At 36.1% G+C, this 57,671-nt stretch carries 57 protein-coding genes and 18 tRNA genes (2 of these 75 cut by a window edge); 64 read left to right on the plus strand and 11 right to left on the minus strand.

What is annotated here, in order from left to right; genetic code table 11:
- Window positions 1–215, plus strand: the final stretch of a protein-coding gene (locus DEU39_RS22020) for an MBL fold metallo-hydrolase (protein WP_120233386.1). Its footprint begins 835 nt before the window's first position; only the last 215 of its 1,050 coding nucleotides appear in the window; its start codon lies off the left edge, out of view; its stop codon occupies window positions 213–215.
- 12 nt (window positions 216–227) lie between these two features.
- Window positions 228–1,076: a GLPGLI family protein gene (locus DEU39_RS22025; RefSeq protein ID WP_120233387.1), complete on the plus strand. Its 849-nt coding sequence runs from the start codon at window positions 228–230 to the stop codon at window positions 1,074–1,076.
- Window positions 1,077–1,128: 52 nt separating this feature from the next.
- Here DEU39_RS22025 and DEU39_RS22030 read toward each other — a convergent pair whose 3' ends face one another.
- Complete coding sequence (locus tag DEU39_RS22030) at window positions 1,129–1,968, minus strand: DUF4822 domain-containing protein (RefSeq protein WP_120233388.1); 840 nt, start codon at window positions 1,966–1,968, stop codon at window positions 1,129–1,131.
- A gap of 268 nt (window positions 1,969–2,236) precedes the next feature.
- On the opposite strand from DEU39_RS22030, the gene DEU39_RS22035 reads away from it, so the two are divergent.
- The 10 genes from DEU39_RS22035 to DEU39_RS22075 all read left to right on the plus strand — a co-directional run bounded on the left by DEU39_RS22035 (window position 2,237) and on the right by DEU39_RS22075 (window position 8,922).
- Window positions 2,237–2,950 (plus strand): DUF434 domain-containing protein, encoded by a 714-nt coding sequence (locus DEU39_RS22035; RefSeq protein WP_183037461.1) that lies wholly within the window; start codon window positions 2,237–2,239, stop codon window positions 2,948–2,950.
- Between the two features lie 3 nt (window positions 2,951–2,953).
- Window positions 2,954–3,604, plus strand: coding sequence for a hypothetical protein (locus DEU39_RS22040; protein ID WP_120233390.1), 651 nt, complete (start codon window positions 2,954–2,956; stop codon window positions 3,602–3,604).
- 195 nt (window positions 3,605–3,799) lie between these two features.
- Window positions 3,800–5,164: an SDR family NAD(P)-dependent oxidoreductase gene (locus tag DEU39_RS22045; RefSeq protein ID WP_120233391.1), complete on the plus strand. Its 1,365-nt coding sequence runs from the start codon at window positions 3,800–3,802 to the stop codon at window positions 5,162–5,164.
- An 88-nt stretch (window positions 5,165–5,252) separates the two neighbouring features.
- Window positions 5,253–5,324 (plus strand) — tRNA-Gly (locus tag DEU39_RS22050).
- A gap of 2 nt (window positions 5,325–5,326) precedes the next feature.
- Window positions 5,327–5,402, plus strand: a tRNA-Ala gene (locus tag DEU39_RS24575).
- Window positions 5,403–5,415: 13 nt separating this feature from the next.
- Window positions 5,416–5,488: transfer RNA gene (locus DEU39_RS24580), tRNA-OTHER, on the plus strand.
- 10 nt (window positions 5,489–5,498) lie between these two features.
- Window positions 5,499–5,570: transfer RNA gene (locus DEU39_RS22055), tRNA-Pro, on the plus strand.
- Between the two features lie 23 nt (window positions 5,571–5,593).
- The gene (locus DEU39_RS22060; RefSeq protein ID WP_120233392.1) at window positions 5,594–6,103 is read left to right on the plus strand and encodes a hypothetical protein; all 510 of its coding nucleotides are present in this window, start codon (window positions 5,594–5,596) and stop codon (window positions 6,101–6,103) included.
- Complete coding sequence (locus DEU39_RS22065; RefSeq protein WP_120233393.1) at window positions 6,090–8,021, plus strand: hypothetical protein; 1,932 nt, start codon at window positions 6,090–6,092, stop codon at window positions 8,019–8,021. The genes DEU39_RS22060 and DEU39_RS22065 overlap by 14 nt, the downstream gene beginning before the upstream one ends.
- 115 nt (window positions 8,022–8,136) lie before the next feature.
- Complete coding sequence (locus tag DEU39_RS22075) at window positions 8,137–8,922, plus strand: TatD family hydrolase (RefSeq protein WP_062675555.1); 786 nt, start codon at window positions 8,137–8,139, stop codon at window positions 8,920–8,922.
- A gap of 52 nt (window positions 8,923–8,974) precedes the next feature.
- Here DEU39_RS22075 and deoD read toward each other — a convergent pair whose 3' ends face one another.
- On the minus strand, window positions 8,975–9,685 hold the full coding sequence (gene deoD, locus DEU39_RS22080; protein WP_034693505.1) for a purine-nucleoside phosphorylase: 711 nt from the start codon (window positions 9,683–9,685) through the stop codon (window positions 8,975–8,977).
- Between the two features lie 262 nt (window positions 9,686–9,947).
- Between deoD and DEU39_RS22085 the strand changes: the two genes are divergently transcribed.
- The 31 genes from DEU39_RS22085 (at window position 9,948) to DEU39_RS22230 (ending at window position 27,615) form a co-directional block, all read left to right on the plus strand.
- A complete protein-coding gene (locus tag DEU39_RS22085; protein WP_120233394.1) occupies window positions 9,948–10,340 on the plus strand; it encodes a VOC family protein in 393 nt (130 codons plus the stop codon).
- A 295-nt stretch (window positions 10,341–10,635) separates the two neighbouring features.
- Complete coding sequence (locus tag DEU39_RS22090; protein ID WP_183037462.1) at window positions 10,636–11,292, plus strand: hypothetical protein; 657 nt, start codon at window positions 10,636–10,638, stop codon at window positions 11,290–11,292.
- Window positions 11,279–11,857, plus strand: a complete 579-nt coding sequence (locus DEU39_RS22095; RefSeq protein ID WP_120233395.1) for a DUF4919 domain-containing protein — start codon at window positions 11,279–11,281, stop codon at window positions 11,855–11,857. The genes DEU39_RS22090 and DEU39_RS22095 overlap by 14 nt, the downstream gene beginning before the upstream one ends.
- 12 nt (window positions 11,858–11,869) lie before the next feature.
- Window positions 11,870–13,003 carry an AAA family ATPase gene (locus tag DEU39_RS22100; RefSeq protein WP_120233396.1) on the plus strand — a complete coding sequence of 378 codons (1,134 nt, stop codon included), beginning with the start codon at window positions 11,870–11,872 and terminating at the stop codon, window positions 13,001–13,003.
- A complete protein-coding gene (locus DEU39_RS22105) occupies window positions 12,976–13,716 on the plus strand; it encodes a hypothetical protein (RefSeq protein WP_120233397.1) in 741 nt (246 codons plus the stop codon). Before DEU39_RS22100 ends, DEU39_RS22105 begins: the two co-directional genes overlap by 28 nt.
- Window positions 13,707–16,085: a hypothetical protein gene (locus DEU39_RS22110; protein ID WP_120233398.1), complete on the plus strand. Its 2,379-nt coding sequence runs from the start codon at window positions 13,707–13,709 to the stop codon at window positions 16,083–16,085. The genes DEU39_RS22105 and DEU39_RS22110 overlap by 10 nt, the downstream gene beginning before the upstream one ends.
- Window positions 16,075–17,772 carry an APC family permease gene (locus DEU39_RS22115; RefSeq protein ID WP_120233399.1) on the plus strand — a complete coding sequence of 566 codons (1,698 nt, stop codon included), beginning with the start codon at window positions 16,075–16,077 and terminating at the stop codon, window positions 17,770–17,772. The genes DEU39_RS22110 and DEU39_RS22115 overlap by 11 nt, the downstream gene beginning before the upstream one ends.
- The gene (locus DEU39_RS22120; RefSeq protein ID WP_228436874.1) at window positions 17,759–18,787 is read left to right on the plus strand and encodes a soluble NSF attachment family protein; all 1,029 of its coding nucleotides are present in this window, start codon (window positions 17,759–17,761) and stop codon (window positions 18,785–18,787) included. The genes DEU39_RS22115 and DEU39_RS22120 overlap by 14 nt, the downstream gene beginning before the upstream one ends.
- 160 nt (window positions 18,788–18,947) lie before the next feature.
- Entirely contained in the window at window positions 18,948–19,076 is a 129-nt protein-coding gene (locus tag DEU39_RS22125; RefSeq protein WP_120233400.1) for a penicillin-binding protein, read from the plus strand.
- Between the two features lie 575 nt (window positions 19,077–19,651).
- Window positions 19,652–19,719 (plus strand) — tRNA-His (locus DEU39_RS22135).
- 8 nt (window positions 19,720–19,727) lie between these two features.
- Window positions 19,728–19,801: transfer RNA gene (locus DEU39_RS22140), tRNA-Arg, on the plus strand.
- 68 nt (window positions 19,802–19,869) lie between these two features.
- Window positions 19,870–19,943 (plus strand) — tRNA-Lys (locus tag DEU39_RS22145).
- An 8-nt stretch (window positions 19,944–19,951) separates the two neighbouring features.
- Window positions 19,952–20,028: transfer RNA gene (locus DEU39_RS22150), tRNA-Arg, on the plus strand.
- A 64-nt stretch (window positions 20,029–20,092) separates the two neighbouring features.
- Window positions 20,093–20,164, plus strand: a tRNA-Pro gene (locus DEU39_RS24585).
- 6 nt (window positions 20,165–20,170) lie between these two features.
- Window positions 20,171–20,242, plus strand: a tRNA-Glu gene (locus tag DEU39_RS22155).
- A gap of 5 nt (window positions 20,243–20,247) precedes the next feature.
- Window positions 20,248–20,321, plus strand: a tRNA-Ile gene (locus DEU39_RS22160).
- 217 nt (window positions 20,322–20,538) lie between these two features.
- Window positions 20,539–20,620 (plus strand) — tRNA-Cys (locus DEU39_RS24590).
- A gap of 206 nt (window positions 20,621–20,826) precedes the next feature.
- Window positions 20,827–20,913, plus strand: a tRNA-Tyr gene (locus tag DEU39_RS22165).
- A 77-nt stretch (window positions 20,914–20,990) separates the two neighbouring features.
- Window positions 20,991–21,062, plus strand: a tRNA-Glu gene (locus tag DEU39_RS22170).
- A gap of 365 nt (window positions 21,063–21,427) precedes the next feature.
- Window positions 21,428–21,501: transfer RNA gene (locus tag DEU39_RS22175), tRNA-Leu, on the plus strand.
- An 87-nt stretch (window positions 21,502–21,588) separates the two neighbouring features.
- Window positions 21,589–21,661, plus strand: a tRNA-Leu gene (locus DEU39_RS22180).
- 85 nt (window positions 21,662–21,746) lie between these two features.
- A tRNA-Gln gene (locus DEU39_RS22185) sits at window positions 21,747–21,818 on the plus strand.
- Between the two features lie 7 nt (window positions 21,819–21,825).
- Window positions 21,826–21,896, plus strand: a tRNA-Trp gene (locus tag DEU39_RS22190).
- Window positions 21,897–22,004: 108 nt separating this feature from the next.
- Complete coding sequence (locus DEU39_RS22195) at window positions 22,005–22,490, plus strand: ribonuclease H-like YkuK family protein (protein ID WP_062675669.1); 486 nt, start codon at window positions 22,005–22,007, stop codon at window positions 22,488–22,490.
- A gap of 36 nt (window positions 22,491–22,526) precedes the next feature.
- Window positions 22,527–22,898 carry a cyclic-phosphate processing receiver domain-containing protein gene (locus DEU39_RS22200; protein ID WP_120233401.1) on the plus strand — a complete coding sequence of 124 codons (372 nt, stop codon included), beginning with the start codon at window positions 22,527–22,529 and terminating at the stop codon, window positions 22,896–22,898.
- Complete coding sequence (locus tag DEU39_RS22205; RefSeq protein ID WP_120233402.1) at window positions 22,898–23,461, plus strand: DinB family protein; 564 nt, start codon at window positions 22,898–22,900, stop codon at window positions 23,459–23,461. Before DEU39_RS22200 ends, DEU39_RS22205 begins: the two co-directional genes overlap by 1 nt.
- A gap of 5 nt (window positions 23,462–23,466) precedes the next feature.
- A complete protein-coding gene (locus tag DEU39_RS22210; RefSeq protein WP_120233403.1) occupies window positions 23,467–24,483 on the plus strand; it encodes an RNA ligase, Rnl2 family in 1,017 nt (338 codons plus the stop codon).
- Between the two features lie 194 nt (window positions 24,484–24,677).
- On the plus strand, window positions 24,678–25,241 hold the full coding sequence (locus DEU39_RS22215; RefSeq protein WP_062675543.1) for a metallophosphoesterase family protein: 564 nt from the start codon (window positions 24,678–24,680) through the stop codon (window positions 25,239–25,241).
- Between the two features lie 81 nt (window positions 25,242–25,322).
- Window positions 25,323–25,865: a 3'-5' exonuclease gene (locus DEU39_RS22220; RefSeq protein WP_120233404.1), complete on the plus strand. Its 543-nt coding sequence runs from the start codon at window positions 25,323–25,325 to the stop codon at window positions 25,863–25,865.
- 117 nt (window positions 25,866–25,982) lie between these two features.
- Window positions 25,983–26,537, plus strand: a complete 555-nt coding sequence (locus tag DEU39_RS22225; RefSeq protein ID WP_120233405.1) for a 3'-5' exonuclease — start codon at window positions 25,983–25,985, stop codon at window positions 26,535–26,537.
- 43 nt (window positions 26,538–26,580) lie between these two features.
- Complete coding sequence (locus DEU39_RS22230; protein ID WP_120233406.1) at window positions 26,581–27,615, plus strand: hypothetical protein; 1,035 nt, start codon at window positions 26,581–26,583, stop codon at window positions 27,613–27,615.
- Between the two features lie 13 nt (window positions 27,616–27,628).
- Here DEU39_RS22230 and DEU39_RS22235 read toward each other — a convergent pair whose 3' ends face one another.
- From DEU39_RS22235 to DEU39_RS22250, 4 genes are read right to left on the minus strand one after another with little or no spacing between them, the layout of a single operon-like run.
- Complete coding sequence (locus DEU39_RS22235; protein WP_120233407.1) at window positions 27,629–28,528, minus strand: alpha/beta fold hydrolase; 900 nt, start codon at window positions 28,526–28,528, stop codon at window positions 27,629–27,631.
- Window positions 28,529–28,966, minus strand: coding sequence for a DUF1330 domain-containing protein (locus DEU39_RS22240; protein WP_120233408.1), 438 nt, complete (start codon window positions 28,964–28,966; stop codon window positions 28,529–28,531).
- 4 nt (window positions 28,967–28,970) lie between these two features.
- Window positions 28,971–29,309 (minus strand): GIY-YIG nuclease family protein, encoded by a 339-nt coding sequence (locus DEU39_RS22245; RefSeq protein ID WP_120233409.1) that lies wholly within the window; start codon window positions 29,307–29,309, stop codon window positions 28,971–28,973.
- Window positions 29,310–29,316: 7 nt separating this feature from the next.
- Entirely contained in the window at window positions 29,317–29,742 is a 426-nt protein-coding gene (locus DEU39_RS22250) for a MarR family winged helix-turn-helix transcriptional regulator (RefSeq protein ID WP_062675537.1), read from the minus strand.
- An 803-nt stretch (window positions 29,743–30,545) separates the two neighbouring features.
- Between DEU39_RS22250 and DEU39_RS22255 the strand changes: the two genes are divergently transcribed.
- The 3 genes from DEU39_RS22255 to DEU39_RS22265 are packed head-to-tail and all read left to right on the plus strand — an operon-like array spanning window position 30,546 to window position 34,911.
- Entirely contained in the window at window positions 30,546–30,833 is a 288-nt protein-coding gene (locus tag DEU39_RS22255; protein WP_131797541.1) for a hypothetical protein, read from the plus strand.
- A 34-nt stretch (window positions 30,834–30,867) separates the two neighbouring features.
- Window positions 30,868–33,564 (plus strand): DUF6493 family protein, encoded by a 2,697-nt coding sequence (locus tag DEU39_RS22260; RefSeq protein WP_120233410.1) that lies wholly within the window; start codon window positions 30,868–30,870, stop codon window positions 33,562–33,564.
- 3 nt (window positions 33,565–33,567) lie between these two features.
- Window positions 33,568–34,911, plus strand: a complete 1,344-nt coding sequence (locus tag DEU39_RS22265) for an SWIM zinc finger family protein (protein ID WP_120233411.1) — start codon at window positions 33,568–33,570, stop codon at window positions 34,909–34,911.
- 83 nt (window positions 34,912–34,994) lie between these two features.
- Here DEU39_RS22265 and DEU39_RS22270 read toward each other — a convergent pair whose 3' ends face one another.
- On the minus strand, window positions 34,995–35,447 hold the full coding sequence (locus tag DEU39_RS22270) for a VOC family protein (protein WP_120233412.1): 453 nt from the start codon (window positions 35,445–35,447) through the stop codon (window positions 34,995–34,997).
- A 396-nt stretch (window positions 35,448–35,843) separates the two neighbouring features.
- Here DEU39_RS22270 and DEU39_RS22275 point away from each other — a divergent pair, with 396 nt between their 5' ends.
- From DEU39_RS22275 to DEU39_RS22285, 3 genes are all read left to right on the plus strand, one after another.
- The gene (locus tag DEU39_RS22275) at window positions 35,844–37,361 is read left to right on the plus strand and encodes a TROVE domain-containing protein (protein WP_120233413.1); all 1,518 of its coding nucleotides are present in this window, start codon (window positions 35,844–35,846) and stop codon (window positions 37,359–37,361) included.
- A gap of 250 nt (window positions 37,362–37,611) precedes the next feature.
- A complete protein-coding gene (locus DEU39_RS22280; protein ID WP_120233414.1) occupies window positions 37,612–38,154 on the plus strand; it encodes a DUF6584 family protein in 543 nt (180 codons plus the stop codon).
- A 334-nt stretch (window positions 38,155–38,488) separates the two neighbouring features.
- Complete coding sequence (locus DEU39_RS22285; protein WP_062675530.1) at window positions 38,489–38,710, plus strand: hypothetical protein; 222 nt, start codon at window positions 38,489–38,491, stop codon at window positions 38,708–38,710.
- Window positions 38,711–40,017: 1,307 nt separating this feature from the next.
- Here the strand turns inward: DEU39_RS22285 and DEU39_RS22290 are convergent.
- Window positions 40,018–40,356, minus strand: coding sequence for a helix-turn-helix domain-containing protein (locus tag DEU39_RS22290; protein WP_120233461.1), 339 nt, complete (start codon window positions 40,354–40,356; stop codon window positions 40,018–40,020).
- 10 nt (window positions 40,357–40,366) lie between these two features.
- Window positions 40,367–40,795, minus strand: a complete 429-nt coding sequence (locus tag DEU39_RS22295) for a hypothetical protein (protein WP_062675529.1) — start codon at window positions 40,793–40,795, stop codon at window positions 40,367–40,369.
- 618 nt (window positions 40,796–41,413) lie between these two features.
- Here DEU39_RS22295 and DEU39_RS22300 point away from each other — a divergent pair.
- Window positions 41,414–42,952 carry a SulP family inorganic anion transporter gene (locus tag DEU39_RS22300; RefSeq protein WP_120233415.1) on the plus strand — a complete coding sequence of 513 codons (1,539 nt, stop codon included), beginning with the start codon at window positions 41,414–41,416 and terminating at the stop codon, window positions 42,950–42,952.
- A gap of 449 nt (window positions 42,953–43,401) precedes the next feature.
- Here DEU39_RS22300 and fusA read toward each other — a convergent pair whose 3' ends face one another.
- Complete coding sequence (gene fusA / locus DEU39_RS22305) at window positions 43,402–45,468, minus strand: elongation factor G (protein ID WP_228436876.1); 2,067 nt, start codon at window positions 45,466–45,468, stop codon at window positions 43,402–43,404.
- Between the two features lie 615 nt (window positions 45,469–46,083).
- Here fusA and DEU39_RS22310 point away from each other — a divergent pair.
- From DEU39_RS22310 to DEU39_RS22350, 9 genes are all read left to right on the plus strand, one after another.
- Entirely contained in the window at window positions 46,084–46,752 is a 669-nt protein-coding gene (locus tag DEU39_RS22310; protein WP_120233417.1) for an HAD family hydrolase, read from the plus strand.
- Between the two features lie 8 nt (window positions 46,753–46,760).
- Entirely contained in the window at window positions 46,761–47,585 is an 825-nt protein-coding gene (locus DEU39_RS22315; RefSeq protein ID WP_062675526.1) for a phosphoribosyltransferase family protein, read from the plus strand.
- Entirely contained in the window at window positions 47,575–48,132 is a 558-nt protein-coding gene (locus tag DEU39_RS22320; protein ID WP_062675525.1) for a TerD family protein, read from the plus strand. The genes DEU39_RS22315 and DEU39_RS22320 overlap by 11 nt, the downstream gene beginning before the upstream one ends.
- A 2-nt stretch (window positions 48,133–48,134) precedes the next feature.
- Window positions 48,135–49,310 carry a toxic anion resistance protein gene (locus DEU39_RS22325; protein WP_171006279.1) on the plus strand — a complete coding sequence of 392 codons (1,176 nt, stop codon included), beginning with the start codon at window positions 48,135–48,137 and terminating at the stop codon, window positions 49,308–49,310.
- A 40-nt stretch (window positions 49,311–49,350) separates the two neighbouring features.
- Window positions 49,351–50,274: a hypothetical protein gene (locus tag DEU39_RS22330; protein ID WP_228436877.1), complete on the plus strand. Its 924-nt coding sequence runs from the start codon at window positions 49,351–49,353 to the stop codon at window positions 50,272–50,274.
- A 69-nt stretch (window positions 50,275–50,343) separates the two neighbouring features.
- Window positions 50,344–50,952 carry a TerD family protein gene (locus tag DEU39_RS22335; protein WP_120233419.1) on the plus strand — a complete coding sequence of 203 codons (609 nt, stop codon included), beginning with the start codon at window positions 50,344–50,346 and terminating at the stop codon, window positions 50,950–50,952.
- 84 nt (window positions 50,953–51,036) lie between these two features.
- A complete protein-coding gene (locus tag DEU39_RS22340; protein WP_062675523.1) occupies window positions 51,037–52,080 on the plus strand; it encodes a TerC/Alx family metal homeostasis membrane protein in 1,044 nt (347 codons plus the stop codon).
- Between the two features lie 180 nt (window positions 52,081–52,260).
- Entirely contained in the window at window positions 52,261–52,788 is a 528-nt protein-coding gene (locus DEU39_RS22345; RefSeq protein ID WP_120233462.1) for a TetR/AcrR family transcriptional regulator, read from the plus strand.
- 3 nt (window positions 52,789–52,791) lie between these two features.
- Window positions 52,792–53,205, plus strand: coding sequence for a DUF1348 family protein (locus DEU39_RS22350; protein ID WP_120233420.1), 414 nt, complete (start codon window positions 52,792–52,794; stop codon window positions 53,203–53,205).
- A 99-nt stretch (window positions 53,206–53,304) separates the two neighbouring features.
- On the opposite strand, the gene DEU39_RS22355 is transcribed toward DEU39_RS22350, so the two are convergent.
- Window positions 53,305–54,312 carry a catalase gene (locus tag DEU39_RS22355; RefSeq protein WP_120233421.1) on the minus strand — a complete coding sequence of 336 codons (1,008 nt, stop codon included), beginning with the start codon at window positions 54,310–54,312 and terminating at the stop codon, window positions 53,305–53,307.
- Window positions 54,313–54,608: 296 nt separating this feature from the next.
- Between DEU39_RS22355 and DEU39_RS22360 the strand changes: the two genes are divergently transcribed.
- The 5 genes from DEU39_RS22360 to DEU39_RS22380 form a co-directional block, all read left to right on the plus strand.
- Window positions 54,609–55,043: an FKBP-type peptidyl-prolyl cis-trans isomerase gene (locus DEU39_RS22360; protein WP_052198510.1), complete on the plus strand. Its 435-nt coding sequence runs from the start codon at window positions 54,609–54,611 to the stop codon at window positions 55,041–55,043.
- 143 nt (window positions 55,044–55,186) lie between these two features.
- Window positions 55,187–56,137, plus strand: a complete 951-nt coding sequence (locus tag DEU39_RS22365; RefSeq protein WP_062675518.1) for a hypothetical protein — start codon at window positions 55,187–55,189, stop codon at window positions 56,135–56,137.
- Window positions 56,138–56,202: 65 nt separating this feature from the next.
- Window positions 56,203–56,613 carry an Rrf2 family transcriptional regulator gene (locus DEU39_RS22370; RefSeq protein ID WP_076596660.1) on the plus strand — a complete coding sequence of 137 codons (411 nt, stop codon included), beginning with the start codon at window positions 56,203–56,205 and terminating at the stop codon, window positions 56,611–56,613.
- 61 nt (window positions 56,614–56,674) lie between these two features.
- Window positions 56,675–57,328: an NAD(P)-dependent oxidoreductase gene (locus DEU39_RS22375; RefSeq protein ID WP_120233422.1), complete on the plus strand. Its 654-nt coding sequence runs from the start codon at window positions 56,675–56,677 to the stop codon at window positions 57,326–57,328.
- 17 nt (window positions 57,329–57,345) lie between these two features.
- Window positions 57,346–57,671, plus strand: partial view of an MBL fold metallo-hydrolase gene (locus DEU39_RS22380; protein ID WP_120233423.1) — the 5' end (the start) only. The gene runs 847 nt beyond the window's last position; only the first 326 of its 1,173 coding nucleotides appear in the window; it begins with the start codon at window positions 57,346–57,348; the stop codon falls past the right edge of the window.

The following is a 57,671-nucleotide window of genomic DNA, read 5'->3' on the forward strand; positions in this document are numbered from 1 at the left end:
CAGAAATAAAAGAACTGAAAGCCAAAAACTTTATCCCGGTACACAATTCTAAATTCAAGCTTGCCCAGCACATCTGGTATGAACCTTTGGAGCTCGCTTCGAAACATGCAGAAGAAAATAATATACCTATAACCCTTCCGATGATTGGAGAAAAAGTAGATCTGGATCAGTTGGGATCTGCAGTCTGGAAAAAATGGTGGGAAGACTATATATAATTAAAACCCTTTATGTACTACTATAAAAAACTAATAACATTATTAATTTTGCTTTACAGTATTTTATCATACGCTCAATCCTATGAAAAAGATACTTTGCAGGGAGATTTTACATACCGCTTAAAAGGCAGGTTAAATAGACAAACAGATTACATTCATGAGGAGCTGTTCTCATTACAGGTAAGTAATAACCGGGCATTTTTTACAAGTGTTCAATCTCTTAAAAGAGATTCGGTGATAGAAAACTCTCTGCAGACAACAAAGAATCCGGATGGAAGCATTAGTCTTAGCCTTGCAGGAGTATCAGTACCCAAAACAAGATTTCTCTCCACCATATTACAGACCAATGAAAATATACAATATTTCCAGTTAGCCGGAATGTCATTGCTTACGTATAAGCAACCCGTTATGAACGGCTGGAAACTTATTAATGAATCAAAAATAATTAATACACTACACTGCAAAAAAGCCGAACTCAGCTATAGAGGAAGAATCTGGGTGGCATGGTATTCCACTGAAATTCCATTTCCCTATGGTCCCTATAAATTTGGTGGATTGCCGGGACTGATCATCAAAATAGCCGATGAAACAGGAGATTTTGATTTTGAACTTGTAAAATCCGTACCCACTGCTGAACTAAAAGGTAAGCCTGTTAAGATTAATAAAAGAAGATATACAGAAGCCATAGAAACTACACAGCCAAAACTGGAACAGGCATTAAAGACTGCCAGAGAAAATGCCGCTGCTGTACTGGCAAGCTATGGAACGACAATTTTAAAAGGGCAGGAAATTGTACGACAAAAGCAAAGAGAGCAACAACAAAACCTGGCATATGATAATCCGATAGAACTGGAAAAATAAAAACCGGTCCATTATTGGCGCGGTTTCTTCCTTCTTATCAAAAAAATAATCACTACAAAGGTTCTTTATGATTGACCTTGGAATGAATAATATCGTAAAATACAGATGGATTTGCAGCATCAGGTGTAATTCTGTAAGTAAATGTTGTTTCGTTCAGTACCAGAATATCTACAACACGGGTAAAAGTAGGAGTGGTAAGTGTTCTTTTCTTTCCATCCGGAGAGATAGACCATGTTCCTTCGGATCTTAATACATCATTTAACCCAAAAATTTTAAAAGTTCCGTTGGCCTTGAAGTAAGAATATCCCACAAATCCGGCTACACTGGCATCATTTAATGCAATATTATTTCCGCTTTTATCCTTAGCTCCAGTAGTTTCCCATGGAGTAGAAGCCAGGGTAAGCTGCCCGTTCGTTGGCTCCGCATGAGAGGTTCTTGTATGGATGATATCATAGTAAACTGACTGATCGCTGGAGTTAGGACGAATTCTGTAGGTGAACTCATTTCTGTTCAAAACAAGAATTTCAACATCACGGGTGAAAATAGTAGTCCCATCCGGGTTTAATGCTGCAATAGTTCTTGTTTTACCCTGAGCATCTACAGACCATGTTCCCATAGATCTTAATATGTCAGTCAGATTATAAATTGCAAACTTTCCATCTGCTTTGAAGTAAGCAAAACCTACATATCCGGCTACGCTGGCATCGGTAAGGGCTACATTATTTCCATTTTTATCTTTGGCTGCTGTAGTTTCCCATGGAGTGGAAGACAATACCTGTGAGGGAGTCTGTTGTTCAATACTTATTTCATTGTCATCACTTGAGCATGAAACAAAAGATGCTGATAACAGTATAGCAGCAGACAGATAACATAATTTTTTCAGTGTATTCATAAGGGTATTTTTAAGTCTTTGCAAACTTATCCCTAATCAATGTTAATATGTTGTATAAAATATCTCTTTTGTTGTAAAAAACATAACAGATCCCAGTTCAGAATGAGAAAAATGGTATTATGTCCAAAATTTGCATCAAAAGTACCCAATTCCCATCCTTTGGAGGGGTGGCGAAAATTCAAAGAATTTTTGACGGGGTGGTTTTTAGCATTATTTATTAAAATCAATTTCTTACCATAAAAATTCACCAAAAACTCTATTTTTGAATATGAATAACAGAAACCGCGGAAAAAATACTGGTGATGATACCTTATTTGGCTCAGAAAAACAGATCTCCAAACTGAGACTGGCTGTTGAAGACATGCAGTATCTGTTGAGCAGAGAGTATCCGGAAAAAGCGGCTTCTGATCTTGTGGGTAACAGGTATCGACTGAAAACCCGTCAGATACAAGCATTGAGGGGAGCGTCAGCATCCATTCAACAGCTTGATAACAGACAGTTGAAGCATGTTGGTACTTCAGATTTGAAAGATAAAACGGTATATCTTGATGGGTTCAATGTTCTTATTTTACTGGAAAGTCTGCTTTCCGAAGCTTATGTTTTTGAAGGATTGGATGGCTGTATCCGTGATCTTTCAGGTGTGCATGGAACTTATAAAAGAGTGAATCAAACCTTAAGAGCAGTAGAATTGGTAGCTTCTTTTTACCGGAAAAGTCAGATTGATCAATTGGTATGGATCTTTGATAAGCCGGTTTCCAACAGTGGAAGAATCAAACAGATTATTCTGGAATTTGCCGAAGAGGATCAGCTCAATTGGGATGCAGATCTGCAATACAATCCCGATAAATTCCTGGCAGAAAGTTCAGCCATCGTTATTTCCTCAGATGCCTGGATTCTGGACCACTGTAAAGAATGGTTTAATCTGATCGGATATTTGATTACAGAAGAAAGTATTCCTGTTAATCTGATCAAAATGAAGTAAAATATGAATCCGTTCGAACCTTATATTGCCCTGTTATCCGAAACATGGAAAAGCCAATACAAAGCCATTTTAGCACAAGAACATCTGAAATATCTGGAAAAAAATATCCAGAAGTTTAAGGACAATACTTTAGAATTGCACCTTCCTTATTTTAATGAAGAAATAATTATTGACAGGAAAGAAAGCTTTGAAAAATTGATGAAGATTCTTGATAATAATGATTCAGATGATGTAAAAGCTCAACTTCTGGAAGAAATTCCTTTTGAACATTGGCTGAATGTTTTAGGACAAAGGCTTACCTCTGCCAGCATCCGTGATGAAAATGCTATTCCTCCTTTGAAAGGAACGTTGATCAATGCCTGCAAAGAACCATTCAACAATGAAATTACCATTGCACAAAGAGCCTGGGAAAAGCATATTGGAAGAATGGATGATGATTTCTGGGGAGAGATAAAAGGAAATAACCAACAGAAGCAGGAAAAAGTAATGGCAAAAATCAATGACATCCTTGATCATAAAACCTGGTGGAATGTTTTCTTCCATTACAAGCATGAGCTGGTTTTTGAAGTCCGGGAAAAAGAAGGCCATGGAATTCGTTGGAGTCACGGAGGAACAAAGCTGATCGGTTTTCTCGAAAAATTTATCAACGAATAAATAAATACAAACATCTGTGTCATTTGTGAAATCTGTGGGAAAATAGATAAGCTTACAAATAAGACAGATTAATCAGATTTTTTTAACCTTAAAACTATTTTCTCTTTTCGTTTTTCGTCTTTTTTATCTTAATTTTTAACTGCGTAAAAACATTGCGTACCATGCTTCTAGTTTTGCAGACATAAAACAGAAGCTATGAATCAATCAGAACAAAAATTTTCAGCCGAAGAATGGGAAATATGTCTCAAGGTGCTTAATTCCTTGAAAGAAACCCCTTTCCTGAACCCTGATAATAAAACATTTTCAGGACTGATTACCAAAATTCATAAAAATGCCAAAAGACAAAGCCGTCATGAAAACTATTCTGAGATGAGGTCTCATGATCTGGCGATAAATTCCAATGCGGTACTGATGCAGAAAGCATTGGCTGGTATTTCTGCTTTTTATGATGATGAAAAGGAAGAAGTGAAACTTACAAAGCTTCAGATTCCCAAAAACTGCTACTGCTGTAACCAAAGTTATCAGTATGCCCATTCTTTCTATTCCAGATTGTGTCCTGTATGCGCCGGAGAAAACTATGAAAAGCGTTTTGAAACAGCTGATCTTACGGGAAGAAATTTAATCCTGACAGGAGGAAGAGTGAAGGTGGGGTTTGCTACTGCATTGAAGGTGTTGAGAAGCGGGGCCAATTTGGTTTTGACAACCCGTTTTCCGGCATTGGCAATGGAGCTTATGCAGCAGGAGGCAGATTATGAAAACTGGAAAGACAGACTTTGGATCTATGGCCTGGATCTTAGAAATCTGAAGGCAATCCAGGATTTTATTGATTTTTATAAGTTGAATTTTGATACGCTGGATATTCTGATCAATAATGCAGCCCAGACCATTAAATATCCCGACGAATACTATCTGCCAATTATAAAACGCGAAAAAGAAAAACTGATAGCATTTAAAGATATTCATACCCTGATTCCAAACCACACGGAAATTTCAAATGAAACAGCAAAACTGGAATATGCTCAAAATGAAGAAACGCAGGTTGCACTTACCCGTTTTGGACAGCCGGTAGATAACAGAGAAAAAACAAGTTGGAATTCTACGCTGGAAGAAGTTTCTATGTTTGAATTGGTAGAGGTGAACCTCATCAATCATATTGCCCCTTATTTTCTGATCAAAGAGTTGAAACCATTGATGAAAAACTCTGCTTTTAAAGAAAAATTTATCATCAATGTCACTTCATCAGAAGGAATTTTCAGCTACGAAAATAAGACGATTTTTCATCCGCACACCAATATGACAAAAGCAGCTCTGAATATGATGACCCTCACTTCTGCAAAAGAATTTGAAAATGATCAGATTTATATGAGTGCCGTAGATGTGGGGTGGATTTCTACAGGAGCCAAAGAAAGTCTTAGAAAGAAACAGTTTGAGATGGGATATATTCCCCCGCTGGATTCTGTGGATGGGGCGGCCAGAATTCTGCACCCTGTGATAGAAGGAATACAAGGAAATTACTTCAGTGGAGTTTTATTGAAAAACTATAAAGTTCATACCTGGTAAAATCCATACGGAGATAATAGTAATAATGGAAAAATACATTTTGCTAAAATGAGTTGCAGGTTCGATTCCTGCTTATCTCCCAACTATTGAAACGGTAGCTCAACGGAAGAGCTTTGACCATCCACGTCAACGGCTGCGGGTTCGATTCCCGTCCGTTTCACAGGAGTACATAGTTCAAAAGGAGAAGAATACGTCCTCAGCAGGGACGAGCTGCAGGTTCAAATCCTGCGGTACTTCCAATGCAAACAATGGAGATAATAGTTTAACGGAAAAATGATTCCCTGCCCGGAATTGATGCACGTTCGAATCGTGCTTATCTCCCCAATCAGAAAGTCAGAGCAGTAGCTTAATCTGGAAAAGCATATCCATGGAGGATAGGTTGCCGGTTCGATCCCGGTCTCTTTGGCTTTCATTTTAAAATATAATACCATGCTTAAAAAACTATTGATTTATCTGAACATTATTGATGAAATTCAGGTTCCGGTACCTATACAGAGGAGGGATAGAACTCCAATGGAAAAAGCGTTGGAGCGTTCGAGAACTGAAATGCTGAAAGAAAGAAGCAGGATTGTGCAGGAACAAAAAAGAGAAGCCTCAGAAAGTTTAGTGAAAGGAAAGGAAGTGACAGAATCTATTCTCCCCGTAAGAGAAAGGAAAACCAACAGAAACTATTTGAACAGAATTAATAATCTGGCAGAATATACAAAGGATTATAAAGAATATTGTCTTGAGAAAACAAGCAACCAGCATATGTTGAAAACAGAACAATATCATATTTATGCTAAAAGCGGAACTACAGAAGCATTTCAGATTTCTGAAGATGCCTTTATCACCCATAATGAACATAAGATGCTCCGGATAGAAAGCGATTACTTTGTAAAGTATATCCAGCAGGAATATAACCCGATAACTCAAATCATAGAAAATGCATACGACTGATACCATAAGAAAATATAAAATATTCTCCGAAGAAGACTGGGCGGATATTGTTTTTGATAAATATGCTTTGATAGAAGTTTATGCTAAAAACATCACCTTTCATTGTACAGAAATAGAAGGAAGCTTGTATTTGCGTGGTGAAGGCTGCCGCTTTCCGGAGTTGAAATATATCGCTGGAAATCTTTCTATTGATGCAAAATATTGTGAACTTCCGGTACTTGAAACAGTAGAACGTCATTTTACCATGCATTGCCATACCATGATGAATGAGCTTAGAAAAGTCAGAGGCAATTTTAAGTGTATTGTGGATGCCGCTTTTAAAAACCTGGAAACGATCGGAGGATGTATTGCTGTAAAGAATACCACAGTACATACCAGAAATGGAAAGTTGCTGAAAACAAGAGATGTTATTCCTGTTCAGTACCAGTTTCAGGCAGATGAGCTTTTGAAAGATGGTATTTTTGATATCAATATTCTTGGAGATAATATTATAATTCCTCACCGGGAAATACGTGGTAAAATTACCATTGTAGGGAAAAATGTTTCATTCCCGAATCTGGAATTTGTTCATGGTACGCTTAGAATAAGAAGTGAATATCATATCGGGCATAAATTTACCCATCATTTTCCCATGCTGAAGAAGTTGATTGGTAACCTGAAATTTGAAAATACCGGTGTTTCATTTCCGGTACTTCAGGAAACCAGCGGAAGTATTCATATGGAAAATGGTTCTTATGTCACTTTTCCGGCACTTGAAAAATCCGGTAATATAATGCTCAATGGAGGAAGTAGAGGGGCATTTCCGGTTTTGACTGATATTATTGGAAATTTCATGTATAATGGTTCTGAAAAGTGTGAGCTGAATGCTCTTCGATATGTGAAAGGCTTTTTCAATACCTATAATACGTTCGCTCCTAACATTGCTGAAGTGGGAGATCTGATTATCCATGAAACCTATCGTTTTGAACACCTTCAAAAAGTGAACGGGAAAATTCAGTTTTTGTATAATGTGAACCCTGCAACAGATTTTAAATCGTTGAAGTATCTTGGGGAATGGGGAGATTCCAGAATGAAAGACCTGAAGTTTCCTGCGCTGGAATGTATCAACAATTATTTGTACGGTACCTATGATGGCTTTGAACATATCGCAAAGAATATTTATTTTAAAATAAATAATAATCTGCATCTTACGAAAGATTATTTCATTATTTCACGGACATCTTTCCCTTATATTTTCCAGGAAAAGCGCTATCCTATGAGAAAACTGGTTGCGATCTTAAAATTAAGACACAGCAGCTTTCAGAATTTTAAAACCCGTGAGTATGAAAGACAATGGGAGGCTTTTAGTACTCCATTTTTTACAAAGGTTTTAGGAAAAATTGAAAGTCTCTGGACAGAAGTGGAGCCAATGAAATATGAGGAATTCTTTAAAGCAGAAGATAGGAACTTTAAACTGTTTTGTTTCAGTTATTATGGCGTAGGAAATCTGATGAAAAAACTTGAATCCAGAAAGATCAATGAAAAAGAAATTGAAATTGCCTACGAGGAGTATGATGAAAACGGAAACGAAAAACTAACCCAAAAAGTTAACCGTTATGAAGTACATGAAATTGAAAACCGTAAATTGGGAGTGTTCATCTGGGGGAGCAGAGCAGAATATTCTTATGCAGTGAAATGTTGGTGCCCATCTACGGAAAAAGAACACTGGCTGTGGATAGAATCCGATTATAAATCCGATGCTTTAGCGGCCATTGCATCTACCTTCAGAATACACAGTAATCTGATTCCTTATATAAAATGCTTGAAGAGACAGGGAGATCTGCTCATCTGCGAATTGAAAGAAAAAGTAACTCCTACCGGAGAAATACGACCTCTTACAGCTTCAGAATACTTTAATCTTCTGAGAGCAGAAACCTAAACAAGAAACAGTAGTTTAACTGGAAAAATATTCCATTCAAAGGAAGGTCATCGGTTCGAACCCGGTCTGTTTCTATTTTTTTAACTAAAAGTAACCAATAATAAAAAGTAAAAGAATGAATACTTATATTGATATTGGCATTAATCTGACCAATAAACAATTCTATAATGAACACGAAGAAATTATTAACCGTGCTTTGGACGAGGGGGTTGAACATATGATTCTCACCGGAACCAGCATACGTGGAAGCAAAGAATCTGCGGAAATTGCACAAGAATATCCCGAAATTTTATTTTCAACAGCCGGAATTCATCCCCACGATGCCAAATCTTTTAATGGACAAAGTATTGATGAGCTCAGAAAACTATTAAAGCAGGATCATGTGATTTCAGTAGGAGAGTGCGGATTGGATTTTGACCGTGATTTCTCTCCCAGACCTTTGCAGGAAAAATGTTATCAGGCACAGCTTGAACTCGCCATTGAAGTAAACAAACCCCTTTTTCTTCATGAAAGATCCGCATTTAAAAGATTTAATGAAATCACAGATGACTGTCTTTCAAAGTTACCTGAAGCCGTTGTACACTGCTTTACCGGAACATTGAATGAAGCAAAAACTTATCTGGATAAAGGATTTTATTTAGGATTTACAGGAGCCATCAGTGATGAGAAAAGATTTAAACACCTTGAAGACGTTATAAAATATGTCCCTCTTGACAGGATGATGATTGAAACAGACGCCCCATTTATGCTTCCGAAGAATATGCCGAGAATGCAGAACAGAAGAAATGAACCTTCATTTTTACCTTATGTAGCACAAACCATTGCCCATCTGAAGAAGATCAGCATTTCTGAAGTGGCAGATGATACTACAGAAACAGCCAGAAATTTTTTCAGACTATAAAAAAGAGCTCTACTGATGAAGTAAAGCTCTTTTTTTATAATGAATTTATTTCTTACAAACTCTTTATAGCCGATTCCAAAGCTAGTTCCATCATTGGATTCAAAGCTGTTTCTCTTTCATCAGCAGAGATTTTTTCGTGGGTAGGAATAATATCCGTTACCGTAAGAATAGTCGCTGCATTTTTTCCTAAATGCTGAGCATTGGCAAATAAACCAAAAGCTTCCATTTCTACTGCAGGACAGTTGTATTTGGTAGCAATTTCAGGAGTGTTAGGATCTTTTCTGTAGAAAATATCGCTACTGTGGATATTGATGGCTTTAGCATTTAAAGATAAATCTTTAGCCGTTTCGTTGATGGTATTAAAGATATTCCCCTGGTGAGAAAGGATTTCGTCTTCAATTCCCCATGCATATTTGGCATACGTACTTTCACTGGCAGCTTTGTCAATATTTAAGATATCAAAAAGTTGAAGATCTGTATTGTAAGCACCACAAGTTCCGATTCTGATGATCGTATCTACTTCATATTCTGTAAATAACTCAAAAGAATAGATTCCTATACTTGGGAAACCCATTCCACTCGCTCCTACAGTGATTTCTTTACCTTTATAAAGCCCTGTATAATAAAAAATACCTCTGGTTTTGCTTACCAGTTTAGCATTTTCTAAATAATTTTCAGCAATATACTGTGCACGAAGCGGATCCCCCGGCTGCAATACTACTTTAGCAATTTCTCCTTTTTTTGCACTGATGTGAATACTCATAATGTTTTTTTGAATGGGACAAAGATAATAACTTTTAGTTTGTTTATATAATTACGAAAATGGAAACAATGAAACCTCTTCTTATTAATAGAATATATAAGATATTATTAATAAATGCTTTAAATAATATTTTAAATAAAGTCCTTTGTATAATCCAAAACCTAACCTTGTAAACAGAGAACAATAAAAGAATAACGAAGAGCAGGTATCGTGAAAGCAGACCGGCTACTTTTGCAGAAGTAAAACATTTAACATTTTAAAAGTGAAAATAGAGCATATTGCCATTTGGGTGAAAGATCTTGAACAATCCAGAGCATTTTATCAGAAATATTTTGGAGCAGTTTCCAATGAAAAATACCATAATCCGGTTAAAAACTTTCAATCCTATTTTTTAAGTTTTGAAAATGGCTGCCGTCTTGAAATCATGACCAGACCGGATATCAAAGAAAGCGAAAACTCTTATGAATCCCAGCAGTACGGAATTATTCATCTTGCATTTTCTGTAGACAATAAACAAAAAGTAGACGAACTTACAGAAATACTGAGAAAAGATGGATATAAAGTGGCTGGAGAACCGCGTACCACAGGAGACGGATATTACGAAAGCGTCATCCTTGATCCGGAAAATAATATTATTGAAATTGTATCACACTAAGTCATTACGAGGAGCTTTAGCGACGAAGCAATCTTTAGTATAGTAATAAATATGTAATTTCAAACCTTGTAGGTTTTTAAAACCTAAAAGGTTTAGATTGTAAGAATTACCTTGCTGAAAACCTCACATTCAGCGAATTCGAAATGTTCTCACGCCTTAAAAAGTATTACAATGCTTACTCACTGGCGCCTTTGCGCTTTCCAACCTTAGGATAACTTCAAAGAATCCATATTTAAAAAGAATCTTCTCCACAAAAATTTTATTCTCAACGAAATAATTTTATTTTTGTTAGATCATGGAAACCAAGTCACCGTTTTTAGACACGATATTTTTGCTTCGTAAGGAAGAATGTATTACTCTTTTTTCAAACTTACAGCAAATTTCCCCTCAGGAAGAGGCGGAAGCAGGAGATTATTTTGAAGCTGAATTCGAAAAAGAAAGACTTGAATTTTTATCTGATCAATTGACCTGCAGCAAAGAAACCGCTGTTTGGGCTGCCAAGGTGCTCTACCATAGTGCACAGCTTTATCTGATCAGAGAAAATACAGAAAAAAATATTGACAATCTTATTCCCCGGTTCAAAGGAACACGGGATATTCCTTCTATCTTATCTGCAGACTTGTCACTGAGATTTTTGCCACAGGTAATGACTGCTTTACATACTGTGGATCCCGAAGATGCTTTAATCCCTATGCTGGAAAATATTCTGACACAGTTTCACTATTCCGGAGTAGGGTATGATCTTGATCTGAAGAACGTGAACTGGACAGAAGAACTGCAAGACAATACGTACAGGAAACTTTATCTGGAAAGAATTGTTGAAAAAAGAGATTATAAACTTGCGGAAATTCCGTTCATTAATAAACTACTAATAGCCGAATTCGGAATGTACAAAGATGCATTCTGGCGAGAACTAAAAACTATAACCGAACACCATAATGAAAACGTATGAGAAAGTATTTGAATTTTTAACCGACCCTACAAAAGAAACATTCCTGAAATGCCGTGAACTGGTGATCAGTAATACGGAATATGATCCCTATTCCGAAGATATTGAAAACTTACAGGATTTACTGAATGAAGGGAAATTTGAAGAGGTTATACAATATGTCAATGTCAATATTTTACTGAGTCCCAGAGCGCATATCTGTAAATATTTTGCTTACAAAGAACTGGGGGACGAAAAAGGACGGAATATTGAAATGACCATAGCACAGCTTATCTTTGATTGCCTTGAAAAAACCGGAGACGGAACCAAAGATTCTCCTTATATGATCACAAGAATTTCCGACGAAAGAGATCTGATCAGACATCACTTCAATAAACAGGATGTTTCACAAATTCTGGTCAAAGATGGAGATAAAATAATGGATGTACTTACACTGGATGACGGAACACAGCTGTATTTCGATATCAAAGTGCCTTATCAGAGACTGGCTTTTTCATTCAATAAAAGAAATGAACAGGCAGAAAATAAAGAAGAGAAAAAACCGAAGAAAAAGTGGTGGAAATTTTAATTTTTAAAATCAATGAACCAGAATATAAATCAGCTTAATACAGTCCTTAACTACGTAAAAGATACTTTTGTAGGTAAAAATGATGTCGTAGACCTTTTAGGAATATGCCTGTTGGCAAGAGAAAATGCATTTTTATACGGACCTCCGGGTACGGCGAAATCTGCGATTGTCAGAACACTTGCCAAAACAGTGAAAGACGGAAAGAATTTCGAATATTTGTTAACCCGTTTTACAGAACCGAACGAGATTTTCGGACCTTTTGATATCAGAAAACTGAAAGAAGGTGAACTTTTGACCAATACGGAAGGAATGATGCCCGAAGCTTCCTTGGTTTTTCTTGATGAGATCTTCAATGCGAACTCGGCTATTTTGAATTCCCTTCTGACAGCACTCAACGAAAAAATATTTAAAAGAGGAAAAGAAACCAAGCATCTTCCTGCACTGATGTTTGTAGGAGCAAGTAACGTTCTTCCGGAAGATGAAGCACTCAATGCATTATTTGACCGTTTTCTGGTAAGAATTAATGTAGACTATGTCAATCCCGAACTCTTACAACAGGTACTTTTGGCCGGAAGAAAACTGGAAAACGAAGAAAAAACGGAAATTCCGGAAATCCATGCTGACGAAATCAGACAGCTTCAGAGTTTGTGTAGAACCATAGATCTTAAACCCATTTATGAAGTCTATCTGAACACAATTATGAGCCTCAGAAATACAGGGATTGCTATTTCAGACCGTAGAGCGGTGAAACTTCAGAATCTGATTGCAGCAAGCGCCCTGATCTGCGGAAGAAAAGAAGCCGTAATTTCTGATTTGTGGGTGTTGAAACATATCTGGGATACCGAAGAACAGATTGAGATTCTGGAAGGAATTATCAACAGGACGATTGAGAAGGATGATCATCCGGATTCCCATCCACAGGCCATGCAGAACAAAACTCCCAATCCTGAAGAAGTTATGAAAGACGTAAAAATTCTTGTAGAAAAATGGAATGAAGGAATATTAAGTTTTGAAGAGCAGAATGTAATAAAAGATAAATTGAGATACCTGCAGACCCGTTGCGACTGGATCAGAAATCCGGAGCAAAAACAATATATCCAGCAAGAAATTGAAAGCTTATGGCAGAAGATTCTTCAAAGCGTTTAAAAGAATTCTGGGCGGAAATTCCCCGTGCTGATGAAGATTTTCTGGGTTCCATCAGAGACTGGAAGAATATTCAGATTGCTGTAGAGGATGAAACGATCTGGCTGAAAGGTTTTACAGACGAACAAGCGATAGCCTCAGAAATACAACAATTGCCGGACTTTATTCTGTATGAACTTTGTGATGGACTTTTATTCAGAAAAGAGGCTTTGGTTCCGAGTAAAAAAATGCGGACAGCTTTGCTCTGGATTCCTATAGACAAAGCATTGCAGCTTAGTCTTCCCCCTTCAAACCAAAACTATTTTGGGATTCATGAACAGGTTCGGATAGAACTAAAAGAAAGCAATGAAGAACATCCGGTTATCGCTTTGCTGAGCAACATTGCCGATATTAAAGAAAGTATCGCTGCACTACCGAAGTTTAAGCTTGAAAAAATAAAATGGACAGTTCTGGGCGATAAAGCCCTGTTTATGGGAACTCCATTATTGAGCTTTCCCGGAAAGACCTACTGGACAAAGGATAGACATTTATTGCCTGCAGGTCTGGATTTTGAATTTAAAAACCTAAGCACACTGTTGCAGCAAAAATATAATCAAGAGGAAGGATGGCTGCTGTGGGATGGAAATGGGAATTATCTTTCAATAAAAGAAACAGACTTCCGTCCATTATCCGTAAGCTCATTCCGCCTGACAGAAAAATCAAGAGAATGGAATTAAAGGCTTATTTCCAGTCCTATGAAAATTATTTTTGGGAATGGAAAACTGATGAAGATGTTCCCGGTGATTCCGGTTATCATGAAAACAATCTCCTCTCCATTCCCGGAGTAGGAGCCATAGCTTACAGGCCTTATCTAATGGAGATACTGAAAGAGCTTCAGCCGCAGGGATGGCCTCCGTTCGGGGCATTGCTTATGGTTTTGTATGCGATGCAGGATGGATATACGGACTTTGCAGGCCCGCTAAGACGTACAGCTGAGTTTTATAGCGGTGAAGATTTTGAGTTCAACGCGGAAAAGCAAATTGAATTCCTTGAAAAAATAAAATCACTACCCAAAGTTTATAAGGAGAAACAGAACAGAATTGTATTGCTCCAGACTTTGTTCAACAATAGTCATAACAGGGTGGCCTCTCTTCATGCGGATATTTATTTAAAGATCTATTATAAACGACCGCAGGAACTAGCGCTCAGTGCAGAAAAACAAGACGAAGGTTCAATAGCTTTAAACAAAGATCTAAGTGCTTTGAACCTGAACGAAAAATTTCCTACGGTGCAATCCATTATTGATGCCATGAAAGGATTGGTTCATGAGCCGGAATTGGAGGATGAGGTGGTAGAAGAAGAGACAACTGCAGATAGCCATAAAGATTTTATCAAAGAATTAATTGATGAACCCAAGACTTTTCAGATAGGAAGCCTGATCAAAAGAATCTGGAGCGGCCTTAAAATTCCAATGCGTCATCTTTCTCCCGGAGAGCAACCCATTGGAGGAATTTCCGATATGACCAATAAAGGAGATTTTCACAGAATGCTTCTTTCCGAATTTGCCAATGAAGATGATGTCTTTATAAATCGTGTTGCCAATAACGAAGCACTTTATATTCAAAGAGAGATTCCGCCTGAAGAAAATATTTTTGAAAGAATTATCCTGATTGATACTTCCCTTAGAAACTGGGGAACACCGAAAGTATTGGCTTATGCCTCTGCAATAGCCATTATTAAACATCCCAAAGCTCATTCTGAATGTAAAGTTCTTGCTTTAGGGCAGGCAGCAATTCCGATTTCGCTGAACAAAGTGGAAGAAGTGGTGGAAAATCTTAACCAGGTAAGTCCGGTTCTGGAAGTTTCGGAAGCACTGGAGAAGTTTTTTAACGAACATCATTCACAAAAAGATATTGAAGTGTTCTTCATTACCCATCAGGATAATATGGCTGATGAGGAAATTCAGCGGGTTGTACATCAGAATAGGGATAAATTGAAGTTTTTGGTAACAACGGCTTCAGATGGTGAAATCAATTTTTACAAACATCATAAAGGAGCAAGAAAGCATATCCAGAAAATAAAACTTCCATTGCAGGAGCTGTGGGCCAATCCGCCGCAACAAAAACAATCTGTTCAGAACTTCAATGGAAAGAAAACAGATCTTCCGCAAAACTATCCGATTTTATTTCCAACGCCGGTTAATAAGATTGCTAAGTTCTTATATGAAGGAGAATTTTTCATTTTGAGTTCAAAAAAGCAATTACTGAAAACTTACCTTTCTGATAATTATTACGACAGACATTCTTACGATTATTATAAAACATTTCATGGCTGTGAAGTTTTGTTTGATAAAATTTCCATAAAACCCAAAGGACAGTTTGCCTTGGCAAAAAACAGACAGCAACACTTTATTCTGTGTCAGTATCATCCTGAACAGAAACTTATTTTAAAACTTAATCTTAATACCGGAGAATATTCTGACCAGAATCTTACAGGGATGAACATTCCGGAATTTTACAGGTTGATTTATTTTGGACGGAATTTTTATCTTCATCATCCGGACAACCCTACCCATTACAAAATCAATATTGATGGGAATATTTCTGTAGAGCCTATTACCGGAAAGGATAAAGAATTTGAAAAAAATAATATAAAAGCAGAAGCAGAAGTTGCCAGGTTGAAAGGAAGTGGACTGAAGGTGATCAATAATTTCAATAAAATAGGAATCAACAAGTATAATAACCTCGTTGTTTCTGGAAATGAACTATATAGTGCTACGGAAAATACACTTGATTTTTCCAAAAATAAATTTGATATCAAAATTTTCGCAGAGCAGAATAAAAATAAATTTACATTTCCTGACGGAAGTGAAATCATCACCGACTCTCGGGGAATGCTGACGTTCCGAAGCAGTAATAAGAGTATCGAAGAATTCTTTATTCCATCTACATTGGGTGGTTTTCTCTCGTTAGCTACCTATACGGAATTCGGAGGATCAGAATATTATCTTCCGGAACATGCCCTGTTGAAAGTAAAAACAATGGATGATATGTGTGACAGGTTTTTAAAACCGTTTATAGAACAGATTTTGGATTATGGAGCTTAGAATAAAACCTTTCCCGAAAAATAATTATCCCAAAAAAGGACTTTTAATCAAAGGTTCTTCACCTGTGGTATGGCTTCAGGAAATGGAAATCCTTGGTATTAATTTAAGTCAGGTAAAATCTTTTGCCATTCCGGCAGACAGTCCCAATGTGCTGTACGGTTGTTTTCTCATTTTTAATGATCATGCTCCGCATGAAATAGGCAGGAATGCTTATTTTCAAAGTGTGGATGACAGGCTTTTTATCCCTGAAAATACAACCTTTTATCCCAAAATAAATCCTGAAGACTGGGCACAGCTTGATTCACGTTTTCTGATTATGCATCCCGAATTCGGATTGGTGAAGCTGTCTGAAGAAATCGACTGGATTTCATTAATTCAACAACCTGAAACCATAAATGAAACCATCAGAAAGCCTCTGAACGGAGTTTCAATCCCTCAGAAAATAGAAAGCTACACGGTGGAAATGGATGATGAAAAAGTAATGGAAGCATTACAACCAAAACAAACCGAAGAAGAATGGATGAACAACCTGCCGTTTGATCTTAAAAAAGTAATGGCCGGAAATAAAAAAGAAATAGAAAAATACTTAAAATATATTGAAAAATACCCTGAAAGAGCAGTAGATTTAGGTGTTTCCCTGGACGTAATGGGAACTTCCAGAGGTGATGGATTTGGTAAGTTTACCTGGCTGGAAGGATTATTTGGTGGCGGTGCAGGAGGCAAAAAGGAAAGTGCAGGAACCAGAAATTTTCGCAGAGTATTCTGGGCAGTCATTATTGCCGCTATCGTTTTAAAGATTGCATTACCTTCAGATAAAAATAGTTCGGAACAGGATGAAAACACTCCTTCTTCAGGAAAGATAGCAAATAATGCAGTAAAAGCACCTTCTGATATAATTGCTTTCCAGTCCGGGACGTCGGAAATTGATCTTAAAATAGATTCAATGTATCACCAGCAGAGAAAGGGATTATCCAAAGAGCTTATTCATGCAGGAATCATTGAATCCAAAACAAAAGAAGACAAAGAAAACTATAAAAAAGGTGGCGGAAGAGATGTAAGCGAAATAGGAAGAGATATCGAAAAGCTTGTTAATAAAGAAAAACAGAGCAGAGATTCACTCAAAACCATTTACACCCAAAAAATCACAAAACATCTTGAACAAAAAACTGAAAATCTGAAACGTAAAATTTCAGATTCTCTAAAGCAATATACTAAAGGAAAACCGGTGAATGATGATGTTGTAAAATACCTTCTCAAAAAAAGGAAGGCATTGATGGCTGATTCACTAGGGAAACTTTACGGTACACTGGATATCGTAGATCCTTCTTCTGTGTCAATTGACAAGTCTAAAGTAAAAGGAGTGGGTTCAGAAGGAACTCCTTTAAAAAAAGAAACTCCCGTTTCAGATATTCTGTATATGGTAATCCTGATGATTGCTGGAGTGGGATTATACTCATTCCTGTTTAAAAATAAATCGTTAAACCTTGGCGGAGACAATGTACCCGGCTGGGTAAAGTTTGTTTTAATTGCCATTCTTGTAGCCATGCTTGTATATTTATTTTATCCGCTGGTTAAAATGTTTGGGTACAACTGGTTTGTGTGGATTCTGGTAATTGGTGTGCTGTTACTTCTTTACCGTCTTTTCAGAGAAGATAAAACCATTTTAAATTCCGATGATGATGAATAGACAGAAATTTATAGACAAATTTATGGCAGCATTTGTGCTGCTGGCCATGTTTAAGATTATCGGAATTGTAGCCCAGCTGTTCCATGAAAGTTTCTGGAGCGTAGTGGGAACATTGGTTATTTTCTTAATTGTAGCGTTTATTATCCTTATTGTGATCACTTCTTTAAAAGATAAGGAGCAAAATAGCAAGAACTCAGTTGGAAGAAAAGGCAGCGGAAGCAGTAATTTCTATCTGGAAAATTCACTCTTTGACAAAATCAGGAGCAAATATGAAGAACTTGCCGAAAAATACATAGCCGAAAAAGATTATAAAAAAGCAGCAAGAGTCTATATGAACCTGCTGCAGGATAATTACAGAGGTGCAAAAACACTTGAAAATGGAGGGCTTTATAATGAAGCAGCGGTAGTATATCTTAAAAAACTGAATAATAAATCCGATGCTGCGGTTTGCTATGAAAAGGCAAAACAGCATAAAAAAGCTATTGAGCTTTATAAAGAAATGGAGCAGAAAGAAAAAGTGGGAGATCTTTATAAAGAAATCAATGATCTTAAGAATGCCCATCACTATTACCAGCTGGTAGCAGATGATTATACAGGAAATAATCAGATGGTGAAAGCCTCTTTAGTCTACCGTAAAAAAATGGAAAAAACAGAAGAAGCACAGAAAGTGCTGTTGAAAGGATGGGAAGAAGATAAAGATGCTTTCAATTGTTTGAATAACTACTTCGCCAATATCTTTGATATTAAAAAGCTGGAATCAGAAATTATGAATTTATACGAAAAAACTCCAGACAATAAAAAGATTACTTATCTTGATGCTATGAAATATGAATTTAAAAAATCTCAGGAACTGCATGCCGTAACAAGAAATATAGCTTACGAAATCATTGCTGAAAAAGTAAACACCCGTTCTGAAATTGTCAACGAACTGAAATTTTTTAATCCCAATGATGAAGTGATTCTGAAGGATATTTCAAGATTCAAAACAGCAAGAAATAAAATGTTCAGGAATTAAATTTTAAAGATTCAAGAATTTAAAAATTAAAGAAAATTCAGCTTTATCAAATCAAAATTTAATTGATTCCTTTATGTCCCTTTGCTTATCTAAAACTTTCCCAAAATTGTGAATATTATAAAATAATATCAAAAAAGATTTATCTTTGCAACAGAAAATTATGACAATACAAAGAGCACATATCAATGCAGAACTATGCGAAAGTCCTTCTAATAAAGGATTATTCGGGTATGATGAGGTGATATGGAATGAGGCGAAATGTGCTGACTTTGGAAATTATTTACTGTAAACTTGTAAAAAATTAATCAAAATACAACAGAAACGCCTCGGAAAACCGAGGCGTTTTTTGTTTTGTAGGTCAGAAATTATTTAGAATGAAAAAAAATAACCATAAACATGAAAAATTTTTAATAAACAATGAAACTTTAATACGATAAAATAGAGTGATAAGCAACCCGGTGAGAGACAGTCATTTAGGTAATTAAGATATCTGCAAAATATTGCGGACAGAAATTCTCTATGCTAAAAATAACATATAATAAATTGATTATCAATATTTTAAGTTAAAAATTTATTTGCGGATTCCAAAAATTCATATTTACTTTGCAACCGAAAATTGAAAGCAACAGGTTTTCAGGATTCAGTTAAAAATAATTTAGAAACAAACAAAAATAAAATGAAACAGTTACACAACATATTCAATCAATATTCAAGACTATTCGGACAGAAGCCGACAGGTGTTGCATGTATTCTTGAAAGTGAAATTGTGGATAAAAGGTGCTTATATACGTGGGTCAGCTAATGATCTCTTACGTTTAAATATATGAAGCGCCTCCCGAAAAGAGGCGCTTTTTTTATGGTTTCTTTAGCTTATTTGGTAAAGCGCCGGTCTGTGGAACCGGAGAACAGGGTTCGATCCCCGGAGATACCCAAAGGAGAAAATCTCATGGCTCAATTGGATAGAGCGTCGGTTTACGGCACCGAAGGTTGAAGGTTCGAGTCCTTCTGAGATTACAAAGAATGTGAATTTTAAAATTGACAAGCGAAGCGAATTGATTATTGACTATTCACGACTTTAAAATAATCCCATAGCTCAAATGGTTAGAGCACCGGTCTTTTAAACCGGGGGTTGAAAGTTCAAATCTTTCTGGGATTACAAAAAACGGTTCCGTAGCTCAACTGGACAGAGCATGGGTTTTCTAAACCCAGGGTTAGAGGTTCGAATCCTCTCGGAATCACCAAAGGTTCATGGAAGATTTCCCATCCGGCTGTCTCCCGGAAAAGAAACAGAAGTGAACCTCAAAGCTGGAAAGATAACGGTGGTTGTTTACCCGTCTTGGACGCGGGAGGTCGCAAGTTCGAATCTTGCTTTCCAGACAATTGGTTCCATTAGCATAGTGGCAAGTGCATCCGGCTTTCTACCGGACGACAAGGGTTCGATCCCCTTATGGAATACAAATGATTTCGTAGCTCAAGTGGTTAGAGTGTCGGTCTGATACACCGAAGGTTGAAGGTTCGAGTCCTTCCGGAATTACAGTAACTAATTGTTAATTGTTTCAGGAGAAAAAGTAAAAGTTTGTCGAGAGCAGAAGATCTTTACGCCAAACACGAAAAATAGAGACAGGCTTTTCTTCTCTCCGGATGAATTAAAAGTTAAAGAATATCATTTATAAATTTTTAGGTAAAATAAAGTTTGTCAGGCGCAGAAGTTCTTATATCAAACAATTTTAGACAGACTTTATTTTTAATCTGATGGTTCGCCGAAGTGGAAGAGTCGGGGCGGTCTGCAAAACCGTTGTGTAAACTGAGTGGGTTTGAATCCCATAGCCATCTCAAAGTAAAAACTATAGGAAATATAAGCATCTTTTATCAATGATCTTTTATCATCTATAGCAAAGAATATCCTTTATTAATAAAAGAAAAAGGCTGTCGAGCGCAGAAGATCTTTAACCAAACATTCAATATAAAGACAGACCTTTTCTTTTTAATGGTAAAATGAGGAATTACTTATGAATATGATTAATTGCTCAAAAAAATCCGGAAGTACGCCGAAGTTGGAGAGTCGGGGCAGACTGTAAATCTGTTGCTTCATTGCTGAGTAGGTTCGAATCCTACTACTTCCACCAACCACAAATAATGTAATGGCAGCATGCAGGAAATGTACTCTTGTTGTCCAGGTTCGATTCCTGGTTTGTGGATTAACGCTCTATTCGTCTAACGGTGAGGACGCCTGCCTTTCGAGCAGAAAACAAGGGTTCGATTCCCTTATAGAGTACTGGATGTGAATAGCTGGTCAATATTGAATTGATTTAATACCATGAAAGTTCAGATTTTATTGAAAAAATTGGCCAGTTACCATTCACGCAAAAAAATGAAGAAAAGAGAAAAAGGACTGTCGAGAGCAGAAGATCTTTAGTCAATAAAAACAGACAGCCTTTTACTTTTTTAAACAAAATACATTAGGAAATGAGAAAGGTTTGTCAAGCGCAGAAGATCTTTACAAACACTAACAGGCATAGTTTATTATCAGACAGAGCTTTCTCAAACCTAGATATACTATGAGTAATAAGTAATGAGCAATAAGTAAATACCCATGGATTTTCATTAAGAATTACCGATTACTCATTACTAATAAGATACGCCTCTCTATTCCAATTGGCAGAGAAAACGGCTTTAAACCCCGTAAAGTCCCAGTTCGAATCTGGGGAGAGGTACAGGATATAAGTGATTGAAGAACAGTGAGTAATAATGAAAATAAAAATATTACTCATTACCAATTACTCATTACTTATAAAAAACCTGCGGGAATGGTGGAATGGCAGACACTCTTGATTTAGGATCAAGCTTTTGAGGGTTCGAATCCCTCTTCCCGTACAAAAACATAAATGATAAGAGATTAATGATCAATGATTGCTGAGCACTTCATCAATTATCGATCAACATTTATCAATTATAAAATTGATTCATAGTGTAATTGGCAGCACACAAGATTTTGATTCTTGGAGTTTAGGTTCGAGTCCTAATGAATCAACAATTTTACTCTGATAGTGTAATGGCAGCATCTCAGTCTCCAAAACTGATGGTATCGGTTCGAGTCCGGTTCGGAGTGCAAAGTGAATAGTCAATAGTGAATTTTGCTTTGCAAATGAATTTAAAAATATTGACGATTCACAATTCAGAAATTAATTTAAAACAAAATTTAAAACATGTAGAAAAAATGGAAACGCAACAACAAACATGGCAGAATATGAGTGGAAAAATTTTCCAGCACTCTATCACACAGCTGGTAGAAGAAGCCATCATTCGCGAACAGGCCAACGGACACCGTCTGAAAGTATGTGTGGGATCAGACTCTCATGTATACGGAGATGCCATCAACTATGCTACGGCAGTAGTATTTATTCGTGAGGGAAAAGGAGCGTTTACCTTTATTAGAAAAGAAAGAGAAATACAGAGTATCAGTATCAAGGAGCGAATGCTGAATGAAGTCAACAAATCCGTTGAAATTGCATACGCGATCTGTTCTGTGCTGGATGCTTATGGTGTGGAAATGGAGGTACACGCAGACATTAATACCGACCCGGATTTTAAATCCAATGTAGCATTAAAAGATGCCATGGGTTATATTCTGGGAATGGGATATGTGTTTAAAGCAAAACCTTACGCTTTCGCAAGTTCCAACTGTGCTGATATGATGGTGTAATAAAGCTGGAAGCTTAAAAACTATAAAAATTAACTCATGGAAAAAACAAAAAGATTATTATTTCTGGATGATATAAGATACCCGATCGAGGCTTATCATTATACCCAACAGGATATTTTCCTCAGAAGTGACTGGCACATTGTTCGGAATTACGAACAGTTTGTCAACAGGATCTTGGAAAAAGGACTCCCGGAAATGATATCTTTTGACCATGATCTTGCAGACGAACACTATTTGAAACAGAATTCTCAGGAATTTGTTGAGAAAACAGGATACGACTGCGCCAAATGGCTGGTAGAATATTGTATGGATCATTATCTGGACCTTCCGAAATTCTATTGCCACTCCATGAATCCGGTAGGAAAGGAAAATATCCTAAACCTGCTGCAAAACTTTAAAGAATTGTAATGGACATTTTAAGATTTATTGAAGATATAAAAGCACATCTGAAGCTCACATTTGATAATGTAGACGGATGGTTTCAAAAAGATAAAAAAACGTTGAATCATCAGCCTTCAAACGGAGGCTGGACGATTCAGCAGATTTTAGAACACATTTATCTTACGAATTTTTATCTGCTCATCCTTATCGAAAAAGGGTCCAAAAAAGCAATGAAGAATTCTTTAGATCTTGATCTGGAATCTGAAATAAAAAACTACAGTTTCAATAAAGAAAATTTTGACAAAGTAGGGGAGCACGGTGCCTTTGAATGGATAAGACCAGAACATATGGAGCCGAAAGGAGAATTAAGCTTAGATGAAATAAGAAGCTTAATAAACCAACAATATCTTCAATGCGTACACTATCTTGAAGTAATGAAAAATGGCAAAGGACTCTTGTATAAAACGACAATGACAGTGAATGACCTGGGGAAAATTAATGTATATGAATATATTTATTTTCTGTCACTCCATGCTCGAAGACATATTACCCAGATGCAGCAAAACGAATCAGAAATGATTAAAAACTAAACAAAATGATTTTCAAAACATATAACGCTATAGAAAATGCTTACCAGGCCCGCGTGATCGAACAGATCAGGATGCAGGGTTTTGGGGATGAGGTTTTCATCGTACAGGAAAAAGTTCACGGAGCTAATTTCTCTTTCTTTACCGACGGAAAGGAAATTAAAATCGCAAAGAGAACTGCTTTCATCGAAAAAGATGAGAAATTTTTCAATGCCCATCAGATGTTGGAACGCTACAGAAAAAATGTAATAGAAGTGTTTCAAAAAGTGAAAGCCATTTACCCGAATGTAGAAACTGTAGTGATCTACGGTGAATTGTTCGGTGGTGGTTACCAACATAAAGAAGTAGAACCCGTAAAAGATGCTGTAAAAGTACAGAAAGGTATTGAATATGCACCTTACAACGAATTTTACGCTTTCGATATTAAACTGAATGGAATTACCTATTTGGATACAGAAGTGGTCAATCAGATTTTTGAAGAGACAGGATTTTTCTATGCTAAAATTTTGTTTCAGGGAAGTCTTGAAGAAGCTTTGAAATTCCCTAATGTTTTCAATTCAAAAATTCCTGCTTGGCTGGGATTACCCGAATTGGAAGACAATAGGTGTGAAGGAACCATTGTAAAAACTTTGAAAACCAGATACTTTGGAAACGGAGCCAGAATTATTCTTAAAAATAAGAATGAAAAATGGGTAGAAAAATCCAAAATGGTTAAAAAAGAGGGTAAAACTGTTCAGAAACAGATTCACTTCAGCGAAAAAGCTCAGGAGATCTGGGAGGAAATCCAAAAATATGCTACAGCCAACAGATTGAATAATGTGATAAGCAAAATTGGCGAATTCGAACCTAAAATGATAGGTAAGGTAATAGGTCTTTTTTCACAGGATATTTTAGAGGATTTCCAGAAAGACTTCCCGGCAGCTTTTGCCACTATTGAAAAAGAAGAGCAGAAAAGGATCAACAAAAAGTTGAATTCTTTAGTCATTGATTTTATAAAAGAAGAGTTGATGACTCTTAAAGTATAGTTTCGGTAATTTTTTACCGAAACTTTTTTATGTATAACAAGTAACCATCAAAGTCAGAAGAACGAAAACACTTCATTGTATTAAAGAGAAATAGGACTCATGAAAGTGTGACAATTCCCATCCTTTGGAGGGGTGGCGAAAATTCAAAGAATTTTTGACGGGGTGGTTTTAAAAAGAAAAAAACAATTAAAAAAATGAAACCCAATATATTTTTTACAGCAGACCATCATTTTGGTCACGAGAATATTATAAAGTTTTCAGAAAGACCTTTTGAATCACTGGACCATATGAATGAAGAACTCATTAAAAGATGGAACGAGAAAGTTGAGCCCGGTGATACAGTCTACCACTTAGGAGACATGAGTTTAGGCAAACCGGATTTTACAAAAGAGGTTTTAGACCGGTTACATGGCAATATCCACCTGATCAAGGGCAATCATGAAGGAGCGGCTCTCACTTATCCCAAACGATTTGCTTCCATCAGAGATTACCACGAACTGAGAATTGATGAAGCAGATCAAAGTAATGGTAAACAGAAAATCATTCTTTTCCATTACGCCATGCGTACCTGGAATGGTTCACACCGCGGGGTCTGGCAATTATACGGCCATTCACACGGAACTCTACCGGATGATGAGATGGCACTCAGTTTTGACGTTGGGGTAGATTGCCACAATTTTTATCCTGTTTCCTACGAGGAAGTCAAGGAAATAATGAAGAGGAAAAAATGGACGCCTCCATTTGCTCCCAGAAATTAACAATTAACGATGAAAATGAAGCTTGAGGATATGAGAAGTATAAACCTGACTCACTTCTAGCTTCTAATTTCTAAAAAAATCATGAAAACAACCAATGAGATGATAATCATCGATCTGGAAGCTACATGTTGGGAAAACGACAGAATTCCCATTGGGCAGCAGGTCGATATTATAGAAATAGGAATTTGTAAATTAAACTTAACATCAAAAGCAATTTCCCAGAAACAAAGCATCTATGTTATTCCGGAACGGTCAGAAATCAACAGATTCTGTACACAATTGACCGGAATTACGCCGCAACTGATAGAAGAAAAAGGAATCTATTTCGAAGAAGCCTGTGAATTAATCAGAGATCAATACCATTCCGCACCACTTACCTGGGCAGGATATGGAAACTTCGACGGAGAGCAGATCATAGAACAATGTGACTGGCTCGGGATAACCAATCCTTTTTCAGAAAATTATATGAATGTGATGCATGAATTTAAAAGACATTTCAAATTGCATAAACAAATAGGGCTTAAAAGAGCTTTACATTATTTGAATATGGATTTTGAAGGCACCCACCACAGCGGAGCAGACGATGCTTATAATACAGCCAGAATTTTAAGTAAGATTCTGTAAATAGTCAATTTCAAATACTGGAGGACAGATGCTGGAGGCTGGAAGTAAATGAGACAATAGTAAAAATTTCTTCTTTCTGCATCCTCTTCCAATCTTTAACAATTAAATTTTAGACAAGTGAAAACAACAGAAAATATATTAATAGTAGACCTTGAAGCAACGTGTTGGGATAACCGCCCGCCAAGAGGTCAGGAAAGTGAGATCATTGAAATCGGGGTATGCATCATGAATGCAAAAACAGGTAAGATCTCTAAAAATGAAGGAATTTTAGTAAAACCCCAGTATTCAAAAGTAAGTCCGTTCTGTACGGAATTGACTACTATTACCCAAAATATGCTGGATCATGAAGGCATTATGCTGGATGATGCTTTCGATATCCTAAGGGCAGAGTATGATTCGGAGGAACTGACTTGGGCGAGCTACGGAAACTACGATCTGAATATGCTTCAGAATCAGGCAAGAAGATTCTACACAGATTATCCAATGAGTGATGACCATATCAATGTGAAGACATTATTTGGTGAAATTCATCCTACAATCAGGAAAAGTGTCGGAATGAACAGAGCTTTGGGTGAACTGGGTATGACTTTAGAAGGTACCCACCACAGAGGAGTAGATGACGCTAAAAACATTGCAAAGATTCTGCATTGGTGCCTCCAAAAGTCCCGATAAAACTTTTAAAATTCATATATTTAAATATCTTGATTCTTAATATATGATTAAAGAATATAATGTGCTGGAGCATATCAGAATGCGACCTGCAATGTATATAGGTTTTCTGAACCACTTAGGCTACAATGAATTAATAAGCTATTTTATTGAAGATTTTATTCAAGCAGAAATCTATGATATCACTTTCATCCTGAAAAAAGATAATAGATTGGTTATGAAATGGATCAGTCCTGAAAGAACGCTTTTTAATACAGAAGTCATAAAAACTATTGATCAGTACAAACAGGGACAGTTTTATTTATCATTGGCAGGTATTATTGCATTGACAGAGTATTCTACGATTGAGATTAATAACTTACCTGTTTTGCAATCCGAAAAAGGGAACTTTAAGATTTTGGACAACATACAGCACATTGATAATGAAGAAACCTGCAGATGGACAATTGATTTCATTCCTGATAAAGATATTTTTAAGGACTTGATATTGAGTTACCGCGTTTTGAACAATTTGTTCAGAAGGTTTTCATTTTTGGATTCAAATATGAAAATAAAAAGTATTGATGAATCTGGAGATGAACAGCAGATTAATATTTTTCATTACCCAGCTGGTTTAGCTGAAATCATAGATGATGAAGTGCAAAAGAGATTGCCATATAATTCCTATTTTTTTACATTGAATTTTCGGAAAAAAACAGAGTTTTCATATTCGGTAGCATTTGCCTTTGCAGATTACCAGATCTTTACACCTAAAATCAAGATGTACGCCAATTATAAAGAAACCATTTTGGGAGGATCTTTACTGGATGGAATTATACAAGGATTCAAGATGTTTTTGAAAGAGGAAGCCGTAAAGAGAAATATAGAATTAAATATAAGTACAGCAAGACTTAAAAAATACCTGTTGCTTTATGCTTCTGTACAAGGAGAACTTACTTTTTTGGGTTCAACCAGATGGAAGCTTGGAACTCCGAAAGTGCAGACGGAAATTAAGAACTTTATGTATGAAGAACTGAAACTTTATTTTGCCAATAATGAAGATAAGACAATTCATATTATACAAACTTTACAGGATGAATAGTAAAAGGCTCCCTTTAATATGGGAGCTTTTTGTTGATAATACTGACCATACTTTCACTGATTGTATCAAATAATTCCCTCGGAATAAAATGTCCCATTCCTTCAATAAGCAGCCATTTGGCACCCGGAATAGAATCCGCAATATCTTTTCCGCAATCAGGATGAAAGATCAGATCGTCTGTTCCGTGAATGATTAAAGTTGGAGCAGTTATTTTCTTTGGCACTTCAGGATTATACTGAAAGGAAGCCATTGCTAAAAGCTGCCGGATAATTCCGTTTTTGGTTCTTGAGCGTATAAGTTCCTCTTCAAGCAAAGCTTTTTCCTGATTCGAATCAAAAATATATCCCGAACCCGATATTTTTTTTGCAAAACGGATCTTTTCTCTTAGATACTCTTCTTTCTGAAGAACAGGATCAGCAGACACCTGTGTCATCATAGCCATCACTTCCGGATCAGGTTTGGGAAGGGAAGGATTCATAGAAGTAGACATGATGATCGTCAATGATAAAACTCTTTCAGGATAATAGGAACCTAAAAGCTGTGCAATAATTCCTCCCATGGAACGTCCTGCAATATGAGCTTTTTCAATATTTAAATGATTAAGAAGGCCAATAACATCATTCGCCATCTCCATTAAAGAATAAGAAATCCCTTCTTTACTGAGCATTGCAAAAATCTCTTCAATCCTTTTATCAGAAGGTATTTCCCTTTTTGAATTAAAAACAGAACTCCCCGAATCTCTGTTATCAAACCGAATCACCCTGAACCCTTTTTCAACCAACAGATCACAGAATGTGGTATCCCAACGGATCATCTGACTTCCTAATCCGGGAATTAATACAATGACATCAGAATTTTTTTCGCCAAATACCTCATAGCATAATTCCACATCATTCATTTTGACTGTTTTCATTTAATCCCTTTGTGTATTTAATAATACTTCTTCCAATGGTAAAAGTCTGGAATCTTCTACCGCAGCCATTCTATGTCCCATAATTTTCATATAAGCTTCATTTTTTTCGAAACCGAAAAAATCATTAACACTTTTTTGTTTGATTAAGAGACACAGATCCCAATATTCACTTTCAGGACCTATCAGAAACTGGTCTCCCTTTCCAATAAATAAAATTTCTCCACCGCTTTCCTTTAAATAAGGTTCCGTTTCCCTGATATAAGTAAGATAGGCATCCCAACCACTTGTTTGCTCATTGGGTTTCAGATCCGGATATTCTGAATAATTTGCTTCCTTCTTTAATTTGATGAGGTTAAGATTAATGATGGCTCCTTTTATATTTTTAGTAAACAGATGTTTACCTGCCTCAAAAGTTGGAGATAAATATTTTTTTGACATCACTTTAATATAATTCTGTAATGAGTCCGGAAATATAAGACTGTTCAGCCTTTTGAATCTCTTTACGATAGTTGATAAATTCATTGTTTTGATCCGGAACAATAACGACAAACTCAAAAGTAAAAGAATCATTTCCCAACTCAGTCCATTCTTTCTGTAATTGTGGATGGGTAAATAATCCTCCGTTTAGCAGAAATTTCATCTTGTTCACCAGAGCTTCCAGGTTTAAAGAACCCTGAACGTATTTTTTCCCGTTTGAAATGTTGGTAACAGCAAGTACTCCCATTGTTGTTGTATGGTCTTTTGCCCTTTCTCTTAGTTGTTTTTTTAATGCATTTTTCATCTTTTCATTATTGTATATTTCCTCCTAAATCAAATAAAAGCTCATTGACCATGCGTAGAGATTTACCTTTTTTGGAAGAAAGAATTTCTTTGGTAATATTTTCTGCGCTTAGCTTAGCTTCTTCAAATACTTTTTTACCGTTAGGAGTGATGACCACATAACTTACACGGGCATCTCTTTCGTTGCTTTCTCTGGATACAAGTCCGATTTTTTCCAATGGATTCAATAAACGGGTAACTCCTGATGCGGTAAGACCTATTTTTTCGGCAAGATCTATTCTTCTCATTTTGCTCTCAGAGGAAGAATAGAGCACATAAAGAATAACAAAGTCATTGAATCCCAGGCCATGAACGCTCAGAGAATCAAATTTTCTGGCAATTACAGATTGTAGCTTATTGATGTTTATTAAGAATAATAATTCTGTGCTTATCATTGAAAAGTATTTGAGTTGTCAAGTATTTTATTTTGCAAATATATAAAATTTAGCGAATTACAATCCTGTTTTTATTATTTTAAAAAAAATTAACGTATTAGTAAGCTAACATAATTGGTTATAAGGTATCTTAAATTCTGGAATTAAGACACCAAATGTTGTGTAAATATCATTATATAACGCTTTTAACCACTTTTTTATTAATATATCTTTAAACAGGGAATTGTTTTTATGTTATCAACGGCTTTGATAGCCATTGTTTTAATTAACTTAATATTTGTTAAAAAAATCACTTTTATGGGATAATTTACTGTCTGTCAGTCATTTTTTTTTATTTTAGCCGATAAGAATGAGTTTATGCTTATTGATAAAGGTTTTCAGGTGAAAAATTTAAACTGTTGACGTATTGTAAAACAGGAAACGATTACAAATAACAGAATTCCGGATATGGCAAGACACCTGTTGATATTGTCAGTGAATTCTTTGATCGTTATATTCCTGATAATACTTCTTTTTTAAATACTTCATTCAATTTTATCAAGGTGTTTATGATAATAATCTGATGAGAATTTTATATGTGGTATCCTGTTTTTCAGACTCTGCTTTTACAGAAAAAAAATAGTAAAACTTATTAAGTGTTGTATATCAGTGTTTTTATGTAAATAGATATTGTGTTTCCGAATGTTTGGATGAAACAGAATGCGCTTCCCTGAAGAGGCTTTGTTTATTCATGCTTTTGGGACTGTTTAATACTATGAAACGCTCTGTGGTACGGCTTTTGAAGCCCTATAAACAGGATGTTTTTGAATAATTTTAAAGAAATGAAGTGGGGAATAATAATCGGTAAAAAGTTAAGTTTTGAATGGAATCAGATAAAAGGATTTATCTACAAAATTCCCAAACTTATCCGTGTGATTACCAGTTGGAATGCTGCTTCCGGAAAACTGCTGATGCCCATTCTTTCAACAGTTGAAAAGACAGTTTTGAATGCTGAAAATTTCCTTAGGCTTTATCATGAACTGTTAAAACAAAATCAGTCTGGGATGAAAAAAATCTTGTCAGACAACCTAAAGAATGGAAAAAATGAATAACCTGAAACAAATTTATACATCAAATTAAAGCACCATGAAAGAAAGACTTTATGAGATCCTTAATGAGGAAAAGATACATGAGATTATTCCCTTTCTAAAAGAGCTTAGTATTGAAGAAAGGAAAACACTGGTACCGTCTATAAAGAAAATGGACCGTGAGATCAGTAAAATTGTAATGACTAAAAACTCCTACCATACGGCAGGATCTGTGAATCAGCATTCCATCATAGATATTGCTTCATTTGTCTGCATGGACAAAAAGAATTTTGGTAAAAACTATTGGAGTCTTTTCCGTAATGTAGAACAGACTGATCAGATACTGGAATGGGGATGCCCGGATTGGTTTTCAGACTTTATCAATGAATCTGTTGAAGCTGAATTTACAGCATTTAATTATAAAGATATTTTAGGATGGACGGAGAAAGGATATGTACAGCCCAAACCAGAATTGTTGGGACATCATCTGAGCAATTATCCCGCAGATCTTGACCGCCACCCTGAAACACTCAATACTCATTTTTGGTATTTGTGTGAATTTCCTTCCAAATCTTTACCTTTCCGTAAAGAATGGTTTCCTATTGTTCAAAAACTGATTGCAGATAAGAAAATTGAAAGAAAAAGATTTCTGAAAGAATGCCTTTTGGCTGCCAACAGGAATTTTAATAAAAATGTCACGGGTTGGTTTATGGATGCGTTTACCTCATTAAAACCAACGGAAGAAGAATTATCTGATCTACAGGATGAACTACTTGCAGGGCTTGTTTCTTCACAGTCAAAAGCCGTGAATACAATATTATCTCACTTGAAAAAAATTGTGGGAACTTCAGAATTTAAGAATGAAGAATTTTCAAATTATCTTCCGAATCTATTAAGCTCTGAGGTAAAAACAGTAGTGGTTTCCAGTCTGGGCCTTACTGAAAAAATATTCCAGAGAAAGAAAATGGATCCGGATATGCTTGGGATGGCTTTAAGTACAGCATTTGTCAGTAAAGATGATGGGATACAATCAAAAGCAGCGAAGATCATCCTTAAATACATTCCGGCTTCAGAAAATATGATGGTGGCGCTTTCTCATTATTCAGATAATATATTAACCAATGTACGTCCTCTTTTGGTAAAGTACATTGAAGAAAAACAGCCGGAACTTGAGGCGATAGCATCAGAAAAACTATTGCTGACTTCAGATGAAAATGCAGTGCAGGTACTTCAGAACTTTGAAGATCTCATGTTCTATCTGCCTTTAGCAATGGACAATCCTTATAGCTACCATTGTGATATTGCTTTGACTGGATTTATCAGATTTGCAGGAGATGTAGATGAAGAATCTGTAAAACTGATGGAACCTGTGTTTTTGAAAGCCTGTAAAACCATTGCAAAATGGGAAGTTCCTTATCTGAACGTTTTATTATGCAATGCAATCATCAATTATGGGCTGGCTTTAATGGAAAAATATCCGATTCAGTTAAAGAATCTGGAAAAAATATACCAGAAAACCAAAGAAGAGGAAGCTACGAGAGAGTCTTACTCCAATTATCAGAAAAAATTGGGACCTATAGAAGATGTAGGGGCAGATTGCCCGGCAAGACAGGCATTTAAGGAAATCGCCATCTATGCTGTTGAAAAAATAGAATCCGGTGATAAACTTCCTTTGTTGTTTCCTATCACCCATGCGCCATGCTGGATTTCTCCCGTAACGCTGGTTGAGAGATTGGAGAATTATCAGAATAATAATGCAGAGCCTCATCATTTGGATATTCAGCTGGCCCTTCAACGTTGTGCTTTAGACGATACTTCTAAAGCTATTGAAGAAACAGAGAAAAGATTAAAAGGTGAATATAAAGACTTACTACTTTTCTTCTTTGGAGAAAATGCAAAGCCGGAAGGTAAGTTTATACATCCTTCATGGTGGATGACCGCTGGAATTACCCGCTCACCGGAAACGGCTTTTGAGGAATTTAAAAATTTCGGATATGATAATATTCCTGCAGAATTCTTTTCGGGAGATTATCAATGGAAAACCATTGACAATAAGAAAAACTCATACTATCCGGTAGAGCTGAATATTACGATTCCAAAATACCATCTTGAAAAAAGAAAAGAACCTTTATTCATGGAATATTTTGTTGCTGAGCAGAAAGAACTTAATGAAATTCCTGCGCTGATGCTTTGCTTCCCCAATACACCTGCAAATGCCCTGGCGAAGGTAATTAAGTACTGTCTTTTCTATTCAGGAATTGCAGAAGTTTTTGAAAGAAGCCTTGTTCTGAATACTGCCAATACGCTGTATCAGATCAAAAAACCTCTGGATGAAATTGGATATCTGTTTCTTGGGACTATTTTCCTGGATAGTGATAAAACCATTCGTGGAACAGCTGCTGAGATCTGGCTTGAACATGTTTCTGGTCAGATGATGGATAATGCAAGACTTGGAAGAGTGATTGGTCTGCACGAAAAATTAGAATGGGCACCAGTGAAAAGATTGACCGATCTTATACAGCACCACATGCTTAATATAAGTAAAAATCACAATATAGCTCTTGAAGAATTGATTTTCAGTATTTTACTTCAAATGGAGAAGCCAGTTACCAATCTGAAAAGAATTCTGGAGATCTACCATGAAGTATTGGCTTTGAACCATTCCTCAGTACATCAGGAAGTCGTTGAAAAATTAAACAGTTGGAAGGAAAACTCGAGTCTTAAAAAAATATGTAATCTTCTTCTGAAAAAATAGAACATGGAAGATACGCTTATTTACAGCTATTCAGGAGTATCCTCTTTAGTCAGGAGAGGTACACTTGAAGAGTTATTTCTTGCCAAATACAGTGAGATTGATAAAAATACTGATATTCCCTGTTTTTTCTGGGGAAATGTAAAGCAGCCTTTTATTTTGGCCCGATGTCTGATCACACTTTCAAACATCGTGAAATCCAGTTTTAACCTGTCACCTTTTCAGATGGCACTTCTTAAAGATCCTATAGTGACAGCAGGAAATGAAAGATTAAGGTTTGAAGGTTTTTCTCATTGTGCAGGAGTGTATGCAAGAATAGATGTACTTCCTGAAGGCTTGGATGGAGAGTTTCTTGAAAACGGAACAACAAATGTGGATTTCAATCAACCTATGATAACAGAGCTGGGAAGTATACGTCCGAATGAAGAAATTATGCTTTCTGTAGGGCAAAAAGAAGTAGGACTATACAAGGGGGAAAGCAAAATAATAGAAAAGAAAGTACCATTGCCTGCTAAATGGATCAAAGGACTGGGAACTGTTCAGGTGTATTTATCAGAATCCGAAAAGCGTCATACATTCAATAAGATTCAGACACAGCAATTGTTCAGAGGAATGCCCAAAGGAGTGGTGAAATCAGATTATTATTTAATTGTGAGAGGAAATAAACCTGTTTTTTCTCCGGTAAAATCTGCAGATTCTGTTTGTATAGGAGGACTTCACAGACTACGCCTATTAGAACCTCTTCTTCCTTATATTGATGGTTTGCAGGTTTTTGCACATGCTAATATGCAGTCTACAACATGGCAACTCAATATGGGAAATATCCGGTTAAGTTTTTCTTTATCGAGAGAATGCTGGAGAGGTTTTTCAGGTGAAGGTGCGGTGTTGGATAGCCTGATTTCAGATGTTCCTGATGAGTGGATTGATGCGCTGGATAAATATGCCTATGCCAATCAGTCTTTTAATCCTGGCAGACTTACCTTGGAAGAGAACATCAGTTTTGACAATGTTAAAAATAGTACAGGCAGGCTTGCTGCAATGGGATTGCTTGGTTATGATCTTAATGACAGAGAATTTTTCTATCGTAGACTTCCATTTAAATTAAGCCGGATTATCGGGCTTAATCCCCGCATAAAAAATGCGGAAAAATTGATTGAAGACGGAAAAGTAGAAATCTTGAATAATAATAAAGAAAGAACAGAAGCCAGAGTAAGAGGAACCGGTGTACATCATACAGTAATCATTCAGGAAGAAAAAGAACGCTGTACCTGTGAGTGGTTCAGTAAATATCAGGGGGAAAGAGGTCCCTGTAAACATGTATTGGCAGTGAAAAAACTGGTTAATGTTTAAATACTGCTGATGCTCATCTTATCATTTTGTTGAGCAGCACAAAGGCGCAACATCTTGCGCCACTGTGTTGTAGTAGTGTCTTATTAATTACCAGTCTGCTTCATCCATTCCTCATAGCTCAGTACTCCCAGTTCCGGTCTGCCTTCACCCTCCAGAATAGAAATAAATTCAAGCTGATTTCCATCTGGATCATTAAAATAAATAGCCAATGCAGGCATCCATGCAAATACCATAGGCTCTACAGTTCCGTTTTTTAGAAAATTGTAAGGTTTTAAATCCTTTTTTTCAAGAAATTCTACAGAATAATTCAAAATATCTTCTTTACTGCTGGAAAAAGCAAAATGTCTGGTCTGAAGATTCTCCTTTTGCTCCCAAAGCCCCAGCATAAATTGTTTTCCTTCTCCCGCCCATAGAAAAGCAATAGGTCTGTTTTCATCTTTGTGAGCCAGTTTTAATCCTAATACTTCCGTGTAAAACTGTATTGCATTTTCCAGATTGCTCACCTGAATATGAGTCTCGTATATTCCTTTAATCATAGCTTAATTTTAATAAAACAAAGCTAGAAAACTCTTATCTGAAAATTCCGCATAGACGATTTCTTTAATTAAAATGAATAATAGAAGGATTTTATAATGATGAATTATAAATGATGAATGAAGAATTCAATTTTATTCCTACAGCATCTGTGTATTCTGTGTTATAATAATTTCAATATAGTACACAATAGAGTTGGTCTTAGCCCGCCTTTCAAATATAGCACCTTTCAGTCGGCTTTAACCAAAACTTAAAATCTGCGAGAATCAGATTAAAAATAAAAAAATCAAAGAAAAATTTTCTGCGCAAAAAGATTGCGTAATACTGTTTTTACTTTGCATCAGAAATCAGAAAGGAAGTATCAATCCTTCCCATGTTTAACAATAAAAACAGTAACCATGAAATTTAATTTTTTAAAAAAAGAAAATAAAGTAGTACAGAACTACGAAGGTACAAAAGCATATGCCATGACACCTGCAGAAGAACTGTATAGTGCTGTTGTTACAACAGGACTGTCAGATGCCAACTACGAAAAAGGAAATGACAGATTAGGAAGAATCCAGTCTCTGATCAAAAAAAATGATCCCGAATTTGTGGCGAAGCTGGCCGTATATGCAAGAAAAGAAATGTATCTGAGATCTATCCCATTGGTTTTGACAACTGAATTGGCAAAGCAGACTTCAGGTACAGACCTTGTAAGCAAAACAGTAGACGGAGTCATTCAGAGAGCAGATGAAATTACAGAATTGCTGGCTTACTATCAGTTTGCCAATAAAAGAACAGATACCAAGAAACTGAATAAACTGTCCAAACAGATTCAGAAAGGTCTGGTAAAATCATTCAATAAGTTTGATGAATACCAGTTCGCAAAATATAACAGAAAAGCAGAAGTAACCCTGAAAGATGCGTTATTTCTGGTTCACCCGAAAGCTAAAGATGAAAATCAGCAGGCAGTTTTCAATAAAATTGCTAACAATACACTGCAAACTCCTTATACGTGGGAAGTGGAGCTTTCAGTTTTGGGTCAGACAAAATTTGCAAATGATGCAGAAAGAAAACTGGCTTTCAAAAATAAATGGGAAGAATTAATTTTCAGCAACAAACTGGGCTATATGGCAACCATGAGAAACCTGAGGAATATTCTGGAAGCTAACGTATCGTCTGATGCGATGAACAAAGTGTGCAGATATCTTTCCGATGAAAGAGCCGTAACCAATTCAAAACAGCTCCCATTCCGATTCCTGGCGGCTTACAGAGAATTAAAAAACTTTGATTCTGCTTATCTGTCCTCCGTACTGGAAGCTCTGGAAAATGCTGTTTTGGTAAGTGCCACAAACATCAAAGGTTTTGGTTTTGAGACATCAGTGGTGATCGCTGCCGACGTGTCAGGTTCTATGCAGAAAGCAGTTTCCAGCAAAAGTAAAATTTTGCTGTATGATATCGGTTTGCTGATGTCTATGATCCTCCAGTCACAGTGTAAAAACGTGGTAACGGGTATCTTCGGTGACCGTTGGCTAAGAGTTCCAATGCCGAAAAATGGTATTTTAAGGAATGTAGATGCCTTCTACAAACGTGAAGGTGAAGTAGGATATTCCACCAACGGTTATCTGGTGATCGAAGACCTTATCAAAAGAAGAGAGCAGGTAGATAAAGTAATGCTTTTCACCGATACCCAGCTGTGGGATAGCACAGGAAACAGAAACTCTTTTGAAAACCTGTGGAACAGATACAAAGCGATCGCTCCCAATGCAAAACTGTATATTTTTGACCTTGCAGGTTATGGTACACAGCCGCTTGATATCAGAAAAAATGATGTACACCTTATTGCGGGTTGGTCAGACAAAATTTTCGATGTACTGAACGCGTTGGAAGACAAAAAGTCTGCAGTAAAAATGATTCAGAAAGTAGTGCTGTAACAGGCACTGCTTTTAAAAATAAAACCTATGGAAATGCGACATAGGAAACGGAGGTGTTAAGAAAATAAGCTATGCGAACGTTAAGAAAATTCTATTGTTTGAAGCGCGACACAGAAATTGAAACGAAGAAGTTACATTACATTCGCGCAAGTTTTAGAATTTTTAGAGAGTGTTGGTTATTTTTAGCCAAAGTTTCCAGGTATTGAACTTTTGGTTCTTTTGCTTCAAGGCAAAACGAACAAATATTTACATGAAAAATAAAAGTATGGGAAATTTAATGCATAAAATTAAGCAGGATCTTAAAGATGGCAGAAAGAAAAAAGCATGCGACAGATTAAGAAATATGATTAATCAGTTTCCTAATGACCTTTCCCTAAGAAGAAGATTAGGACAGATTTATTTTGAAGCAGGATTTCTTGATGAAGCAGGTAAATTTTGGATTCTTTCTAAACCAGAGAATAATAAAATGGAAAATGTAGTAGAGATTTACAGAAAGTCTTTAAGCAATTCAGGAAATGCCATTTTAAAAGATATTGTTTTCAGAGGAGATAAAAAACTGCTTGATGAATATGCATTGAAAGTAATCACTGAACTTGAACAACATAGTCTTAAAATCACAAAACAGATTCCTGTTTTCAAAATCAAAACAAGAGAGAAAGGCAGTTATTCAGAAAACAAAACAGATTTTTTAAGTAAAATAGGAATCTTTTTATTGATCGGGTTCATTATTTTACTTCCGATTTTAGGGATTTTTAAACTTTTTGAAATTATTTCATTATTATTTTCTCAATAAAAATCAACTACGTAAAAAGATTGCGTACCTGCAATGTAATTTTGCAGTGTTAATAATACTGGTGCCGTTAGAAAGACCTCCTTCGATTCCAAACTGACAGAGTCTTTCATCAGATTGCCCGGTAGCTAACCAATGCCGTTAATAAGAGTTTCATCGTCAACTTCCAATTGAACATCAACTACTCTTATCATTCATTGCTTGGTTTTTAATAAAAAAACTGCGTAAGTAGAATTCGCAGTAAGAATATAATTTTGTAGAAAGAAAACTAATAACTATGAATAATTATAAACCAGATCTAAAAGAAGCGGTGTATTGAGGTTAATACTCAATACTTATGAAAAAAGCTAAAACGTTAAGACAGAAATTCGGATTTAATGAATATGGATTAATTGACTTTCCAAAGAAAGTTTCAGGCGTACAGATCTCAAGATTGATGTACGGAAATGATATGGGTTGTTCATATTGTTTTCCACATGGTTTTGAAGTGGTGAATGCAAGGTATACAAAGTTCCAGCGAAACTGGAAGAAATACAGAAAAACCCAATGGAAAAATTAAAATCAGGTGTCGTTTTGGAATCATACTTCGAGTCCCCCGTCAGATGCAGGTTCAATTCCTGTCATTCCTGTTGTAAACGGAATGTAGCTCAAATGGCAGAGTAGATGGTATAGAAAAGATTCAGCCGCTTTTACCCTGATGCTATAAAAGAGTGCCGTAGAGAAGGCTTACTTCGGTATAATATTGGTTCGACTCCATAACAGATCATGAAAATGATCTTGTAAAAGTCTTTTTGAATCTTGCCTCTTTTATTTAAATCACATCAATGAAAAAATAATAATAAAAGGTTGAAATTTCCACCAATGATAACTATGGAAATGTGACATAGGAAATGGAGGCGTTAAGAAAATAAGCAACAAGAACGTTAAGAAAATCCTACTGTTTGAAGCGCGAGACAGAAAGTGAAACTAAAAAGTAACATTAGATTCGCGCAAGTTTTAGAATTTTTAGAGCGTGTAGGTTATTTTTAGCCGTAGTTTCCAGGTCTTGAATTTTTGGTTCTTTTGCTTCAAGGCAAAACGAACAAATAGGTAAATAAAAATTATACTACGTAAATAGAATGCGCAATAAGAATATACTTTTGTAGAAAGAAAACTAATAACTATGAATAATTAAAATCAAGTGTCGTCTTAGAATCATACTTCGAGATTGAGTAAACATTGGGTCGCAGGTTCGAATCCTGCCTTCTCCCCCGAAAAGGAGAGGTAGCTCAGCTGGTAGAGCAAATGCACGGAAGATTCTGAAAAATATTACCTTGATTTGTAAAAGAGTGCCGTAGAAAAGACCTACTTCGGTTTAATTTGGTTGGACTCCAGAAGATCATGAAAGTGATCTTGTACAAGTCTTTTCGAATCTTTCCTCTTTTTATTTTAAAAACAAACAAGTGCCGTAGAAAAATGTTACTTCGCTCATCACGACGGGGTCACGGGTTCGAATCCCGTCTCTTCCACAATAAAAAACACAGTCTAAATAGGAAGAGTAGCTCAGCTGGTTAGAGCACGACTGCATTATTCACCTGTTGCCTTGTTTTTAAAATATATAAGAAGCCGGAAGTGGGACGTTGAAAGATATCTTTGTATATAATTTTCTATAAAGTCAGATGATTTTTTCAGACTTTACTCCTTTCTTCTGCCCACTTCCAGCTTCTTTATATTATTATTTTGAAGTGTCGTTAGGAAAAAATTCATCGTAACACAACTATGGGAGGAATAGCGAAGCCGATCACTCCGGCAAGGTTATCCGGTTCGACTCCGGCAAACGTTTAGCCCGGTTTTTTCCTTATTATTACCTTAAAAAATGCCGGTAGATTACTTACCGGCATTTTTCATTGTATTTTCAAGCTCTTCTTCAAACATTCCTTTCCATTTTGAAAGCGTTGTTCGGCTTATTTTATATTTTCGTGACATATAACTTGTAGAATGACCATGTTTTTTTTGATACTGAAGCAGTTTTAGCATAGTCTGTTTGTCATAGGTTTTGAGTTTTTGATTTTCTCTGGATTGCTTGAACAGTTTTTCATTGAACTTAAGAACATCTTCGCTCGTATGAAGCTTTTCAAGAAGATCTTTAATTTTTGGATCTTTAAGCTTTTCGGGATATTCCATCCTCAGCATATCCTGGTAAATCTTTTTGTAATTTGGGCGCATCTTTATCTGTTTATCCGTTTGCATTATCACTCTTCTGAAGCCATCTGTGAAGAGTACTTTTTGGAATAGAATACTCTTTAATAACTTCACTTTGAGTCATTTCACCGGAAAGAATCCTTTTCATGATAAAGTCTTTAATTTCCTGTGTATAAATATTTTTCCTGAAATAAGGTGTTTTTTCGGATTTCTGCTGGTTTTTGTTAACTGCCGATGGAGGTGCGTATAAAATCAAATGTGAGCTGTAAAGTCTGAAAAAATCATATTCCAGCAATTTGCTCCATCTTAAAAGAAGATCCGTATCCATTGATCTGCTGTCATACATCATTTCGACAGCCTCTTCATCTTTACTTAAAAATTTACATATCCTCTCTACTGTAATTTCATTTTCATCAACTCTTTCCTTAATAAATTTCCCAATATGGATTTCTTTATATAACATTTTTACTAAATATTGTTCTTTTGTTTAAACTTATATATAAAAAAACGAGAATAGGTGATATATATTATCTTACTTGGCAGGGAATAATTCACAGAAATTTGAAATTGATAAAGAATAGAAATTATGATTAAGAATATTAAAATAGCTTTTATAAGACGATAAATCTTATAAAATAGATTTGAATTTTGCCAAATATCTTAAAAACAGGTGGGTAGGGATCACCTTAATGTACTTGGATTATATTCTTTATTTTCAATGGTCTTCTCTTCTTCTCTTTCAAACTTCTTTTCCTGCCATTTGTGTGAAATAATATATAACCTATTAAGGTTTTATACAATTCTATGAGTTAAAGCTGCGATAGATTGATAAACAGCTTTTTACTCGTTGAATTTTTAATTAGTACCAAATAATTGCTTATTCGCTTTCAAATGTAGACAAAAATAAGAAGTAAAAACAATCATAAATATAAAAATTATACCTTATGTGTTTATTTTAATTAAAATTAACATATTATAAGAACTGATGTGTGAATTATTCAAATTAACAGATGGGTTCATGAAAAAATGATAAAAAGAAAAAATTGTATACCATCCTGACAGTCCATACCTTTGTCAATGAATGAAAAATACTATAAGATTATTCGATTTTTCGAAAAAAATCAATTATAAAAATGAACTGCTGGCTGGCTTTACGGTAGCGATGACAATGATTCCCGAATCTCTTTCATTTGCTATTCTGGCCGGTCTTTCTCCGCTTATCGGTCTTTATGCAGCTTTTATGATGGGACTTGTAACAGCTGTTTTGGGAGGTCGTCCGGGAATGGTTTCTGGTGGAGCAGGAGCAACGATTGTTGTGTTGATTGCTCTTATTCAATCCCATGGGATTGAATATCTTTTTGCCACTGTAGCACTTGCCGGAATCCTTCAGATGATGGTAGGTATTTTTAAACTGGGCAAATTTGTAAGACTGATTCCGCAACCCGTTATGTACGGATTCCTGAACGGGTTGGCTATTATTATATTCATGGCCCAGGTAGAGCAGTTTAAAATAACAGATAGTAGTGGTGCGGTAAATTGGCTGCAGGGAATGCCTTTATACATTATGGCTGGCTTAACAGCTCTTACAATTGCCATTGTTTATTTTTTTCCAAAAATCACAAAAGTTGTTCCTGCCTCTCTTGTGGCTATTATCATTGTCTTTGCTGTGGTTCTCGGATTTAATATTCCAACAAAAACGGTAGCAGATATCGCCCATATCAGTGGAAATCTTCCGAGTTTCCATATCCCACAGATTCCTTTTTCTCTGGAAACGTTACAGATTATTTTTCCTTATGCCTTAATTATGGCTGGAGTAGGTCTTATAGAATCTCTTCTGACATTATCTATGGTGGATGAAATTACAAATACAAAAGGAAGTGCCAATAAAGAATCCGTAGCTCAGGGATTGGCTAATATTACTAATGGTTTCTTTGGCGGAATGGGAGGTTGTGCAATGGTAGCACAAACGCTGGTGAATCTCAACGCTGGTTCCAGAGCCAGATTATCCGGGATTATTGCATCATTGTTAATTTTAATTATTATTCTGTGTGGAGCACCTGTAATAGAGAAAATTCCCATGGCGGCTCTGGTAGGAGTGATGATGATGGTTGCGATCAGTACCTTCCAGTGGGTATCCATCAGGATTGTGAATAAAATGCCGAAATCTGATATTTTTGTTGGAGTAACTGTAGCTCTGATCACTGTGGTTTTACACAATCTGGCTTTGGCGGTTTTGATTGGAGTGATCATTTCGGCATTGGTTTTTGCCTGGGATAATGCTAAACGAATCAGAGCAAGAAAATATGTAGATGAAAATGGGGTGAAGTACTATGAAATATATGGACCTTTGTTTTTTGGTTCAGTAATAGCGTTTACGGATAAATTTGATCCTGTGAATGATCCGGATCAGGTGGTTATTGATTTTAAAGAAAGCCGTATTGTAGATATGAGTGCTATTGATGCGCTGGACAAATTATCCAAACGTTATAAACAATATCACAAAACCTTGCATCTGCGCCATCTCAGCGAAGACTGCAGAAAAATACTTAAAAATGCAGAGGCTGTAGTGGAAGTTAATATTCAGGATGATCCTACATATAAGGTGATGCTGGAAAAATAGGAAAGGAGTCAATGAGTGAATTTTGCTTCGCAAGTGAAAAGTGAATTTTTTCAGAATAGAAAAATTGAAAGCACATCGAATTGACAATTGATCATTCACAATTTCATAGTCAATAAGTGAATTTTACTTCGCAAGTGAATGGTGAATTTTTATAGTAAAAAAAAATTGACAAGCGCAGCGGATTGACGATTGACTATTCACAATTTCATAGTCAATGAGTGAATTTTGCTTCGCAAGTGGATGGTGAATTTTTATAGTAAAAAAAAATTGACAAGCGCAGCGGATTGACGATTGACTATTCACAATTTCATAGTCAATGAGTGAATTTTGCTTCGCAAGTGGATGGTGAATTTTTTCAGAATAGAAAAATTGACAATCGCAGCGAATTGACAATGACCATTCACAAACAAGACAAGGACTGTAAGAAAAAATCTACAGTCCTTGCTTGTTTAGGTTATTAATGTGTTTGCAATAAAATCAGGCACTAAAGCATAGTGTGATAATTTCATGCTGATAGAAGCTCTTCCGCTTGTCAGCGTTCTCAGGTCAGAAATATATCCGAAAGTTGAAGCTAACGGAACTTCCGATGCAAAAATCTTTCTTCCTGATTTTTCGTCAATAGAGGTGATAATTCCTCTTCTTCTGTTGATATCCGCAGTGACAGCTCCCGTGTACTCCTCAATACTTTGGATTTCTACCTGCATAACAGGTTCCATCAATTTAGGATGACATCCTTTTGCCGCTGCTTTGAATCCTTCTCTTGCTGCAATTTCGAAATCAAATGCTGCAGAATCCTGAGCGTGGAAAGAACCATCCAGAAGAGTCACCTTCATGTTTTCCAGAGGATATCCTTTTAATGGGCCATGTTCCATAGCTTCTCTGAAACCTTTTTCAACAGAAGGAATAAATTCAGTCGGAATAACTCCTCCTTTGATCATATTAACAAACTCAAATCCATTTTCATGATCATTTCCTGGTCCGATTTCAAAAGTGATATCAGCGAACTGGCCGCTTCCGCCGTTTTGTTTGGAAAGTTTTTCTCGGTGAACTTTGGTTTCCGTTAAGATCTCACGATAAGAAACTTTAGGTTTCCCCTGATTGATTTCAATACCATGATTCAGACGGATTTTTTCCAATGTAACCTCCAAATGAAGTTCTCCCAATCCACTCAATAAAGTCTCTCCGGTCTGCGGATCTCTTTCAACCACCAAAGAAGGATCTTCTTCCTGTATTTTGGCCAATACCAAACCGAAAGATTTCTCATCACCATTCGTTTTCGGCTCGATAGCAACTCTGATCACAGGAGTCGGAATTGTAATGGCTTCCAGTAAAATCGGTTGCTCTGTAGAAGATAAAGAATCTCCGGTTTTGGCATCCTTTATTCCCGTTAAAGCAACAATATCGCCAGCTTTAGCATCATGCAGTGATAACGTTTTATCCGATTGCATCTGTAAAATTCTGGAAATTCTGTAGCTTTCACCTGTTCTTATATTGAGTATCGTATCACCGGATTGTATTCTTCCGGAATACACACGAAGCATAGCCAGTCTTCCCATATGTTTATCAATCACAACTTTGAAAACGAGTCCTGAAAAAACTGCTTTCTCATTTCTTTCCAATATTACCGTTTCATCTGTATGTGGATCTCTTCCCTGCAGGTCAGCAAGCTGATCTGGAGCAGGCAGATAAGTAACCACAGCATCAAGAAGAGGCTGGATTCCCTTATTTTTAAAGGCTGAGCCACAAAGAACAGGAACAGCTGATCCGGAGCTGCAGACCCTTTTTATCGCTTCTGAGAGTATTTCAACAGTTACTGTTTGTTCAGTATCCATAAAAATTTCAAAGAACATCTCATCATTCTCTGCAAGAGTTTCCATTAATTTAACTCTGTATTCATGGGCTTCTGTCATAGAAGCAGCAGGAATTTCCTTTTCCATAATGGTTTCTCCATTTTCATCTGTCCAGTATAAGGCTTTCATTTTAATAAGATCAATAACGCCTTCAAAATCGTTTTCAGCTCCAATCGGAATCTGAATGGCCAATGGAACAGAATTCAGCTTGGTTTTTATTTCATTAAGAACAGCAAAGAAGTCTGCACCCATTCTGTCCATTTTATTGATGAAACAGATTTTGGATGTTCCATGTTTTTCAGCCTGGAACCAAACATTTTCAGTCTGTGGCTGAACTCCTGATGAAGCACAGAAAACTGCGACAACGCTGTCAAGAACTCTTAGAGAACGTTCCACTTCCACTGCGAAATCAATGTGTCCAGGCGTATCAATAATGTTGATGTTATAAACTTTATCGTCTTTTTTCCATTGGGTAGAAACTGCAGCGGATGAAATGGTAATTCCTCTGTTTCTTTCCTGTATGTCTTTATCCATGGTGGTATTTCCGTCATCTACATTGCCGATTTTGTGAATAAGTCCTGTGTAATACAGAAGTCTTTCGGATAAAGTAGTTTTTCCTGCATCTACGTGTGCTATAATCCCTATATTTCGTGTGTTGTATTTCATTTTTTTTAATTTAAATTGTTGATTTTTAGATCTGTGTTCGGAAAAGGTTCTGAAAAAAATAAGCACAAAATACACTCCGGTCTTATAAAGCCGGTAAAACATTTTCGTATTTCGTATCAAAGGAAAATTTTCAGAGATCTTAACAAACAGCAGAAGTTGTTTGAATTGTTAAAGTCTGAAATCAGGGCAGCAAAAAAGACCTATCCGAATAGACAGGTCTTCAATATATTTTTGGGTATAAAAGATCTATAGAACTATTCAGATAAATATTCAGTGCTGCCAAAGAACACAGCTCTGACAGGATTGCTTAACGTTATAATATTTATCATTTTTGTTGACATTGTTGATTTTTAATCGGTTGCGAAATTATAATTTTTTTTTGATTTCCAAAGAATTTTTGAAAATATTTTTTTTAAACGCTTCATCAATCATCTTCTGTGAACCTTTCAAAACCTTGGATTTTCATAAAAATATCTTAAAACAGAACTTGAACGTAATGCTTTTATGATAAATATTTTATCTTTGGGAAGAATAGTATTGTAGACACTTTTTGATGATTAAAAAATTTTAAATCTTTTTCAAGAAGCTAAATAAAAACTTTTAACTTAAAACCTATTGAAAACAGATATCGACATCCATAACCACTGTCATTTTTCCTTTGACCTGTGGCTCACTTTAATCAAATCTCATCCTGAATTTAAAGCAAAAAGAGTTGAGCTGTTCTCCTCATTTTTTAACGTAGATAAACCGATAGATGAGGTTGCGAAAACCGTAAAATATTACGATGATCTTTGTAATACCATCAATGAGGTGACAGGGGGGAATATTGATACTTTTGAAATTTATCTGATGATTTTGGGGGCTTTGGATGTAGACGTAAAACTTATTAATAAGGAAAAACTTAATGAGTTTTATAACAAAAGTGAAGAATTGTTTCTGGAATATAAACCAGTTGTAATTTTTGAAAATATTCATGATTTTTTTGAGCATATTAAAAATCAGGGAAAGACCATAAATATTCTAAGCAACACTGGATTTATCAAAGGGAAAACAATGCGGAAATTCCTGATTCATGAAAACCTGGATCAGTACATAGACTTCCATATCTATTCTGATGAAATCAACTGTTCCAAACCTAACCCGCTTATTTTTCAGGAAGTGAAGAATAAGATCAAAGATCAGGATTTGCCCATGCACCAGATTCTGCATATCGGAGATAATCCGGTGGCAGATTATCAGGGAGCAAAGAACTTTGGTTTCAGTGCCCATTTACTTAAACACTAAAAATAAACATGAACAAAAGATACAGCTTACACCACATTCATTCGGCGGATGAGTTTACTTTCTCACCTGCAGAATACAGCTTTTTCAAGTATGGCGATAAGTCGTATGCTGAAAAATTCGCAAGAGAATTATTCGACGGATTTATTTCCGAAAATGAAGAGCTTTTAAGTACAGATAAAGAGATTGTAGTGCTTCCAAGCCCCTATATGGCGATTCCTACTGCATCCAACTTTTTATGTTTTTACTTTAAAAAACACCTGGATTTTTATCTGTTTCAAAAAGGAAAAAAGTCAAGTATTTTATCTAAAATCAACAGAAACCATACATACATCACAGATTACGGGAATCTCAATTTTGAAGACCGCAAAAATCTGATCGCCAATGACACTTATTATATCGATAAGGACTTTTTGAGAGGAAAACTTTGTATTTTTATAGACGATATAAAAATCACGGGAAGTCATGAATATACTGTCAACAGAATCCTGAATGAATATAACGTGGAGGCTGACTTTATGTTCCTGTATTATGCAGAACTGATGAATTTTGACCTTGACCCGAAAATTGAAAACTTTTTCAACTACTATGCTGTAAAAAATGTAAATCATGTTGCAGAAGTGATGAATAAAGAAAGTTTTCAGTTCAATACAAGGATTGTCAAATATATTTTAGGCCTAGATTCAAGTAATTTTGATTATCTTACGTCTCAAGTAAAAAAGGAACAGATGGACCTGCTTTTGGAGCTGGCGATCAGTAACAATTATCATTTAATAAAAGAATACGAAAATAACATCAATACTTTAACACAAACGGAATTATATTATGGCTATTAACTTACAAAAAGGACAAAGAGAAAACATTAACGCACCTAAATTTACTGTAGGTTTAGGATGGGATATCAATAATACTTCTACAGGAACCGCTTTTGACCTTGATGCGTCCTTGTTTTTGCTTGGGGACGACAAAAAATTAGTTTCAGATAATCACTTTATTTTCTATAACAATCTTGAGTCTCCGGACAAATCTGTAATCCACACGGGTGATAACCTTACAGGAGAAGGATCGGGTGACGATGAGCAGATCAAAATTGATCTTACTAAAATTGACAGCGCTATCAAAGAAATTACAGTAGTAGTAACAATTCACGAAGCAGATTCAAGAAAACAAAACTTTGGACAGGTAAGAAATTCTTTCATCAGAATTTTTAATTCAGATACGAATGAAGAGATCTTAAAATATGAATTAGACGAAGATTTCTCAATCGAAACCGCTGTAGAATTCGGAAGAATTTACAACAGAAACGGAGAATGGAAATTTGAGGCTGTAGGTGCAGGACAGAGAGACGGCCTTGAGAAATTTGTATCAATTTATCAGAAGTAATCATGGACAATCAGGAAAATCAACCCATAGATCCGCTAGGATCAATAGAACCCCTTAAAACCTTTGAACCGACTCCAATGGTTCCCCCAACTCCAGCTCAGCCCGCTCAGAATGCGGCGCCGGCAGTTCTTGTGGACAGAGAGGGAAATGTAAATCTGACACAGCTGCAGTCAGAAGAACGTCAGAAATATGAAGTTCTTGCGAACTCTATTGACGAGACCAACCCAGGTTCCATCGTGAATTTCGGGGCAGAGCTTCAGAAAACATTAACCAACCAGAGTGACAGCTTCTTAGGAAATGTAAGAAGATCAAACTCAGGAGAAGTTGGTGGGCTTATCAACGATCTTTTGGTAGAGCTTAACTATGTAGATGTTGAAGAACTTAACGGAAATAAAGTGAAAAGTTTCCTGAGCAAATTGCCATTCATGAAAAAGGTAATGACTCAGGTGGAAAATCTTTTTGCAAAATACGATAAGATCATCAACAATATCGAGCAGATTTCTTATAAAGTAAATGCGGGAATTATCACCTCTACAAAAGATAACGCTGTACTTCAGACTATTTTTGAAAGCAATGTGAATTCTATCAAGCAGATTGAAGAGCTTGTCATTGCAGGTAATATCAGAATGGAAAGAGCGGCAGGCGAGCTTGCTCAGATGGAAGCTAATCCGCAGATTTATCAGGATTATCAGATTGCAGATAAAAGAGATTTCATTGCAAGGCTAGACAGGAGAATGGCTGATCTTAAAGTGGTTCGTGTGATTATGATGCAGTCACTTCCTCAGATCAGACTGGTACAGAACAACAACGTTTCTATCGCTGAAAAAGCACAGACGATTCTTACCACTACACTTCCGGTTTGGAAAAACCAGCTTTCCCTTGCGGTAGCGATGTACAGACAGCAGCAGAATATTGAAATCCAGCAAAAAGTATCTTCTACTACAGAAGAGATTTTAAGAAAGAATGCGGAACGTCTTGGCCAGAATTCAGTGAATGTTGCCAGAGCCAACGAGCAGACTATCGTATCGGTGGAAACATTGAGAGAAACAACATCAATGCTGATCAATACATTGAATGAAGTGAAACAAATCCAGAAACAGGGAGCTGACAACAGAAGAAAACTGGATCAGGATCTTCAGACATTGGAGCACGAACTAAAAGCAAATGTCAGAGGTTAATTTATAGGATACCAAGGTGGGGGATGATGCAGCAACCATATTGTCGCAAAGCAAAAGAAGGTTAACAAAGCTTAAGCTTCTCGCTAATTTTTTTGAACATATTGATATTATATCTATTTACATCAAAACGGATATTATTCACAATCTGTTCCAGGAAAATACGGCTTTAGATTATAATAAACTGGAACTTTTCCACCTGCAGTATACCGACAGCCTTATAGAACTTCTGACAAAAATTAAAAAACAGAAGGAAAATGACATGCTGGCGGTCATCAATGAAATTAACATCAACAGTAAATATATTTCAGGTTTTGAAGAAAGAAGGGTAGACAGTTTTGAAACCGACAGGAAAATGTACAGCGGTGTCTTTTCCCAGCACTTGAAAACAGTGTATAAAGACTTAACGGAAGATCGTTTTACAGCCAATTGGGAAAATGTACTGTACTTTCATAAAAAATATGCCCAGGAATTTTACAGATCGGAGGCAGATGAAACACTGCTGAAAACTGATTCTTTTCCTTCCTATCAGTATAAAGAATATTCCATCGAAAGGAAACTGTTGGGAAGGCTTAATATACAGGGGTTTAAAGTCCGTTTCGTATGTGGTTACCTTATCGGAACCCACGATTATGAACTTTTTAGAATCTTTCAGTCTGATGATTATTTTATTTTCAGTGTAGACGAAAAGAAATTGTATCTTTTCGACAAAGAACTGGATAAGCTGGATATTTCCGAGAATCAGTCTAATCAGAGTTCCATTATTGATCAGCTGAGAAGTAAAAATGAGCAGCTGGAACATAGTATGAACGAAAGAAAGCGTACTTTGCCAGCTGAAGTGGAAGGCGTTCTGAAAGATTATATTAAAAACCTGGAAAATATGGATATTATGAGTAAAATCTTTGACTTCGACGAAGAAACGAATATTCTGCGGGCAATGCTTAATTTGAATTTGAATAATAACTAGAACGAAATTTGAAAAGCAAAGAAGATTACCTTTTTTGCAAAAAAGTAAATAACAACTAAACATAGAAAGATGGCTATCAACTTACAAAAAGGTCAGAGAATTAACCTTAAAAAAGAAAATGGAGCTGAGCTTTCCCAGGCTTGTGTAGGAATCAACTGGGGAGCAATCGAAAAGAAAGGATTTTTCGGAACAAAGAAAGAAGCAGTAGACTTGGACGGAAGCTGTATTTTATATGATTCAAACAAAAACGTTACAGAAGTAATCTATTTCGGAAATCTTAAATCAAGAAACGGATCTGTAAAACACAGCGGAGACGACCTTACCGGTGACGTGAATGGAGATGACGGATTGGATAACGAAGTAATCACGGTAGACTTCAGCCAATTGGAACCAAATGTGGAGCATGTGGCAATGGTTTTGAACAGCTACAGAGGCCAGGATTTCGGCACTATTCCTTTTGCTTCTATCCGTATTTATGAAGGATCACCTACCAATGTAAGAGAGGTCTTTGCAAAATATGATATTGCGAATGACGCATCTTTCAGCGGACATGTTGCCATGGTAATGGGTGTTTTCTATAAGAGAAACGGAGAATGGAAATTCAATGCGATCGGAGATCCTACAGCGGATAAAAAGTTGGAGCAGACAATCCAGACGGTACAGATGAATTATCTATAATCAATTGACAATCAAAGATAAATAAAATAGCAATATTTGTACTCTGTGCATCTATTGCTTTTATCATATAATAACATAACTCAAGTGGAACATCAAAGTATTTTAGAACTGCACCCTGGTCTGGTGTGGGGATTTGCAGTAACAGTCGTTATCATGCTGCTCCTGGACTTAGGGGTATTTAATAAAAAAAGTCATGAAGTCTCTTCCAAAGAAGCTACCATCTGGTCTATTGTATGGATCTCGCTTTCTATGGTTTTTTCAGGAGTGGTCTATTGGGTATTCAATACCGACGGAAGCCCTGAAAGCCATGCTTTGGCAGTAGAGAAATTTACACAGTATCAGGCTGCCTATTGGATTGAAAAAGCCTTGTCTGTAGATAACTTATTTGTATTTATCCTGGTTTTCGGGTTCTTTAAAGTTCCGAAATTTCTTCACCATAAAGTTCTTTTCTGGGGAATTATCGGAGCACTGATCTTCAGAGCTATATTTATCTTTGCAGGAGTAGGATTAATCAATCTGACGTATCTTCCTGAAATGAATATCTTCGGTGAAGCAGTGAAAATCAACGTTGTCATGACCTTATTCGGATTATTCCTTGTGTATGCAGGGATCAAATCATGGGGTGACGGTGATGATGACGATGATGAAGATTACAGCAATACGGCAGGAGCAAAACTGATCAAGAGTTTCTGGAAAGTTTCAGACAATTACGATGGAGATAAGTTCTTCACCATCCAGAACGGAATCAAAATGGCAACTCCTCTTTTAGTAGTAGTGGGTGTTATCGAGTTTACGGACGTTCTTTTTGCAGTAGATTCCATTCCGGCAATCTTTGCGATTTCAAATGACCCTTTTATCCTTTATACATCAAATATCTTTGCAATTTTAGGATTAAGATCATTATACTTCCTGTTAGCGAACTTTATTCATATGTTCAGCAAACTTCCATACGGATTGGCTATTATCCTGTCCTTCATTGGAGTTAAAATGCTTATTGCCCCATGGATTCATATTCCGTCTCCGGTTTCATTGGGAATCGTAGGAGGAGTATTGGTAATCTCTGTTCTTTTATCCATCATCTTCCCTGAAAAAGAAGAAGAGAAGAAGGAAGAATTGGACGAAAAATAATCGCACTTAAAATAATATAAAAGCCTCCGGAATGTATTTCTGGAGGCTTTTTTGTTTATCAAGCTTTTGTTTATCAAACATCTCAAGCCAACCTTCAAAGAAATATTTTCAAAAACAAAACATACAGACTGGTCTGTATATATTTTTTTTTCATACCTTTGTTCCAGAAAAGAAAAGCATATGAAATCTCCAAGAGAAAGAATTGTAGAAAAGACCTTTGAATTGTTTGCTAAACAAGGGTATAATTCTACCGGAATCAATCAGATTATTTCCGAAGCTGAAGTTGCCAAGGCGAGCTTCTATCAATATTTTAAATCCAAAGAAGATCTGTGTGTAGAATTTCTGAAGGTGAGACATGAGTATTGGTTCAATGAACTCAATCAATTTATAGCAAAAGGAAATGGCTTACAGTCTAAAATCATCAGTGCTTTTGATTTTCTGGTGTATATGAATGAAAAGGAAAACTTCAGAGGTTGCAGCTTTCTGAATATTCTGTCGGAAATCCCCATGGATAATACTAAAATACTGAGCGTTATTCAGTCTCATAAAGCAGATCTTAGAAATTTTTTTTTAGAATTGCTGAATGATGATGAACTTTCCGATCATATCTACATGCTTTTTGAAAGCAGTATCATAGAAAGCCAGCTTTTCAAATCCAATGAATTAATTGAAAAATCAAAAAAGATAGTCAGCAATTCAATACAATGAGTTATGGAACAGAAACATCCGCTTCCGCCTTTCACTCTTGAAACGGCACTGGAAAAAATTCAATTGGCAGAAGATGCCTGGAACAGTCAGGATCCTGAAAAGGTTTCCAAAGCATATACCATCGATAGCGAATGGAGAAACAGAGATACCTTTGTGAATGGGAGAGAAGAGATTGTACTATTTCTTCAGAATAAATGGGAAAAAGAACTTCATTATAAGCTTAAGAAAGAATATTGGGCACATACGGATAACCGCATTGCCGTTCGTTTTGAATATGAATATCAGACCAAAGAGGGAAACTGGTTCAGGGCATACGGAAACGAAAACTGGGAATTCGATGAAAACGGGCTTATGGCAAAAAGATATGCCAGTATCAATGATCTGGCGATCAAAGAAGAAGAACGAAAGTTTAAATAAGATGTAAAGACTGTTGTCACAACAGTCTTTTATTTTTTAGTTGGATCAATCTTTTTCACATCACATGCAAAAATTCATCATTCATAACTCATCATTATTTTAACTGTTTTTCCCATGCAGTAACTTATTAATTTTCCTTCTGGTCTGCACAGAAACTTTATAAGCTTCATCACGCAGCTTTTGTATTTTTCCTACAGGCTGAAAAAATATTTTACTCTCAAAAGGATTGAATGAAAGAAGTTCAGTGTTGCAGTTACGGGAATCCAGCAAAGAATCTTTGTCGATTTTTACTTCGCCGATTTTAATAAAAGGAGCATTTTTCCATTCTACATTCAGTTTGTTGACAGGCTGGTCTTTCAGGTCATAACATATCTGTATCAAGACATCTGCAGTAAAGTCATGGGTTTGCAAATAGTTTTTTAAAGAATCCTTGACCTTTTGTTTTTTTCCAATGTTCTTATCCACAGATTGAGGAGAAAGTTTTATTTTGATGATATGATCTCCAAGCCGGTAAGCTCCTATAGAATGATAGTCGAAGGAAAGAATAAAATCATTTCTTTTACGAAGGAGTTTAATCATATTACGAATCATATCAGCTGTTAGCAGGGAAGGAGTCATTTTAATCATCTGAAGCAGCAAGATAAACAAACTGCTCCATTTTTTGGTGTAAAATCTGTTGACCGCCGTAAACAGTTTCAAAAAATTTGAAACAGAATTTATAGGAAACAGGGGAAAATTCACCAATGGATAATTGGCAAGAAGCCCACCGTTTTCATCCTTGATCTGCACTGCAAAGCCGTAGGCAGGAATATCCTTTCTTGTATTCTTAATTTTCAGCTGAGCATTGGAAAACCGTATAGTAAGATCAAATTTTTCCTTATCAAAAAAAGGCTGCAGTGATTCAGGAATATCAGGTTCTATCCTGAATGTACCTTTTGCTGCCGCATACGTTTTGGCATGGGCATTTCTGGTAGCATAATTGACATCGCTGATGGAAGAGGATTGTTCAACAAAATCTGCTATTGTTTTTTTATTGATTTCCAGAAGCTTTTTTTCCTCTTCATTCAGTTCATCAAACTTCTTATTATATTTTAGTGGATTTGGCATTTAGTTTTTAAAATCCAATTATAACGCCAAGTTTCGAAATCTGTGTTAAATAAGTATTACAATTATTTGAATTTTGTGGAAAAGATCTTTGAAAATCAAAAATGTAAGACTATATGATTAATGATTATTGAAAAATAATCTTTTTAACTTTTTGATTATTAGTGTTTATTTATTTTTAATGAGAATGAATTAAAGTCACTTTGTTTGAGAGGAAAATTCTTCAGGCTTTTAAACTTCGCTTATCGTGCTCCCATCTTCCAAACCCAAAAAGCCTTATCTTTGTAAAAAATTATAATATGGGAGTAGCAGATATGTTATTTAAACGTAAAAAAGAATTAGCAGAAAAAAACCTGAAAGACGGTAAAGAATATATGGAAGAGTATGGTAAAAGAGAAAGCGTTGTGCAGTTACCAAGCGGCTTACAGTATGAAATCATTACAGAAGGCGACGGCCCGAAACCAGGACCCAAATCTACTGTAAAATGCCACTATCACGGAACTACTATTTCCGGGAAAGTATTTGACAGCTCTGTAAAAAGAGGTACACCTGCATCTTTCCCTTTGAACAGAGTGATTTCAGGATGGACGGAAGCTCTTCAGTTGATGCCTGTCGGAAGTAAGTGGAGATTGATTATTCCTCCGCACTTAGCATACGGAGATCAGGAGATCAGCAAGGAAATAGGACCAAACAGTACTCTTGTTTTTGAGGTTGAATTACTGGATATTAAATAATCCTTCTTAAAAATAGATTAAAAATTTACCTGATTTCAGGTAAATTTTTTTATTTGTACTATATTCGTATGGATGAATTGTAGAATGAAGAAGAAAAAAGAGATGATTTTACAATACGTCCGGGCAACACAAAATATGACTGTATGAAAAAACTTTTTTACCTTTTGATTGTTTTCGGGCTTCTTACTTCCTGTGTTTCCAGGAAGAATCAGGCTATTCAGCAGAATATTCTTACCCTGAAAGACAGCTACTGTAAAGCGCCGTTCAAATATAACTACAGCAACAAACTTCCGTCTTATAATTCAGATTCTATACTGGCAGCCAATAAAGAATTAAAAGAGGTCTTTTCTGACCAGAGTATCCTCATCTTAAACGCACTGGATAATTTAGATGAGGTTCATGAGATTATTGATCTTAAAAAAGACTCATCCCTTGCTTCCCAGATTAAAGTCTTACAGTTGAAGACAAAAATAAACAGCAAAATAACGATTGCTCTTACGGAACTGGATGCAGTAGCTGCAGAGTTTGACTGTGAAGGGGAAAGAGTAGCCCAGATTGGAAATTATGTGGATAATCTCAACTCATCAAGAAATAACAAACTTATTTTATATTCAATCGTTGCTGGAGCAGCCGCTTCCATAGCAGGAGGAATTGTACATGATCAAGGCTGGAGTAATGCCATTGATATAGGCGGAGGGGTTCTGGGAGCAGGTTTTGGACTGGCAACCCTTAATCCAAAAGGGAAAAAGGTAGAGTTTATTCACCAGAGAAACCTTTTGAGAGATATCTGGAAAGAAAAATTAGAGTCTCCGAATTTTCCCCCTTTTATCTGGTATATGTACACAGAGAAAAAGTTTTCCAACAGAGAAGAACACTCCATTATCGGAAATATGAAATTAAGATGGCTTCATTACCAGTTTGATGACAATAAAGAAACAGCAGATAAGTCTGTAATCTTCAGTGATGGAGGGTTTTACAGAGCAGACGATCTTCATAACCGCGCTGCCATGCTCAATCAGATGCAGTCGGCCACACGTACCATTAATCAAAATATCAATTATTTGTTGCTGGATCTGGATAAATTAATTCTTTAAGAAAAAATTAACTGTAATAAATTTTGTTACATTTAAAAAATGTGTATCTTTGCAAAGTAATTACAATGAACAATACAAGATTTGCTACGGCAGTACATATAATGACACTATTGGCGAAAAGCCCTCAGGAGTGGCTTACTTCTGACTGGATGGCCGGTAGTATCAATGTGAATCCGGTGATTATCCGAAAGGAGATCAGCGTATTGAGAGAAGCAGGTCTGATTATCAGCAGACAAGGAAAAGAAGGAGGAAGTCAGCTTGCAAAAAATGCTGAAATGATCACAATTTCCGAGATCTATAAAGCAGTAAAAAATACAGAAGTATTAGGCAAAAAAAATCAGAATCCCAATCCCGCGTGCAGTGTTGGAAAGGAGATCAACAATCATTTAAATACATTATTTGAAGAAACAGATCAATTGGTGGTAAACTTTTTAGGAGATAAGTCATTACAGGAATTCACTGACCAGTTCGAATAAAAAAATTTCATCTTAAATGTAACAAAATTTATTACAGTTTAATTAAAAAAAATAAAACATTATGAAAAAAGTAGCAGTAATCGGTGCAACAGGATTTGTAGGAGCACACGTAGTATCAGAATTAGCAGAAAGAGGATATGCGGTGGAAGCATTGGTAAGAGATGCATCAAAAGTGAAAACACAGGAAAATGTAACTGCAAAAAGTGTTGATGTAAACAATGTAAGCGAACTGGCTGAAGCATTGAAAGGAAGTGATGCAGTAATCAGTACATTCAATGCAGGATGGACCAACCCTAACCTTTACAACGATTTTTTAAACGGTTCTGAGAACATTGAAAAAGCTGTAGAACAGTCGGGAGTAAAAAGACTGATTGTAGTAGGTGGAGCAGGAAGCCTTTACACACCCGATAACGTACAAATTGTAGATACTCCTGATTTCCCTGAAGCTTACAAACCTGGTGCAACAGCAGCAAGAGATTATCTAAACAAAATCAAGGAAAATAATACGTTGGATTGGACATTCTTCAGCCCTGCTATAGAAATGAACCAGGCGAATGTAGGAGAAAGAACAGGAAAATACAGAACTTCACTGGAAACTCCGGTATTTGATGAAAACGGAAGAAGCCGTCTGTCTGTAGAAGACGTAGCCGTAGTTTTAGTAGACGAATTAGAGCAGAACAATCACATCCGTGAACGTTTCACAGCAGCTTATTAATTGATAAAAGAACAGAAATGATACAAAAAAAATTATGGTCGTTATTAGCATTGTTGGGATTCATCAGCATATTTGCAGGGAATCTCAAAGTGAAAGTTTATAATCCGGGAACCAAAGCTATTTTTCCCATTACTTCTACCATTATTTACGGAGATAAAGATGCGATACTGGTAGATGTTCAGTTTCAGAAACAATATGCGGAACAGCTGGTAAAAGAAATAAAAGCAACAGGAAAGAACCTGAAAACCGTTTTTATTTCTCACAGCGATCCTGATTTCTATTTTGGATTGGATGTGATTAAAAAAGCTTTTCCTAATGCTAAAATTATCTCAACGGCACAGAC

It is taken from the genome of Chryseobacterium sp. AG363 (genome assembly GCF_003610675.1).
Taxonomy (GTDB): domain Bacteria; phylum Bacteroidota; class Bacteroidia; order Flavobacteriales; family Weeksellaceae; genus Chryseobacterium; species Chryseobacterium cucumeris.

Coding starts and splice junctions, on each gene's coding strand:
- DEU39_RS22320 (WP_062675525.1), top strand. CDS start 47,575: ATGGCTATTAACTTACAAAAAGGACAAAGAGAAAACATTAACGCACCT.
- DEU39_RS22260 (WP_120233410.1), top strand. CDS start 30,868: ATGAAAGAAAGACTTTATGAGATCCTTAATGAGGAAAAGATACATGAG.
- DEU39_RS22105 (WP_120233397.1), top strand. CDS start 12,976: ATGGCAGAAGATTCTTCAAAGCGTTTAAAAGAATTCTGGGCGGAAATT.
- DEU39_RS22345 (WP_120233462.1), top strand. CDS start 52,261: ATGAAATCTCCAAGAGAAAGAATTGTAGAAAAGACCTTTGAATTGTTT.
- DEU39_RS22205 (WP_120233402.1), top strand. CDS start 22,898: ATGGACATTTTAAGATTTATTGAAGATATAAAAGCACATCTGAAGCTC.
- DEU39_RS22350 (WP_120233420.1), top strand. CDS start 52,792: ATGGAACAGAAACATCCGCTTCCGCCTTTCACTCTTGAAACGGCACTG.
- DEU39_RS22285 (WP_062675530.1), top strand. CDS start 38,489: ATGAAAAAAGCTAAAACGTTAAGACAGAAATTCGGATTTAATGAATAT.
- DEU39_RS22045 (WP_120233391.1), top strand. CDS start 3,800: ATGAATCAATCAGAACAAAAATTTTCAGCCGAAGAATGGGAAATATGT.
- fusA (WP_228436876.1), bottom strand. CDS start 45,468: ATGAAATACAACACACGAAATATAGGGATTATAGCACACGTAGATGCA.
- DEU39_RS22290 (WP_120233461.1), bottom strand. CDS start 40,356: ATGCGCCCAAATTACAAAAAGATTTACCAGGATATGCTGAGGATGGAA.
- deoD (WP_034693505.1), bottom strand. CDS start 9,685: ATGAGTATTCACATCAGTGCAAAAAAAGGAGAAATTGCTAAAGTAGTA.
- DEU39_RS22280 (WP_120233414.1), top strand. CDS start 37,612: ATGAAAAATAAAAGTATGGGAAATTTAATGCATAAAATTAAGCAGGAT.
- DEU39_RS22325 (WP_171006279.1), top strand. CDS start 48,135: ATGGACAATCAGGAAAATCAACCCATAGATCCGCTAGGATCAATAGAA.
- DEU39_RS22230 (WP_120233406.1), top strand. CDS start 26,581: ATGATTAAAGAATATAATGTGCTGGAGCATATCAGAATGCGACCTGCA.
- DEU39_RS22040 (WP_120233390.1), top strand. CDS start 2,954: ATGAATCCGTTCGAACCTTATATTGCCCTGTTATCCGAAACATGGAAA.
- DEU39_RS22295 (WP_062675529.1), bottom strand. CDS start 40,795: ATGTTATATAAAGAAATCCATATTGGGAAATTTATTAAGGAAAGAGTT.
- DEU39_RS22200 (WP_120233401.1), top strand. CDS start 22,527: ATGGAAAAAACAAAAAGATTATTATTTCTGGATGATATAAGATACCCG.
- DEU39_RS22220 (WP_120233404.1), top strand. CDS start 25,323: ATGAAAACAACCAATGAGATGATAATCATCGATCTGGAAGCTACATGT.
- DEU39_RS22025 (WP_120233387.1), top strand. CDS start 228: ATGTACTACTATAAAAAACTAATAACATTATTAATTTTGCTTTACAGT.
- DEU39_RS22195 (WP_062675669.1), top strand. CDS start 22,005: ATGGAAACGCAACAACAAACATGGCAGAATATGAGTGGAAAAATTTTC.
- DEU39_RS22110 (WP_120233398.1), top strand. CDS start 13,707: ATGGAATTAAAGGCTTATTTCCAGTCCTATGAAAATTATTTTTGGGAA.
- DEU39_RS22035 (WP_183037461.1), top strand. CDS start 2,237: ATGAATAACAGAAACCGCGGAAAAAATACTGGTGATGATACCTTATTT.
- DEU39_RS22335 (WP_120233419.1), top strand. CDS start 50,344: ATGGCTATCAACTTACAAAAAGGTCAGAGAATTAACCTTAAAAAAGAA.
- DEU39_RS22235 (WP_120233407.1), bottom strand. CDS start 28,528: ATGAAAACAGTCAAAATGAATGATGTGGAATTATGCTATGAGGTATTT.
- DEU39_RS22095 (WP_120233395.1), top strand. CDS start 11,279: ATGAAAACGTATGAGAAAGTATTTGAATTTTTAACCGACCCTACAAAA.
- DEU39_RS22100 (WP_120233396.1), top strand. CDS start 11,870: ATGAACCAGAATATAAATCAGCTTAATACAGTCCTTAACTACGTAAAA.
- DEU39_RS22270 (WP_120233412.1), bottom strand. CDS start 35,447: ATGATTAAAGGAATATACGAGACTCATATTCAGGTGAGCAATCTGGAA.
- DEU39_RS22215 (WP_062675543.1), top strand. CDS start 24,678: ATGAAACCCAATATATTTTTTACAGCAGACCATCATTTTGGTCACGAG.
- DEU39_RS22115 (WP_120233399.1), top strand. CDS start 16,075: ATGGAGCTTAGAATAAAACCTTTCCCGAAAAATAATTATCCCAAAAAA.
- DEU39_RS22275 (WP_120233413.1), top strand. CDS start 35,844: ATGAAATTTAATTTTTTAAAAAAAGAAAATAAAGTAGTACAGAACTAC.
- DEU39_RS22365 (WP_062675518.1), top strand. CDS start 55,187: ATGAAAAAACTTTTTTACCTTTTGATTGTTTTCGGGCTTCTTACTTCC.
- DEU39_RS22090 (WP_183037462.1), top strand. CDS start 10,636: ATGGAAACCAAGTCACCGTTTTTAGACACGATATTTTTGCTTCGTAAG.
- DEU39_RS22370 (WP_076596660.1), top strand. CDS start 56,203: ATGAACAATACAAGATTTGCTACGGCAGTACATATAATGACACTATTG.
- DEU39_RS22210 (WP_120233403.1), top strand. CDS start 23,467: ATGATTTTCAAAACATATAACGCTATAGAAAATGCTTACCAGGCCCGC.
- DEU39_RS22250 (WP_062675537.1), bottom strand. CDS start 29,742: ATGATAAGCACAGAATTATTATTCTTAATAAACATCAATAAGCTACAA.
- DEU39_RS22265 (WP_120233411.1), top strand. CDS start 33,568: ATGGAAGATACGCTTATTTACAGCTATTCAGGAGTATCCTCTTTAGTC.
- DEU39_RS22245 (WP_120233409.1), bottom strand. CDS start 29,309: ATGAAAAATGCATTAAAAAAACAACTAAGAGAAAGGGCAAAAGACCAT.
- DEU39_RS22065 (WP_120233393.1), top strand. CDS start 6,090: ATGCATACGACTGATACCATAAGAAAATATAAAATATTCTCCGAAGAA.
- DEU39_RS22240 (WP_120233408.1), bottom strand. CDS start 28,966: ATGTCAAAAAAATATTTATCTCCAACTTTTGAGGCAGGTAAACATCTG.
- DEU39_RS22125 (WP_120233400.1), top strand. CDS start 18,948: ATGACAATACAAAGAGCACATATCAATGCAGAACTATGCGAAAGTCCT.
- DEU39_RS22300 (WP_120233415.1), top strand. CDS start 41,414: ATGAAAAATACTATAAGATTATTCGATTTTTCGAAAAAAATCAATTAT.
- DEU39_RS22120 (WP_228436874.1), top strand. CDS start 17,759: ATGATGATGAATAGACAGAAATTTATAGACAAATTTATGGCAGCATTT.
- DEU39_RS22375 (WP_120233422.1), top strand. CDS start 56,675: ATGAAAAAAGTAGCAGTAATCGGTGCAACAGGATTTGTAGGAGCACAC.
- DEU39_RS22360 (WP_052198510.1), top strand. CDS start 54,609: ATGGGAGTAGCAGATATGTTATTTAAACGTAAAAAAGAATTAGCAGAA.
- DEU39_RS22315 (WP_062675526.1), top strand. CDS start 46,761: ATGAACAAAAGATACAGCTTACACCACATTCATTCGGCGGATGAGTTT.
- DEU39_RS22355 (WP_120233421.1), bottom strand. CDS start 54,312: ATGCCAAATCCACTAAAATATAATAAGAAGTTTGATGAACTGAATGAA.
- DEU39_RS22075 (WP_062675555.1), top strand. CDS start 8,137: ATGAATACTTATATTGATATTGGCATTAATCTGACCAATAAACAATTC.
- DEU39_RS22030 (WP_120233388.1), bottom strand. CDS start 1,968: ATGAATACACTGAAAAAATTATGTTATCTGTCTGCTGCTATACTGTTA.
- DEU39_RS22060 (WP_120233392.1), top strand. CDS start 5,594: ATGCTTAAAAAACTATTGATTTATCTGAACATTATTGATGAAATTCAG.